This is a genomic window from Isoptericola sp. NPDC058082 (assembly GCF_042885055.1).
GTDB lineage: Bacteria > Actinomycetota > Actinomycetes > Actinomycetales > Cellulomonadaceae > Isoptericola.
In genome coordinates, this window is record NZ_JBHVSQ010000011.1 from 1 (window position 1) to 57117 (window position 57117).

At 75.4% G+C, this 57117-nt stretch carries 50 protein-coding genes (1 of these 50 only partly in view); 31 read left to right on the top strand and 19 right to left on the bottom strand.

Annotated features, from left to right (window positions below):
• The 3 genes from ACFVS0_RS14960 to ACFVS0_RS14970 form a co-directional block, all read left to right on the top strand.
• Positions 1–386, top strand: a 386-nt coding sequence (locus ACFVS0_RS14960; RefSeq protein ID WP_430588392.1) for a hypothetical protein, incomplete at its 5' end; no start/stop codon positions are given.
• Between the two features lie 153 nt (positions 387–539).
• Entirely contained in the window at positions 540–752 is a 213-nt protein-coding gene (locus ACFVS0_RS14965) for a hypothetical protein (protein ID WP_430549110.1), read from the top strand.
• 90 nt (positions 753–842) lie between these two features.
• Entirely contained in the window at positions 843–2606 is a 1764-nt protein-coding gene (locus ACFVS0_RS14970; protein ID WP_430588393.1) for a PQQ-binding-like beta-propeller repeat protein, read from the top strand.
• Here the strand turns inward: ACFVS0_RS14970 and ACFVS0_RS14975 are convergent.
• On the bottom strand, positions 2577–3290 hold the full coding sequence (locus ACFVS0_RS14975) for a PadR family transcriptional regulator (RefSeq protein ID WP_430549108.1): 714 nt from the start codon (positions 3288–3290) through the stop codon (positions 2577–2579). The two genes, ACFVS0_RS14970 and ACFVS0_RS14975, sit on opposite strands and share 30 nt — an antisense overlap.
• A 205-nt stretch (positions 3291–3495) precedes the next feature.
• Between ACFVS0_RS14975 and ACFVS0_RS14980 the strand changes: the two genes are divergently transcribed.
• Positions 3496–5409 (top strand): cation:proton antiporter, encoded by a 1914-nt coding sequence (locus ACFVS0_RS14980; protein WP_430588394.1) that lies wholly within the window; start codon positions 3496–3498, stop codon positions 5407–5409.
• Positions 5410–5453: 44 nt separating this feature from the next.
• Here the strand turns inward: ACFVS0_RS14980 and ACFVS0_RS14985 are convergent, their stop codons facing one another.
• Entirely contained in the window at positions 5454–6263 is an 810-nt protein-coding gene (locus ACFVS0_RS14985; protein ID WP_430588395.1) for an ABC transporter permease, read from the bottom strand.
• Entirely contained in the window at positions 6260–7171 is a 912-nt protein-coding gene (locus tag ACFVS0_RS14990; RefSeq protein WP_430549105.1) for an ABC transporter ATP-binding protein, read from the bottom strand. The genes ACFVS0_RS14985 and ACFVS0_RS14990 overlap by 4 nt, the downstream gene beginning before the upstream one ends.
• A 130-nt stretch (positions 7172–7301) precedes the next feature.
• Here ACFVS0_RS14990 and ACFVS0_RS14995 point away from each other — a divergent pair, with 130 nt between their 5' ends.
• Together ACFVS0_RS14995 and ACFVS0_RS15000 are read left to right on the top strand one after the other, a co-directional pair.
• Positions 7302–8537, top strand: coding sequence for a sensor histidine kinase (locus ACFVS0_RS14995; protein ID WP_430563502.1), 1236 nt, complete (start codon positions 7302–7304; stop codon positions 8535–8537).
• Between the two features lie 24 nt (positions 8538–8561).
• Positions 8562–9224 (top strand): response regulator, encoded by a 663-nt coding sequence (locus ACFVS0_RS15000; protein WP_430563503.1) that lies wholly within the window; start codon positions 8562–8564, stop codon positions 9222–9224.
• A 149-nt stretch (positions 9225–9373) separates the two neighbouring features.
• Here ACFVS0_RS15000 and ACFVS0_RS15005 read toward each other — a convergent pair whose 3' ends face one another.
• Positions 9374–9646: a helix-turn-helix domain-containing protein gene (locus ACFVS0_RS15005; RefSeq protein ID WP_430588396.1), complete on the bottom strand. Its 273-nt coding sequence runs from the start codon at positions 9644–9646 to the stop codon at positions 9374–9376.
• Between the two features lie 53 nt (positions 9647–9699).
• Complete coding sequence (locus tag ACFVS0_RS15010) at positions 9700–10491, bottom strand: deoxyribonuclease IV (RefSeq protein ID WP_430588397.1); 792 nt, start codon at positions 10489–10491, stop codon at positions 9700–9702.
• Positions 10492–10567: 76 nt separating this feature from the next.
• On the opposite strand from ACFVS0_RS15010, the gene ACFVS0_RS15015 reads away from it, so the two are divergent.
• Together ACFVS0_RS15015 and ACFVS0_RS15020 are read left to right on the top strand one after the other, a co-directional pair.
• Complete coding sequence (locus ACFVS0_RS15015) at positions 10568–11392, top strand: hydroxymethylpyrimidine/phosphomethylpyrimidine kinase (protein WP_429763109.1); 825 nt, start codon at positions 10568–10570, stop codon at positions 11390–11392.
• Positions 11393–11413: 21 nt separating this feature from the next.
• Positions 11414–13096 carry an acyl-CoA dehydrogenase family protein gene (locus ACFVS0_RS15020; RefSeq protein WP_430588398.1) on the top strand — a complete coding sequence of 561 codons (1683 nt, stop codon included), beginning with the start codon at positions 11414–11416 and terminating at the stop codon, positions 13094–13096.
• A 19-nt stretch (positions 13097–13115) separates the two neighbouring features.
• Here the strand turns inward: ACFVS0_RS15020 and ACFVS0_RS15025 are convergent, their stop codons facing one another.
• A complete protein-coding gene (locus tag ACFVS0_RS15025; RefSeq protein ID WP_430588399.1) occupies positions 13116–13682 on the bottom strand; it encodes a hypothetical protein in 567 nt (188 codons plus the stop codon).
• Positions 13683–13853: 171 nt separating this feature from the next.
• On the opposite strand from ACFVS0_RS15025, the gene ACFVS0_RS15030 reads away from it, so the two are divergent.
• Genes ACFVS0_RS15030 through ACFVS0_RS15040 form a run of 3 tightly spaced genes read left to right on the top strand, consistent with a single transcriptional unit; the run spans position 13854 to position 15786 of the window.
• On the top strand, positions 13854–14525 hold the full coding sequence (locus ACFVS0_RS15030) for a YceI family protein (RefSeq protein ID WP_430588400.1): 672 nt from the start codon (positions 13854–13856) through the stop codon (positions 14523–14525).
• On the top strand, positions 14522–15037 hold the full coding sequence (locus ACFVS0_RS15035) for a sigma-70 family RNA polymerase sigma factor (RefSeq protein WP_430549097.1): 516 nt from the start codon (positions 14522–14524) through the stop codon (positions 15035–15037). The genes ACFVS0_RS15030 and ACFVS0_RS15035 overlap by 4 nt, the downstream gene beginning before the upstream one ends.
• Positions 15034–15786: an anti-sigma factor family protein gene (locus ACFVS0_RS15040; protein WP_430588401.1), complete on the top strand. Its 753-nt coding sequence runs from the start codon at positions 15034–15036 to the stop codon at positions 15784–15786. Before ACFVS0_RS15035 ends, ACFVS0_RS15040 begins: the two co-directional genes overlap by 4 nt.
• A 12-nt stretch (positions 15787–15798) precedes the next feature.
• Here the strand turns inward: ACFVS0_RS15040 and ACFVS0_RS15045 are convergent, their stop codons facing one another.
• Positions 15799–16851, bottom strand: a complete 1053-nt coding sequence (locus ACFVS0_RS15045) for a LacI family DNA-binding transcriptional regulator (protein WP_430549095.1) — start codon at positions 16849–16851, stop codon at positions 15799–15801.
• 201 nt (positions 16852–17052) lie between these two features.
• Between ACFVS0_RS15045 and ACFVS0_RS15050 the strand changes: the two genes are divergently transcribed.
• The 12 genes from ACFVS0_RS15050 (at position 17053) to ACFVS0_RS15105 (ending at position 33415) form a co-directional block, all read left to right on the top strand.
• The gene (locus ACFVS0_RS15050; protein ID WP_430584257.1) at positions 17053–18336 is read left to right on the top strand and encodes an ABC transporter substrate-binding protein; all 1284 of its coding nucleotides are present in this window, start codon (positions 17053–17055) and stop codon (positions 18334–18336) included.
• Positions 18337–18396: 60 nt separating this feature from the next.
• The gene (locus ACFVS0_RS15055; protein ID WP_430549093.1) at positions 18397–19347 is read left to right on the top strand and encodes a carbohydrate ABC transporter permease; all 951 of its coding nucleotides are present in this window, start codon (positions 18397–18399) and stop codon (positions 19345–19347) included.
• A complete protein-coding gene (locus ACFVS0_RS15060; protein ID WP_430549092.1) occupies positions 19334–20263 on the top strand; it encodes a carbohydrate ABC transporter permease in 930 nt (309 codons plus the stop codon). The genes ACFVS0_RS15055 and ACFVS0_RS15060 overlap by 14 nt, the downstream gene beginning before the upstream one ends.
• Positions 20264–20316: 53 nt before the next feature.
• The gene (locus ACFVS0_RS15065) at positions 20317–21069 is read left to right on the top strand and encodes an SDR family NAD(P)-dependent oxidoreductase (protein WP_430549091.1); all 753 of its coding nucleotides are present in this window, start codon (positions 20317–20319) and stop codon (positions 21067–21069) included.
• Positions 21066–23015, top strand: a complete 1950-nt coding sequence (locus ACFVS0_RS15070) for a heparinase II/III family protein (protein WP_430588402.1) — start codon at positions 21066–21068, stop codon at positions 23013–23015. The genes ACFVS0_RS15065 and ACFVS0_RS15070 overlap by 4 nt, the downstream gene beginning before the upstream one ends.
• A complete protein-coding gene (locus tag ACFVS0_RS15075) occupies positions 23008–25149 on the top strand; it encodes a DUF4962 domain-containing protein (protein WP_430588403.1) in 2142 nt (713 codons plus the stop codon). Before ACFVS0_RS15070 ends, ACFVS0_RS15075 begins: the two co-directional genes overlap by 8 nt.
• Complete coding sequence (locus ACFVS0_RS15080; RefSeq protein ID WP_430588404.1) at positions 25146–25772, top strand: DUF624 domain-containing protein; 627 nt, start codon at positions 25146–25148, stop codon at positions 25770–25772. The genes ACFVS0_RS15075 and ACFVS0_RS15080 overlap by 4 nt, the downstream gene beginning before the upstream one ends.
• On the top strand, positions 25769–27100 hold the full coding sequence (locus ACFVS0_RS15085; protein WP_430588405.1) for a GDSL-type esterase/lipase family protein: 1332 nt from the start codon (positions 25769–25771) through the stop codon (positions 27098–27100). The genes ACFVS0_RS15080 and ACFVS0_RS15085 overlap by 4 nt, the downstream gene beginning before the upstream one ends.
• Positions 27101–27189: 89 nt before the next feature.
• Positions 27190–29652 carry a polysaccharide lyase 8 family protein gene (locus ACFVS0_RS15090; RefSeq protein ID WP_430588406.1) on the top strand — a complete coding sequence of 821 codons (2463 nt, stop codon included), beginning with the start codon at positions 27190–27192 and terminating at the stop codon, positions 29650–29652.
• A gap of 25 nt (positions 29653–29677) precedes the next feature.
• Positions 29678–31180 (top strand): polysaccharide lyase 6 family protein, encoded by a 1503-nt coding sequence (locus tag ACFVS0_RS15095; RefSeq protein WP_430588407.1) that lies wholly within the window; start codon positions 29678–29680, stop codon positions 31178–31180.
• Between the two features lie 67 nt (positions 31181–31247).
• Positions 31248–32228: an acetylxylan esterase gene (locus ACFVS0_RS15100; protein ID WP_430588408.1), complete on the top strand. Its 981-nt coding sequence runs from the start codon at positions 31248–31250 to the stop codon at positions 32226–32228.
• Entirely contained in the window at positions 32225–33415 is a 1191-nt protein-coding gene (locus tag ACFVS0_RS15105) for an MFS transporter (protein WP_430588409.1), read from the top strand. The genes ACFVS0_RS15100 and ACFVS0_RS15105 overlap by 4 nt, the downstream gene beginning before the upstream one ends.
• A gap of 33 nt (positions 33416–33448) precedes the next feature.
• Here ACFVS0_RS15105 and ACFVS0_RS15110 read toward each other — a convergent pair whose 3' ends face one another.
• Positions 33449–34390: a DUF1254 domain-containing protein gene (locus ACFVS0_RS15110; protein WP_430588410.1), complete on the bottom strand. Its 942-nt coding sequence runs from the start codon at positions 34388–34390 to the stop codon at positions 33449–33451.
• Between the two features lie 215 nt (positions 34391–34605).
• Here ACFVS0_RS15110 and ACFVS0_RS15115 point away from each other — a divergent pair, with 215 nt between their 5' ends.
• The 5 genes from ACFVS0_RS15115 to ACFVS0_RS15135 all read left to right on the top strand — a co-directional run bounded on the left by ACFVS0_RS15115 (position 34606) and on the right by ACFVS0_RS15135 (position 41051).
• Positions 34606–35595, top strand: a complete 990-nt coding sequence (locus ACFVS0_RS15115; protein WP_430588411.1) for an NADP-dependent oxidoreductase — start codon at positions 34606–34608, stop codon at positions 35593–35595.
• 58 nt (positions 35596–35653) lie between these two features.
• Positions 35654–36304 carry a type A chloramphenicol O-acetyltransferase gene (catA, locus tag ACFVS0_RS15120; RefSeq protein WP_430588412.1) on the top strand — a complete coding sequence of 217 codons (651 nt, stop codon included), beginning with the start codon at positions 35654–35656 and terminating at the stop codon, positions 36302–36304.
• Between the two features lie 128 nt (positions 36305–36432).
• Positions 36433–39105, top strand: coding sequence for a phosphoenolpyruvate carboxylase (locus tag ACFVS0_RS15125; RefSeq protein ID WP_430584536.1), 2673 nt, complete (start codon positions 36433–36435; stop codon positions 39103–39105).
• A 55-nt stretch (positions 39106–39160) separates the two neighbouring features.
• Entirely contained in the window at positions 39161–39856 is a 696-nt protein-coding gene (locus ACFVS0_RS15130; RefSeq protein WP_430588413.1) for a VOC family protein, read from the top strand.
• A complete protein-coding gene (locus tag ACFVS0_RS15135) occupies positions 39846–41051 on the top strand; it encodes an acetyl-CoA carboxylase biotin carboxylase subunit family protein (RefSeq protein WP_430588414.1) in 1206 nt (401 codons plus the stop codon). Before ACFVS0_RS15130 ends, ACFVS0_RS15135 begins: the two co-directional genes overlap by 11 nt.
• Positions 41052–41066: 15 nt before the next feature.
• Here the strand turns inward: ACFVS0_RS15135 and ACFVS0_RS15140 are convergent, their stop codons facing one another.
• The 10 genes from ACFVS0_RS15140 to ACFVS0_RS15185 all read right to left on the bottom strand — a co-directional run bounded on the left by ACFVS0_RS15140 (position 41067) and on the right by ACFVS0_RS15185 (position 52963).
• The gene (locus tag ACFVS0_RS15140; RefSeq protein WP_430588455.1) at positions 41067–42041 is read right to left on the bottom strand and encodes a 5'-3' exonuclease H3TH domain-containing protein; all 975 of its coding nucleotides are present in this window, start codon (positions 42039–42041) and stop codon (positions 41067–41069) included.
• A gap of 45 nt (positions 42042–42086) precedes the next feature.
• Positions 42087–42479: a fluoride efflux transporter FluC gene (locus tag ACFVS0_RS15145; protein ID WP_430549061.1), complete on the bottom strand. Its 393-nt coding sequence runs from the start codon at positions 42477–42479 to the stop codon at positions 42087–42089.
• On the bottom strand, positions 42476–42922 hold the full coding sequence (locus ACFVS0_RS15150; RefSeq protein ID WP_430563520.1) for a fluoride efflux transporter FluC: 447 nt from the start codon (positions 42920–42922) through the stop codon (positions 42476–42478). The genes ACFVS0_RS15145 and ACFVS0_RS15150 overlap by 4 nt, the downstream gene beginning before the upstream one ends.
• Positions 42919–43371, bottom strand: a complete 453-nt coding sequence (locus ACFVS0_RS15155) for a universal stress protein (RefSeq protein WP_430549059.1) — start codon at positions 43369–43371, stop codon at positions 42919–42921. The genes ACFVS0_RS15150 and ACFVS0_RS15155 overlap by 4 nt, the downstream gene beginning before the upstream one ends.
• A 28-nt stretch (positions 43372–43399) precedes the next feature.
• A complete protein-coding gene (locus ACFVS0_RS15160) occupies positions 43400–44614 on the bottom strand; it encodes a cation:proton antiporter (protein WP_430563521.1) in 1215 nt (404 codons plus the stop codon).
• A 2-nt stretch (positions 44615–44616) separates the two neighbouring features.
• Positions 44617–45915: an AI-2E family transporter gene (locus ACFVS0_RS15165; RefSeq protein ID WP_430588415.1), complete on the bottom strand. Its 1299-nt coding sequence runs from the start codon at positions 45913–45915 to the stop codon at positions 44617–44619.
• 48 nt (positions 45916–45963) lie between these two features.
• Positions 45964–47046, bottom strand: a complete 1083-nt coding sequence (locus ACFVS0_RS15170) for a sigma-70 family RNA polymerase sigma factor (RefSeq protein ID WP_430563523.1) — start codon at positions 47044–47046, stop codon at positions 45964–45966.
• Positions 47047–47135: 89 nt separating this feature from the next.
• A complete protein-coding gene (locus ACFVS0_RS15175; RefSeq protein WP_430549055.1) occupies positions 47136–49535 on the bottom strand; it encodes a SpoIIE family protein phosphatase in 2400 nt (799 codons plus the stop codon).
• 24 nt (positions 49536–49559) lie between these two features.
• Positions 49560–52514, bottom strand: coding sequence for an AAA family ATPase (locus ACFVS0_RS15180; protein ID WP_430588416.1), 2955 nt, complete (start codon positions 52512–52514; stop codon positions 49560–49562).
• 107 nt (positions 52515–52621) lie between these two features.
• On the bottom strand, positions 52622–52963 hold the full coding sequence (locus tag ACFVS0_RS15185) for a hypothetical protein (protein ID WP_430563525.1): 342 nt from the start codon (positions 52961–52963) through the stop codon (positions 52622–52624).
• Between the two features lie 308 nt (positions 52964–53271).
• Here ACFVS0_RS15185 and ACFVS0_RS15190 point away from each other — a divergent pair, with 308 nt between their 5' ends.
• The gene (locus ACFVS0_RS15190; RefSeq protein ID WP_430563526.1) at positions 53272–53976 is read left to right on the top strand and encodes a hypothetical protein; all 705 of its coding nucleotides are present in this window, start codon (positions 53272–53274) and stop codon (positions 53974–53976) included.
• A gap of 104 nt (positions 53977–54080) precedes the next feature.
• On the top strand, positions 54081–55292 hold the full coding sequence (locus ACFVS0_RS15195; protein ID WP_430588417.1) for a MalY/PatB family protein: 1212 nt from the start codon (positions 54081–54083) through the stop codon (positions 55290–55292).
• Between the two features lie 49 nt (positions 55293–55341).
• Here ACFVS0_RS15195 and ACFVS0_RS15200 read toward each other — a convergent pair whose 3' ends face one another.
• Complete coding sequence (locus ACFVS0_RS15200; protein ID WP_430588418.1) at positions 55342–56109, bottom strand: M15 family metallopeptidase; 768 nt, start codon at positions 56107–56109, stop codon at positions 55342–55344.
• Positions 56110–56147: 38 nt separating this feature from the next.
• Here ACFVS0_RS15200 and ACFVS0_RS15205 point away from each other — a divergent pair, with 38 nt between their 5' ends.
• On the top strand, positions 56148–57117 hold the 5' portion of the coding sequence (locus ACFVS0_RS15205; protein WP_430588419.1) for a penicillin-binding transpeptidase domain-containing protein. The gene runs 1067 nt beyond the window's last position; the window shows 970 of its 2037 coding nt (coding positions 1–970); the start codon lies at positions 56148–56150; its stop codon lies beyond the right edge, outside the window.

Below are 57117 nucleotides of genomic sequence, written 5' to 3' on the forward strand. Positions count from 1 at the left end.
CCCTCGTGCCGGCGGCCGCGCTCGCCACGCTGGCGGCGCTCGGCGCGCTCGCGGTCGCCGCCCTCGGGACGGCGTCGGCCCTGGTGGCGGCCGTGCTGCTCGTCGCGGTGGCAGGCGTGGCGCTCGCGGCCCGGTTCGACCTGGACCGCGGCGTGCACCGGACCGGCGTCGTGCGCGCCTCCGGCCCGCTGCTCGCCGTCGCGCCGGTCGCGGCGACGGCAGCCGTCGTCGGGCCCGCGGCGCTCGCGCTCGCCGCGCCCGCGGCGGTGCTGCACGGGCTGACGTGGCCCGTCCTCGGGGCGTTCGCCGCCGTCCTCGCGGCGCAGGCCGTGAGCTGGCGCGTTCTGGTGCGCCCGCTCGGGCCGCGCACCGCGGTCTTCCTCTGAGCGTCGCCGCCGAGCACTTCCTCCGAGCACTTCCTCCGAGCGCTTCCTCCGAGCGCAGTCCTGACGCGGTCGTGACGCCGGGGCAACACCGCGGAAACGGGCGGCGCGCAGCATGAGAGGAGCGGCCGCCCGGGCCGCGCGAAGGAGGCCCCCATGGCTGTCACGATGCCCGTCCCCACGCCCGTCCCGGCCCCGTCGCGGGCGGTCCTGCCCTCGCCGCACTCCGCGACCGCCCCCGGAGCGGGCCGTCGCGCCAACCCCGGCGACCGCCTCACGGTCGACCCCGACGACCGCCGTCGGCGCGCCCGCACCGCGCTGCTGGAGCTGGCCGTCGCACGCTCCGTCGAACGCCGCCGGACGGTCTGAACGGTGGTCCGGGCGGGGGCCTGAGCAGGGCCTGCGCAGCGGGGTCGCGCACGGGTCGCCGGGCGCGGGGGCCAGGCTTAGGTTCGAGAGGTGGCCCGACGACGCGGCGCCCGCCCGGACGCCTACACGTTCGACCTCGACGTGGACGGCGTGGCGCCGGACGACGCCGAGGACGGCGCAGCCGCGCCGGTCGTCCGAGCCACCCGGAGCGCCGGGCCCAGGAGCCCGCTCCTCATCGACCTCGACCCCGACGACGTCGACGACGGTCTCGACGAGCCCCCACCGCCGTCCGGCGCCGGCGCGGAGCCGCTCACGTGGCGCCGTGCGCTGGGCCGCGCGCGCGACGCCCTGCGTGGCCGCCGGCTGGTGGTCGCGGTGGTGGTGGTCGCGGCGGTGCTCGCGGTGATGGTCGTCGACACGGTGGGCGACCGGGGCCGTCTCGCCGCGCTGCGCGCCGCGCCCGGCGGCGTGCTGGACCTGAGCGCCGAGCCGCGCGAGGTGTGGCGGGTCGAGGCGGAGGGCAGCGTGCCGGGCGGGCTCATGGCGGTGGCCGGCGGGCTGGTGGTGGCGCAGCACCGGGACGCGCTCTTCGGCCTGGACGTCGAGACGGGCGAGCGGCGCTGGCGGGTGGGGCTCCCGCCCGGCGCGAGCTCGTGCGGGCCGGGGATGCAGGTGTGGTCGGGCGGCGCCGAGACGGACACCGCGGACCGGATCGTGTGCGTGACGGCGACGCTCTCCGACGGCGGTGCCTCGGAGGGCGACATGGTGCGGCGCAGCACGGTGACCGTGATCGCCGCCGACGGCACCGTGGAGGGCACGCGGGAGGTGGAGGGGTCCCCGGCCGAGCTGTACCCGGGCGGCGACGGCTCGCTGGTCTCCGTCGAGTGGGTGGGCGACGCGTCGCCCGTGGACCCGCGGGTCGCCGACGACGTCGTGGCCGGCACCGCCGACGCGGGGGACATCGCGGACGGCTACGACCTGCGGGTCCGGGTCGAGGACGCGGTCACGGGGGAGCGGCGCTGGCAGCAGACGGTCCCGTTCGACGGGACGGTGGACCCGTCGCTGTGCGTGCGGTGGTCGGACGACGGCACGACGTCCGGGGTGGACCTGCGCGGCGGCGTCCAGACGGTGGTCACCGACCGCCTGCTGTGGCTCGGCGGGTGCGGCATCGACGCGTGGTTCACTCCCGACGGCGCCCGCCTGGACCGGTCCGCGGACCCCGGGACGTTCGAGGGGTTCTCCGTGGAGTCGCTGACCGGCGGCGGCTACGTGGTGCGGACGGACGCCGACGCCCTGCGCGCCGACAGCCCCACCGCGACCGACCGCATCCTGCGCGACGACGGCAGCGAGGTGCGCGAGGTGCGCGGGCGGTACCTCGTGCCGCTGAGCACGGACGGCGGCGGCGACGGCGTGCACCTCGCGCGGCGCGGCGAGGCGACCGTGGCGACCTCCGACGACGGGACGGAGCTCTGGCGGACCGACGTCCGCAGCACCACCGTGCTGGTGCGGACCGCGCAGGTGGCGGTGGTGGTCGACGAAGGCCGGCGCGTGTACGGCGTGGACCTCGGCACGGGGGACGTGCTGTGGGTGCGGCCCGACCTCGTGGACGGGCTCGACGCGATGGGGGCGTACGGGCCGCGGTTCGTCGACGCGGCGTTCACCGACGGACGGCTGGCCGCGTTCGTGGTGCCGGACTACGCCCGAGGCGACGTCGTGCACTGGGTAGCGCTCGACGCCACCTCGGGTCGTCAGCTGTGGCAGGTCGAGCTCGGCGGCGACGGCTGGGGGGTCCAGCTCGCGGTCGCCGGCCGGCTCGTCCGCTGGTCACCGACCGAGATCGTCGGCCTCGGCTGACGGGTCGTCGTCGGCGTCGACGTCGGGGGCGGTGTCGTCCGCGAGCACGAGGTAGACCTCGCGCCGCGCCTTGTCGAGCACCGCGGCCGCGGCCTCGGCCTGCGCCCGGGTGCCCGCGCGGGCGACCTGCTCGACGGCGCCGCCCAGGGCGCGCATCGCGTGGTGCAGCTCGTGGCCCTGGCGTCGCGGGTCCTCCGCGACCTTCTGCCACGGGGTGCCGAGCTCCTCGCGGTGCTCCTCGACGTAGGCGCGGCCGGTGTCGGTGAGCGACGCGAGACGGCGCCCGCCGTCGTCCGCCACCGCGACGAGGCCCTCGTCCTGGAGCTGGGAGATGGCCGGGTAGACGGCGCCCGGGCTGGGGCGCCAGCGGCCGTCGGTGCGCTCGGCGAGCTCGGTGATCACCTGGTAGCCGTGCATGGGCTGCTCGGCGAGCAGCAGCAGCAGGGCGGCGCGGATCTCACCGCGTCCGGCCCGGCGGCCGCCGCCCCGGTGGCCGCGCGGGCCGAAGCCGGGGCCGAAGCCCGGGCCGGGAGGGAACCCGGGGCCGAAGCCCCCGGGGCCGGGGAAGTCGCCCCGCCGGCGGCGGTCGCCGCGCGGGCCGGGCTGACGGTCGAAGGGGTGCCGGTCGAAGGACCGGGGGTCGTAGGTGCGGGGGTCGAAAGAGCTGTCTCGGGGGGTACGCATGAGCGGTGTCCTCACTGGTTCGGGATTCTGAGGTGGGTGTCGGCCGGGGAGCGCCTGCGGCGTCTCTACCTCAACTGGCGACGTATCTAAGATAGGACGCGATATATCGTTACGCAAGACCGGAAGAGTGTGACCTGGGTCACTCTGATTCCGGTTCGGTGACGGCCGCGGGAGAACGTTCGGGCGGGCGCTTACGTTGTTCGGCATGGACGTCCTCCTCTTCGGCGTGCTCGCGGCGGTCGTCGTCATCGCCGTCACCGCGCTGGCACCCCGGGCCGGGGTCGCCGCACCGCTGGTCCTGGTGCTGATCGGCGTCGCCGTGAGCTTCCTGCCCGTCGTGCCGGCCATCCCGATCAACCCCGAGGTGATCCTGGTCGGGGTGCTGCCCGCGCTGCTCTACGCCTCGGCGGCGTCGTTCCCGTCCATGGACTTCCGGCGCGACTTCACGGCGATCGGCGGGATGGCCGTGCTGCTCGTGGTCATCTCCGCGGTGCTGCTCGGGTTCGTCTTCTCGTGGGTGATCCCCGGGATCGACCTCGCCGCCGGCATCGCGCTCGGCGCCATCGTCAGCCCCACGGACGCCGTCGCGACGTCGATCATCAAGAAGCTCGGGGCACCGCAGCGCGTCGTCGTCATGCTCGAGGGCGAGGGGCTGCTCAACGACGCCACGTCGCTGGTGCTGCTGCGCTCCGCCATCGCCGCGACGGCGGCCAGCGTCAGCCTCTGGGGCGTGGTCGGCAGCTTCCTCAAGGCCGTGCTGCTCGCCGTGCTCATCGGCGTGATCGTCGGCCGCCTGGGCCTGTGGGTGCGCGAGCGACTGGGGAACGCGGCGCTCGCCACGGCGGTGTCGTTCGTGGTGCCGTTCGCGGCCTACCTGCCCGCGGAGGAGCTGGACGCGTCGGGCATCGTGGCGGCCGTGGCGGCCGGCCTCGTCACCAGCACGCTCTCCGCGCGCCACCTCAGTCCCCAGGACCGGGTGGCGGAACGCATGAACTGGCGGACGATCGAGACCCTGCTCGAGGGCGGCCTGTTCCTCGCCATGGGGCTTGAGGTGTTCGGGCTGGTCCAGGACGTGCGGGAGGCGCACGGGTCGCTCTGGACGGCGGTCGGCGTCGCTGCCCTCGCCGCCGTGGGCGTCATCGCGCTGCGGGCGCTGTTCGTGCTCCCGCTGCTGCGCTACCTCGCCGCGCGGCGCCGCCGGGCCGAGCAGGTCCGCGAGACGCTCGACCGGATGGAGCGGAAGGTCTCCGCGAGGCTCGACGAGTTCACCGACCCGAACGGGATCATCACGCCCGACGCCGCGAAGGCGCTGTCGGCCGTGTGGACGCAGGGCGACCAGCGCGTGTGGGAGGCCGGCAACCCGCGCCGCCAGGTCCGGCGGGTGCAGCGGCGGGTGCAGCTCGAGGCCGAGAAGCGGCGGGCCGCGGCCGCGGGCGGGCTGTCCGACGACCAGAAGGAGCGGATCCGGCAGCGCCGGTCGGACCGGATCGCGGAGTTCCGCCGCCGGTTCACGCGCCGCATCGCCGACGTCGACTACCTGCTCGCCGCGCCCCTCGGGCCCAAGGAGGGCGTGGTCATCGTGTGGGCGGGGATGCGCGGCGTCGTCACGCTGGCGGCCGCGCAGACGCTCCCGTCGGACTTCCCGCAGCGGTCCCTGCTGATCCTCATCGCGTTCGGCGTCGCCGCGGGCACCCTGCTGGTGCAGGGCGGCACGCTGCCCTGGGTGGTGCGCCGGCTGGGGCTGTCGGGCGTCACGTCGTCGCGGTTCGACGAGGGCACGCAGGGGCTGCGCGAGATCGTCGACGGCACCGCCCGCGACATGCTCGACGACCCCGAGCTGCGCCGCAAGGACGGGACCCCGTACGCGCCGTACGTCGTGGAGCGCGTGCGGACCGTCGTCGTGCGCGAGCAGGCCGACCAGGACGAGGAGGAGGCGACGCCCGAGGAGCTGTCCACCCAGTTCTTCGAGCTGCGCCTCGCGACCATCGCCGCGCAGCGCAAGGCCCTGCTCGAGGCCCGAGCCCTGGGCACGTTCGACTCGGACCTGCTGAGCAGGGCCCTGGACCAGCTCGACGCCGACCAGATCGCCGTCGAGATGCGCGGGCATCTCGACGGCTGACCCGGCCGGCTGACCCGGCCGGCTGATCCGGCCGGCTGATCTGGTCAGGACGACGAGATCTCGCTGCGCGCCGTCCGCCACAGGCCGCCGGCCAGGGGCGCGACCACCCAGAGGAGCGTCGCGGTGGCGAGGTGCGCCCACCCCGCGCCGTCCGGCCACACGGTGCTGGTCAGCGGCATCGCCGCGGTGGTCAGGTCGATCCACGGCAGCACGTCCGCCATCCCGGGGACCAGACCGCCGAGGAGGTTGAAGAGGGTGGGCGCGAGGAACAGGGTCACGATCGCGCCCGGGGTGCTGCGCAGCACCAGGCCGAAGCCGACGCCCTGCGCCATGTAGAGCACCGTCGTGATCGCCAGGCCGCCGACGAGTGCTCCGGTGGCGTCCCAGGCGGGCGTGGCGTCGCGGAACGCGACCACCAGGACGTGGGCGAGCGCGGCGAGCCCGACGGCGAGGACGAGGAGCGCGACGCCGGAACCGATCGCGCCGACCACCTTGGCCAGCCCGACGCGCGTGCGGCGGGGTTCGAGCGTGAACGTCACCAGGGCGGTCCGCTGGGACCACTCCGACGTCGCGGCGAGCACGCCGACGATGGGCAGGAGCATCGCCATCGGCGTGGTCGTGCCGACGACGAAGGCGGCGAACGAGTGGTTGCCGCCGTTCACGGCCATCATCACGGCGAGCACGCCGGCGGTGACGATCGCGATGACGGCGAGCATCCAGCGGCCCGCGCGGGTGTCGAGCTGCTTGCGCCACTCGACGAGCGTGAGGGTCGCGAAGGACACGGGGCGGAGGTCGGCGCCCGGACGGTTCGTGCGGCTCGCGCGGGTGGCGCGGGTCGGGGTCGCGGTGGTCATGCCGACACCTCCATACGGGTCTGCTCGCGGGCGTCGTCGGCGGTCAGCTCGAGGAAGAGGTCCTCGAGGCCGCGGGAGTCGGCGGCGCGCAGCTCGGCGAGCACGACGCCCGCGGCGGCGGCCGCGCGGCCGACGTCGATGGGCTCGGCCTCGACAGACAGCCCGCCGGTGGCGAGCTCCTCGACACCCGCACCGCCCTGGCGCAGGGCGAGGGCGAGCGCGCCGTCGTCGGTGGAGCGGACGAACGTGCCCGCCTGGCGCAGCAGGTCGTCCTTGTGGCCCTCGGCGACCACGCGGCCGCGGCCGATGACGACGATCCGGTCGGCGACCGCCTCCATCTCGCGCAGCAGGTGCGACGAGAGCAGCACGGTGCCGCCCCGGGAGGCGAAGTCGTCCAGCAGGTCGCGCATCCAGCGGATGCCGGCGGGGTCGAGCCCGTTGGCCGGCTCGTCGAGGATCAGCACCTCGGGGTCGCCGAGCAGCGCGGACGCGAGCCCGAGCCGCTGCCGCATGCCGAGGGAGTACTGGCCCACGCGGCGGGCGGCCTCCCGCCCGGTGAGGCCCACCAGGTCGAGCGTGGTGTCAATGCGGCGGCGGTCGACGCCGGTCATGAGCGCGGCGAGGGTGAGGACCTCGCGCCCGGTGCGGCCGGAGTGCTGGGCGGCGGCGTCGAGCAGCACGCCCACGCGCCGGCCGGGGTTGGCGAGCGCCGTGAACGGCTTGCCGAGCACGCGGGCGGAGCCCGACGTGGCGGGCGTGAGGCCGCAGATCATGCGCATCGTCGTGGACTTTCCGGCGCCGTTGGGGCCGAGGAAGCCCGTCACGTGACCGGGCTCGACGGTGAACGACACGTCGTCCACGGCCACGGCCGGCCCATATCTCTTGGTCAGGTGCTCCACGGTGATCATGGCTCCACCCTGCCCGGGCGCGGGCGGGCGCCGCGTCCGGCGAGGGGATGGTTCGTGTCCTCCTTCCGGAGGATGCGGCGGCGACCACCGGCGGATGCCCGCGGCCCCGCGGCTGCCTAGGCTCGACGTCGTGCCGACCGCCCCTGCCCGTCCGTCCCGAGCCCGCCGCGTCTGGGGCGAGACGTGGCGCGTGCTGGTGGCCCTCCTGGCCGGCCTGACGGTGATGGTCCTCGTCGCGTGGGAGGTGGACACCGGGCAGCGGGAGATGACCGACGGGCAGTGGGCGCTGGACTTCGTCGTCGGCCTGGTGGGTCTGGCGCTGCTGCCCCTGCGCCGCAGGGCACCCCTGACGATCGCCCTGGTGCTGAGCGCCGCCGCGACGGTCTCGTCCCTGGTGGTCGGCGCCGAGACCATCGCGGTGATCTCCCTGGCCACGACCCGGCGCTGGTGGAAGGTCGCCGTGGTCGGCGTGGTGTTCGTGGCCGCGGGTCGCGTGCACAGCTCGCTGCACCCCTACGTCACGCCGGAGTCGTACGACCGGTGGATCGAGATCGTCGGCGGCGCGGTCATGTACGCCCTGTTCGTCTGGATCGGCGCGTACATCGGCCTGCGCCGGGAGCACCTCGCGTCGTTGCAGGAGCGGGCCGAGACGGCCGAGCGGGAGCAGGTGAGCCGGGTGGCGCAGGCGAGGACGGCGGAGCGGACCCGCATCGCGCGGGAGATGCACGACGTGCTGGCCCACCGCATCTCGCTCGTCGCGATGCACGCGGGCGCCCTGGCCTACCGCACCGACCTGCCGCCGGAGAAGGTCGCGGAGACCGCGGGCGTGGTCCGGGACAACGCGCACGCCGCCCTGGCCGAGCTGCGGGAGGTGCTGGGCGTGCTGCGCGACCCGCTCGCCGGGGACGCGCCGCCGGAGCCGCCGCAGCCGTCGCTGGCCGACCTCGCCGACCTCTTCGCCGAGGCCCGCGCGAACGGGGCCGACGTCCGGGTCGACGGGCCGGTCGACGACCTGGCGGAGCGCACGGGCGGGCTCGGGGAGGCGGTCAGCCGGCACGCGTACCGGATCGTGCAGGAGGGGCTGACGAACGCGCGCAAGCACGCCCCCTGGGCGCCGGTGTCCGTGTCGGTGGCGGGCGCGCCGGGCGAGGGGCTGGCGATCGTCGTGCGCAACCCGGTGCGCAGCGTCGGGCCGATGCCCGAGGCGCCCGCGCCGCCGCCGTCGGGCCTCGGCCTGGTGGGGCTCACGGAACGGGTGGAGCTCGTCGGCGGTCGCCTGACGTACGGCACGACGGCGGACCCGGCGTCGCGCGACGGGCGCGCCGCGGCGTTCGTGCTGGAGGCCTGGCTACCGTGGGCGGCATGAGGTGGACGGCATGAGGTGGACGGCATGAGCGAGAAGACGCGCGTGGTGCTGGTCGACGACGACGCGCTGGTGCGCTCCGGGCTCACGCTCATCCTGGGCGGCGACGCGGACCTGGAGGTCGTCGCGACGGCGTCGGACGGGCTCGAGGCGCTGGACGTCGTGGCGCGCGAGCGGCCCGACGTCGTCCTCATGGACATCCGCATGCCGCGCCTGGACGGCATCGAGGCGACGCGCCGGCTCCGGTCGGTCCCCGACGCCCGGGTCATCGTGCTCACCACGTTCGACGCGGACGACATGATCGTCGAGGCCCTGCGCGCGGGCGCGGCAGGGTTCCTGCTCAAGGACACCCCTCCCGATCGCCTGGTCGCCGCCGTCCGGGCGGCCGCGGCGGGGGAACCGACGCTCTCGCCGCGCGTCGCGGAGCAGCTCATCGCCCAGGTCACCGACCGCTCCGCCCCCGACGGTCGCCGGGCCGCCGCCGCGCGGCTGGAGACGCTGACCGGCCGCGAGCGCGACGTCGCCCTCGCCGTCGCGCGCGGGCTGTCCAACGCCGAGGTCGCCGCCGAGCTCTACATGAGCGTCCCGACCGTGAAGACGCACGTGTCGCGCATCCTCACCAAGCTGGACGCCGCCAACCGCGTGCAGGCCGCGATCGTCGTGCACGACGCCGGGCTCGCCGCCGGCTGAGCGGCTCCCGCCCGACCTGCGTCAGCGTGTCGCACGTCGGCGCGTCGTCACGCCGTGACCCTGGCGTGGCGTGGTCGAGGTCGAGGTCGAGGTCGAGGTCGAGGTCGAGGCCGGGGGCCGGTGAGGTGGGAGGTGGCGTGGTGGTGCTGTCACCAGGGCGAGCGGGACAGAGGAGCCTCCGTGAGCAGGTCGGAGACCCGGCACCCGTAGAGGACGGCGATCCGCCCGATCTCGTCGAGCGACCACGGCACCTGACCCGTGTACCGGGCGGAGTTCGCCGAGCGTGAGTGCCCGAGCGCCATCGCGAGATCCTGCTGCAGCATCCCTCGCCGCGCGGTCTCGTACCGGACCGCCCCGGCCGCGACGGCGGCGATGTCGGGGTCGACGTCCGGGTCCGTGGGCGGGCTCCCGTAGGTGCTCACGTCACCGATGCTGGCGGACCCCGGCGTCCGTGATCGCCCGTCGTGCACAGGCCTCAGGCGGCCAGGCGCTCCCGCAGCCACGCGATGTCGGGGCCCATGTCGCCGTGCGTCTCGCACACCACGGGCGCGCCGGCCGCGGCGACCACGCCGACGAGCAGCTCGGGCGGGATGTTCCCGTCACCGAAGTGCGCGTGGCGGTCGGCGCCGGAGCCCGCCGTGTCGCGGGAGTCGTTGGCGTGCACCAGGTCGATGCGGCCGGTGATCGCGCGGATGTCGTCGACCGCCGTGGCGAGGTCGATGCCGCCCGCCCACGCGTGGCAGGTGTCGAGGGTGAAGCCGACGTTCTCGGCGCCGTTCGCCCGCATCACCGCGGCCCAGAGCATCTCCAGCCGGTCGAGGCGGCGGGCCATGGAGAAGTCGCCGCCGGCGGTGTTCTCGATGAGCACGGGCACGTCGGTCTCGAGCGCGTCGATCGCCTTGCGCCAGTTGTCGAAGCCGACGTCCGGGTCGTCCTTCGCGGTGACGTGCCCGCCGTGCACGACGACGCCCTTCGCCCCGATCTCGCCGGCACCGGTCATGATCTGCTGGAGCAGCTTGCGGCTGGGGATGCGGATGCGGTTGTTGGTGGACGCCACGTTGATCACGTAGGGCGCGTGCACGAAGACGTCGATCCCCGCGGCCGCCGTCTCCTCGCGGAAGGCCTCGGCGCCGCCGGGATGGTCGAGCGGCGGCACCTTCCACGCCTGCGGGTCGGAGAGGAACGCCTGCGCCACCTCGGCCCCGATCTCCTTCGCCTGCGCGACGGCGTCGGACAGGTCGACGTGGGCCCCGATCTTCACGCTCATGCGCCCACCCTACGGATCGCGCCCGACAACGCCCGCTCGACAACGCCCGTCCGCCGCCGTCGTAGGCTGGCCCACCATGAGCACCACGCCGCCGCTCGCGTACGTCATCGCCGGGTCCGAGGCCACGGGAGGGGCCGGGATCCAGGCCGACCTCAAGACCTTCCAGCAGCTCGGCACCTACGGGGTGGGCACGCTGACCTGCATCGTCTCGTTCGACCCGAAGCACGACTGGGGCCACCGGTTCGTGCCCGTGGAGCCGCAGGTCATCGCGGACCAGTTCGAGGCCGCGACGTCCACCCACGCGCTGGACGTCGTGAAGATCGGGATGCTCGGCACGCCCGCGACCATCGACGTCGTGGCCCGCTCGCTGGAGACGCAGCCGTGGCGGCACGTCGTCCTCGACCCGGTGCTGATCTGCAAGGGGCAGGAGCCCGGCGCCGCGCTCGACACCGACACGGCGCTGCGCGAGCGCGTGCTGCCGCTGGCCACGGTCGTGACGCCCAACCTGTTCGAGGCCAAGACGCTCGCCGGCATGGACGACATCACGTCCGTCGAGGAGCTGACCGAGGCCGCGCGCCGCATCCACGCCCGCCTGGGCGACGGCCACGGCCGCCGGTACGTGGTCGCGAAGGGCGGCGTCGAGCTGGCCGGCCCGGACGCCGTCGACGTCCTGTTCGACGGCGACGAGGTCACCGTCTTCGCCACCCCCAAGGTGGGCGAGGAGCGCGTCTCCGGCGCCGGCTGCACGTTCGCCGCCGCCATCACCGCGGAGCTGGCCAAGGGCGCCGACGTGCCCGAGGCGGTCCGCGTCGCGAAGGACATGGTGACGCAGGGCATCGAGGCGCGGGTCGAGGCCCGCACGCCGTTCGACACCGTGTGGCAGGGCGCTTACGCCTCCTGAGGGCCTGAGGAAGGAGCCGCCGTGACCGTCGACGAGGACGTGCACGCGGGCGGGCACCGCACGCACGAGGTCACGAACCAGCCGCCGGAACGGGCGGACGTCAACGAGTACCTCGACTTCCCGGTGCTGCGCGACGCCGTGCACGCCTTCGGCGGCGGCTGGGGCGAGGAGCGGCTCGTCGAGGCGGGCGCGCACGTCGGGAGCGCGACCTTCCAGCGGTCCGCGGAGCTCGCGAACACCCACGAGCCGGTGCTGCGCACCCACGACCGCCGCGGGCGCCGGATCGACGAGGTCGAGTACCACCCCGCGTACCACGAGGTGATCGCCGCGGCCGTGGCGCGCGGAGCCCACACGAGCGCGTGGGCCGACCCCCGGCCGGGGGCGAACGTCGTCCGCGGCGCCCTGTTCTCCCTGTTCGGGCAGGTGGAGCCCGGGCACGCGTGCCCGGTGTCGATGACGCACGCGGCCGTGGCCAGCCTGCGGCACGCCCCCGACCTGGCGGCCCTGTGGGAGCCGCGGCTGCTCGCCACCGGGTACGACGGCGCGCTCGCCGCGCCCGGCACCAAGCCCGGCGCGCTCGTGGGCATGGCGATGACGGAGAAGCAGGGCGGCAGCGACGTGCGGGCGAACACGACCCGCGCGACGCCGGCCGGTGACGGCACGCACGTGCTCACCGGTCACAAGTGGTTCTGCTCGGCGCCGATGTCGGACGCGTTCCTCGTGCTCGCGCAGGCGCCGGACGGCCAGTCCTGCTTCCTCGTGCCGCGCGTGCTCGAGGACGGCACCCGCAACGTGCTCCGCCTCCAGCGGCTCAAGGACAAGCTCGGCAACCGGTCCAACGCGTCGGCGGAGATCGAGCTGGACGGCACCGTCGGCCACCTGGTGGGGGAGCCCGGCCGCGGCGTGCGCACCATCATCGAGATGGTGCAGCGCACCCGCCTCGACTGCGTGCACGGCAGCGCGGCCGGGATGCGCCAGGGCGTCGCGGAGGCGCTGTGGCAGGCGCGGCACCGGACGGCGTTCGGCGCTCGCCTCGTCGACCAGCCGGCGATGACGGCGGTACTCGCCGACCTCGCGCTCGAGTCCGAGGCCGCGACGCTCACCTCGATGCGGCTCGCGGCCGCGTACGACGCCGGGGCGGGGGACGAGGGCGACGACGGCGAGCGTGCGTTCCGCCGCCTGGCCACCGCCGTCGCGAAGTACTGGGTGTGCAAGCGCGGCCCGCAGCACGCCTACGAGGCGATGGAGTGCCTCGGCGGCAACGGCTACACCGAGGCGTTCCCGCTGGCCCGGCGCTATCGCGAGCAGCCGGTCATGGCGATCTGGGAGGGCTCGGGCAACGTCGTCGCGCTCGACGTGCTGCGCGCCATGACCCGCGAGCCCGGGTCGCTGGCCGCCGTCGACGCCGAGCTCGCGCTCGCGGCCGGCGCCCACCGGGACCTCGACGCCCACCTCACCGCGACCCGCGACCTGCTCGCCCGGCTCGCCGGCGCGGACCCCGCCGAGCAGCAGGCCTCCGCGCGCCGCGTCGTCGAGGCCCTCGCCGTCGGGCTGCAGGCGTCGCTCATGGTGCGGTACGCGCCGAGCACGGCGGCCGACGCGTTCGTCGCGGCCCGGCTCGGCGACGGCCGCGGCCACGGGTACGGCGTCCTGCCGCGCGGCACCGACGCCGCCGCGATCCTCCGGCGGCACGCCGCCCCGTGACGCGCGTCGCGGCGGCGGGTCAGTAGCCCCCGCCGTCCGAGCCGGCCATCGTGGTGATCTCGGAGCCGTCCGGCGCCACCACCCACCAGATGTCCTGCAGGCCCTGGCCGTCGACGTCGCCCGGCGCCGCGTCTCCCGCGTAGAGGTAGACGGGGCGGCCGTCGAGGGTCACCTGGGGCTCGCCGTCGTTGCCGGGGATCGTGCCGACCTCGGCCGTCACGCCCTGCACCTGCGGGGTGCCCTTGCCGGCGTGCACCGGCGGCCACGCGGCCAGGCACTCGCCCGTGCACGCGCTCTCGCCCGAGCCGGCCTTGTCCGGGGTGTAGTAGTAGACGGTCATGCCCTGGCCGTCGACGACGACCGTGCCCAGGCTGGTCTCGGCCGTGCTCAGCGCGGCGGTGCCCGCCGACCCGCCGTCGGACGACGAGCTCGGCGAGCTGCCCGCCGTGGCGCCCGTCGAGGTGTCGGTGGGGGTGCTCGCCCCGCCGCCGTAGCTGCCGCCCCCGCCGCCGCCGCACGCGGCCAGGGTGGTGGCGAGCGCCGCCGCCGCGGCGAGGGCGGCCAGTCGTGACCTCGTGGTGCGCATGATGACTCCTTCGGCTCGGACGCTCCGCTCTGGTGCTGCTGTGAGGGACGACGAGATCGCGGCGCCGCGGGTTCATCGGGGCGGCACGGGACGTGAACCTCGCGGGGGCCTGCCTCGTCGTGCGGGGTGGAGCCGCGCGGGCGGGCGCGGCCCGGGGCGGAGGGAGCGGTCGTGCGCCGACGGACGAAGGTGCTGATGGGGGCGGGAGCCGGGCTGGTCCTGCTCGGCGGCGCCGCCGTGCTCGTCGGGCCCGGTCTGTACGCCGACCACGCCAACCGCGCCGCGGCGGAGCCCCCGACGCTCTCCACGTCGGGGGCTCCGCTCGCCGACCCGGCCGGCCTCGACGGCACCTGGGTCGTGGCGTCCGGCTCGGAGGCCGGCTACCGGGTGCACGAGGTGCTGCGGGGCGAGGACGTGACCGTCACCGGACGGACGGAACAGGTGAGCGGCAGCGTGACGGTGGAGGGCGGGGAGCTGACGTCGGGCGACGTGACGGTCGACGTCGCGAGCATCCACACCGACGAGCCGCCGCGGGACGCGTACTTCCGTGGCAGCGTGATGGAGGTGGGGACGTTCCCGACCGCGGGCTTCACGGTCACCGAGCCGGTGCCGCTGGCCGCCGGCGCCACCGAGGTGGAGCTGCCGGGCGAGCTGACGGTGCACGGGGTGACGCGCGACGTCGTGGCCACGGCCCAGGTCGCGGCCGTCGGCGACGGCGTGCAGGTCGCAGCCAGCGTGCCGGTGACGTTCGCCGACTTCGACGTCGCGGCGCCGTCCCTCGGCTTCGTCCGCGTGGACCACGAGGGCGCCGTCGAGATCTCGCTGGTGCTGGAGCGGTCGTGAGGCCGCGCTCCCGCGCCGAGGAGGAGCTCCTCGAGGCCATCCACGCCGCGCACGCCCCGGACCTGCAGCGCTTCGTCGCGCGGCTGGTGCCCGACGGCGCCGACGCGCAGGACGTCGTGCAGGAGTCGCTGCTGCGCCTGTGGCGGCACCCGGAGGTGCTGGAGCGGCCGGAGGAGTCCGTGCGCGCCTGGCTGTTCACCGTGGCGCGCCACCTCGTGGTCGACCAGCTCCGCAGCGCGCGGCACGCCCGCGAGCGCGCCACCGGGCACCTGCCCGAGCAGCCCGAGCCCGACCGCACGCAGGCCGTCCTGGACGCCTGGCTCGTCGCGGACGCGCTCGCGGACCTGTCGGCCGAGCACCGCGCCGTCGTCGTGGGCGCCTACTACCGCGGGCGGTCGGTCGCCGAGCTGGCCGACGAGCTCGACGTCCCGCCCGGGACCGTGAAGTCCCGCATGCACTACGCCCTGCGCGCCCTGCGGCTCGCCCTGCAGGAGAAGGGAGTGACGCCATGACCGCGCCGACCGACCCGTACCGCGAGTGGGACGCCGCGTACGTGCTGGGCGCGCTGAGCCCGGCCGACCGGCGCGCCTACGAGGAGCACCTGGCCGGCTGCGACGCGTGCCGGGCGGCGGTCGCGGAGCTGGCCGGCGTGCCCGGGCTGCTCGCGTCCGTGCCCGCGGAGCACGCGCTCGCGACGGACCCGCGGGACACGGTCGCGGGCGGGGACGTGGGCGGGGACGGGAGCCACGGCGACCGGGCGGACGTCGTGCCCCTCGCGGCCCTGGCCGACGCGGCCCGGCGCTCGCGTCGGCGCCGGCGGTCGCTGGTCGCGGTCGCCGCGTCGGCGCTGCTGGTGGGCGGGGTCGGCGCCGGGCTGGCCCTCGGCGGCCCGGGGGAGGCCCCCGGCCCCGGCCCGGCCCCGTCGTCGCCCGTCGCGCAGTCCACGGCGGTGGAGCTCGAGCCGGTCGGCGCGGTCGACGTGCGGGCGTCGCTCAGCGCGACGGCCCGGCCGTGGGGCACGAGCCTGGAGTGGAGCTGCACCTACCCGCCGCGCCCGGGCGGCTACGACCCGGCGGGCGCGCCGACCTACGAGCTCGTCCTCGTGGACGACGACGGCGGCCGCACCGTCGCCGCGACCTGGACCGGGTCGGGGACGTCCTCCGCCGGCCTCGGCGCGGCGTCGTCCGTGCCGCTGGACCGCATCGCCCGCGTCGAGATCGCGCACGCGGGCGGCGAGACGCTGGCCGCCGCCGTGCTCTGACGGGCGCCGGCGTCAGGCGACGGGCGCGGCCGTCGAGTCGCGCACCACGAGCTCCGGCCGGAACAGCAGCGAGGAGCCCTGCGACGCCGCCCCCTCGTCGGAGCCGTGCAGGGCCCGGAACGCGGCGGCCGCCATCTCCTTCATCGGCTGGCGCACCGTGGTGAGGCGCGGGGAGTAGAGCTCCGCGAGCACGATGTCGTCGAACCCGGCCACGGACACCTCCCGCCCCACCTCCATGCCGGCGTCGCGCACGGCCCGGCAGACGCCGATGGCGGTCATGTCGTTGACGGCGAAGATCGCGGTGGGCGGGTTCGGCCCGGCGAGCAGCTCGGTGGCGGCGACGCGGCCGAGCTCGGCGGCCTCGACGTCGCCGAACGTGCCGTCGGCGGCGATGCTTCCCGGCCAGGTGACGACGTCGGGCCGCGCGATGCCGGCCCGCTCGAGCGCGCGCAGGAAGCCCTCGAACCGCTCGGTGCGGTTGACGGAACGGATCGCGCCGGAGACGAACGCGATCCGCCGGTGGCCGAGGGACACCAGGTGCTCGCCCATCAGCTCCGCGCCGATGGTGTTGTCGACGCTGACGTTCACGAGGCCGACCGGGTCGTCGGCCTGCGCGGTGCGGTCGAACGCGACGAGCCGCAGGCCGTCGTCGAGCAGGCTCGAGACGTGCTCCAGCGAGGGGAGCGAGGAGCAGAGCACGATGCCGCGGATGCCGTCGGAGACCAGCTCGTCGACGTACTGGCGCTCGCGGGCGGGGTCGCGCTCGGAGTTGCACAGCAGCACGTGGTAGCCCTCGGTGAGGGCTGCGGCCTCGAGGTACCGGGCGAGCGCGCCCCAGTACGGGTTGCCCACGGACGGCACGACGAGGCCGATCACCTGCGGCTTGCCCGTGCGCAGCTGGCGCGCGGCGCGGTTGGGGCGGTAGCCGAGCTCCTTGATGGTGCTCTCCACGCGCTCGCGGGTCTCGGGCAGCATGCGGCCGGTGCGCCCGTTGAGCAGGTTCGAGACGGTGCTCGTGGACACGCCTGCCGCACGCGCGACGTCCAGGATCGTGATGCCAGCCATGTGCTCGTGCGGCCTCCTCGGTTCCGGGCTCTGCCCACCTCGCCAGTGCATCGATGGACTGTCTGGCGCCGATCATAGGGCATCAAAGGACCGCTTGACGGAGGTGAAGTCCCACTCTATGGTCAGTGCATCGTTACACCGGGAGCCGCCGTCGGCTCCTCCTCGCCTTCGTGAGATCAACGCCGATCGAAAGGGCTTGTCATGGAATTCAGCCGTCGCAGCTTCCTCACGGCCATGGGCCTCGGGACCGCGGCCGCCGTGGCGGGCTGCGCCACGACGAGCCCCAGCGGCTCGTCCGCCGCCGACCCCACCGGCCCGGTGGAGGGCGACATCACCTTCCTGTGCGCGCTCTTCGAGGGCGCCACGGGCAAGGAGACGCTCGAGGGCAAGCTGATCAAGCAGTTCAACGAGAAGTACCCGGACGTCAACGTCACCGTCGACTACACCGACTACGGCTCGCTGAACGAGAAGATCACCACGGGCCTGGCGAGCGGCCTGATGCCCGACGTCGTCACGCTCGGCGTCGGCTGGATCCCGCCGTTCGCCTTCAAGAACGCGATCGCGCCGCTGCCCGAGTCGCTCGCCACGCGCTACACGTACGAGGAGCGGGTGCTGGAGCCGTCGCGGTTCGACGGCAAGCTCTACGCCCTCCCGATGGTGCTCGACACGCGCATCGTGGCGTACCGCAAGGACTTCTTCGAGGAGGCCGGCCTCACGGGCACCCCGAAGAACTGGGACGAGCTGCGCGACTACGCGAAGCAGCTCACCGTCAAGGACGGCACCAAGGTCACGCGCGTCGGCTTCGACCCGTTCTCCATCGACCTGCGCCAGTGCTGGGAGACGTTCCTGTTCGGCAACTCGGGCGAGCTCTTCTCCCCGGACGGCCGCGAGGTGCTCTTCGACAGCCCCGAGGGCGTCGCGTCGCTGCAGCTCTTCCTCGACATGATGGCGGACGGCTCGGCCGACTTCGCCCTCACCACCGAGGCGGGCCAGCCGACCACCCTCCAGCAGGGCACCTCGGCGATCATGATGACGAACAACTCGCTGTACGTGCAGCTCCAGCAGCAGTCGCCCGAGCTGGTCGACAAGATCGGCACGTTCGTGCTGGGCAACACGAACCCCGCGATGCTGCAGGGCGGCACGATGGTGTCGCAGTCGGCCACCTCGAAGTATCCCGCTGCCGCGCGCGCCTTCGTCGAGTACATGGGCTCGCCCGACGCCGTCCTGGTCGCGAGCGAGCAGCGCGGCTCGGTCCCCGCGATCTCGGACCTCAAGGACAGCGACTACGTCAAGGGCAACCCGATGGTCGAGTTCGCCATCAACAACCTCGACAAGGCGCGGTCCGAGGGCGGCACCCCGGCCTGGATGGAGATCCGGGAGAAGATCAAGCCCACCCTCGAGACGGCGATCGTCGGGCAGCAGTCCGCCCAGGCGGCCATCGACCAGCTCACCGGCATCGCGAACGACGCGATCGCCCGGCTGTGACCCGGCCCTTCCCATGACCTGGCATGACCCGACACACCGATCGATGAAGAGGGGGTCGTCGTGGCCGTCGTCTCCGCGCCGCGCGACGTGAGCGCACCACCCGTCGTCCCGCCCCGCTCGCCCGCGCCCCGGCGCCGGCGGGCGGGGGCGGCCCGCCGCCGCGCCGGCATGCTCATGGTCGCGCCGGCGTTCCTGCACGCGCTGGTCTGGATCGGCATCCCGGTGATCGCGGCGTTCGTGCTGTCGTTCACCAACTACGACGTGCTCACGCAGCCGCGCTTCAACGGGATCCAGAACTACGTGGACGCGCTGACCGACCCGGTGTTCCGCCGGGGCATGGTCAACACGCTGGTCTACGCGTTCTTCACCGTCCCGGTGGCGATGGGCATCGCGCTGCTCATCGCGCTGATGCTCGACACGCAGCTGCGCGCCCGGGCGCTGTTCCGCACCGCGGTGTTCATCCCGCAGGTGACGGCGACCATCGCCGTCGCGCTGGTGTGGCTGTGGATCTACGACCCGCGCAACGGGCTGCTCAACGCCGTGCTCGGCTTCTTCGGGATCCCGGCGCAGAACTGGCTGTCGTCGACCACGTGGGCGATGCCGTCCGTGATCGTCGTCGGCATCTGGCAGGGCATCGGCCTGAAGATGCTCATCTACCTGGCGGCGCTGCAGTCCCTGCCGAAGGACGTCTACGAGGCGGCGTCGGTGGACGGGGCGTCGAAGACCCGGCAGTTCTTCAGCATCACGCTGCCGCTGCTCAAGCCCGCCACGTTCTTCGTCTTCGTCACCTCGGTCATCTCCGCCTTCCAGGCGTTCGACCTCATCTACATCCTCACGGACGGCGGGCCGGCGAACACGACCACGATGATGACGTACGAGATCTACAAGTCGGCGTTCCGGGAGTTCCGCGTCGGCTACGCGTGCGCCCAGTCGATCATCCTGTTCGTCTTCCTGCTGCTCCTGACCCTCGCGAACCGACGGCTCAACGGAGGCGACAGTGGCCGGCATTGATCTCGCGGCGACCTCGCCGCGCACGACGCTCGACGTCGTCGGGCGATCCCCGGCGTCGCGCCGCCGGCTCTCGCGGGCCGCCCTCTACGTGGCGCTGGGCGTCATCGCCGTCGTCATGGTGGTGCCGTTCGTGTGGATGGTGCTGACGTCCCTCAAGACGCCGGCGGACATCGCGGCGAGCCCGCCCACGTTCCTGCCCACCGAGTGGGCGTGGGGCAACTACGCGGACGCGCTGGCCGCGGCGCCGTTCCTCACCTACGCGCGCAACAGCCTGATCATCGCCGTGAGCCACACGACCATCAACCTGCTGGTCGCGTCGATGGCGGGCTACGCGCTGGCCCGGCTGCGCTTCCGCGGCTCGGAGCTGGTGTTCCTCGGGTTCGTCGCGGCGCTGATGATCCCCACCTACACGAAGATCATCCCCGAGTTCCTCATCGTGCGGTTCATGCCGCTGTTCGGGGGCAACGACATCCTCGGGCAGGGCGGCACCGGCTGGCTCGACACCTGGTGGGCGCTCATCGTCCCGGGCGCCGTGACGCCGTTCGCCGTCTTCCTGTTCCGGCAGTTCTACCTGGACCTGCCGGTGGAGCTGGAGGAGGCCGCCCGCCTCGACGGCGTGAGCGAGCTCGGCATCTGGGCGCGGATCATGACGCCGCTGGTCAAGCCGGCGTTCATCACCGTGGCGCTGCTGACGTTCGAGAGCTCCTGGAACAACTTCCTGTGGCCGCTGCTCGTGACGCGCACCGACTCGATGCGCGTGATCCAGGTGGGCCTGTCGGTGTTCCGCACCGAGAACGACACCCAGTGGGCGTTCCTCATGGCCGGCACCACGCTGGCCACGCTGCCGATGGTGGCGCTCTTCCTGCTGGGGCAGAAGTACTTCGTCCGCGGCTTCGCGAACGCGGGCATCAAGTGACGGGCGGCGAGCGGTCGCCCGTGGGACAGAGAGGCAAGCGAATGGCGATGGACATGACGGACGCGAAGGTGCTCGTCACGGGCGCGGGGCACGGGATCGGGCGCGGGGTCGCGCTCGGGCTGGCCGCCGCGGGGGCGGACGTCGTGGTGCACTACGGCAGCTCGGCCGACGCGGCCGCGCGGACCGTGGCGGACATCGAGGCGCTGGGACGCAAGGCGGTCGCCCTGCAGGCCGACGTCACCTCGACGCAGGACGTGGACCGGCTCGTCGCCGACGCCGTCGCCTTCCTCGGCGGGCTCGACGTCGTGGTCTGCAACGCGGGGCACCTCGTGGGCCGCGTGCCCGTGGCCGAGATGAGCGACGACCACTACGAGTCCGTGGTCGACGTCAACCTCGGCGCGACCTTCCGCACGACGCGGGCCGCGATCCCGCACCTGCTGGAGTCGGACCGTCCGCGCATCGTGGCGATGTCGTCGCTCGCCGCGCACAACGGCGGCGGGCCGGGGTCGGTCGTCTACGCGGCGGCGAAGGCCGCCGTGCGCGGCTTCGTCAAGGGCCTCGCCAAGGAGCTCGGGCCGCAGGGCGTCACCGTCAACGCCGTGGCCCCGGGGTACATCGCCGACACGGCGTTCCACGGCACGTTCAGCACCGACGAGGCGCAGCAGAAGATGGTCGCGGGCACGCCGGTCGGGCGCGCCGGCACCGTGGAGGACGTCGCGGCGGCGGTGCAGTACCTGGCCTCGCGCGAGGCGTCGTACATCACGGGCACCACCCTCGACATCGACGGGGGGACCTGGCCGCGATGACCTCCCTCGCCCCCGTCACCTCGGACCCCGCCTCGGACGACGTCGACGTCGCGGCCGGCCTCCCGCGCGAGCGCGGCGGCTGGTGGCACGACCTCGTCTGCCCGGCGCACGGCACGGAGCTCTCCCACGCGGGGATCCCCGGGCCGGTGCCGCCCGCGGGCGGCGTGCGCTGCCCGCACGGCTGCGTCGTCGACACGGAGCTGGTGCGCGGCGCCTGGCTGGTGCTCAGCCACCAGGCGTGGGCACGGCGGGCCCGGGTGCTCGCGCACCGGGCGGCCCGCACGGGGGACGAGGGGACGCGGGCGCAGGCGGTGGCGCTGCTCGTGGCCTACGCCGACGTCTACGCCGAGGTGGCGGGCGGGGGCGAGCACGAGCGCGCGCAGGACTGGATGCTGCGGGGGCGGCTGTTCCACCAGGCGCTCACCGACGCCATCTGGGCCGTGTCGGTCGGGCACGCGGTGTGGTCGCTCGCGGAGGCGGACCCGGACCGGGCGGGCGACCTGGCCCCCGTGCAGGGGATGCTCGACGCGACGGCCGAGGCCGCCCGCGCGGCGCGCGGCCGGCTGGTGGCCGACGGGAGATTCACCTCCAACTACACGGCCTGGCTCAACGCCGCCGGCCGGGTGTGCAGCCGGGCCGCCGCGCTGGTGCGCGGGGACCGGGAGGCGCCCGCCGTCGCCGACGACGAGTGGCTCGCCGGGGAGCACGGGCAGCTCGCCCACGCGCTCGCGGCCAGCACCCGCGGCGGCTGGGAGTGGGAGGCCAGCACGTACTACCACGGCTTCGTGGTGCGGGCCTACCTGCTGTCCCTGCGCGGCACCGACCCGGCGGCTCTGCCCGCCGAGGCCCGCGACCGGCTGGTCGCGATGGTCGACGTGCTCGCCGGCCTCGCGACCGACGGCGGCGTGCTGCCGTCCGTGCACGACGGCCCGTACTCCCGCCCCGCCCTCGCCCTGGAGTGGACGGAGCTGGCCGCGCTGGCGGACGGGTTCGTCGCCGACGCCGGGCTGGCCGCCGTCGCCGCGCACGCCCGCACGGAGGCCGCGGAGGGGGACGGCGACGACGAGCCCACGGACGGCCTCGAGGATGAGCTGCGCCGGACGACGTGGTTCGCCGGGCCGCCGCTGGCCGTGGCGCGCGCGCCGCGCCCGGCCGTGACCGTGGACGAGGAGGTGGGGATCGCCGTCCTGCGCGGGGCGGGGATCCACGCCGTGCTCGACCACGGCCCGCACGGCGCGGGGCACGGCCACCACGACAAGCTCGCGCTCGCCCTGTTCGGGCGCACCGCGCCGTGGCAGCCCGACCCGGGCCAGGTGCCGTACGGGCACCCGGCCTGGCGGGCGCACTACGCGTCGGCGGCCGCGCACCCGGTGGTCCGGGTCGACGACGCCGACCCCGCGGAGGCGACCGGCCGCCTGCTGGCCCGCACCGAGCGGTCGCTGACCGTGGAGGTCCGCGGCGACGCCACGGCCTGGTACGACGGCGCCCGCGCCGTGCGGCACGTCGTCCTCGGCGACGGCTACCTGCTCGACGTCGCGCACGCCCGCGCCGACCGCCCCCGGCGGCTCACGCTCGGGCTGCGGCCGGACGTGCCGCTCGGCGTGCGCGTCGACGGCGACGTGGTGCGCACCGCCTGGCGCGGCGCCGAGGCGCTCGACGGCGTGCACGTCTCCCGCGCGGGCGGACAGGGCGGGACGGTGCCCGTGCGCGCCGTCGTCGCCCCCGGCCCCGGCCCGGCGGACGACCCGCAGCGCGAGCGGTCGCACGTCGACTGGGCCGCCGAGGCCGCGACGTCGGCGACGTGGGTCTCGGTGTACCAGGCGGAGGACGACGCTCGGGGCGCCGAGGTGACGGACGTCGAGCTCGACGCGACCGAGGTGCGCGTGCACCGCGCCGACGGCGCCGTCGACGTCCACCCGCTGCCGACGGAGACGACGGATGACTGAGACGATCGCCCCCGCCCGGATGCTGCTGCTCGACGAGGCCCGGCTGGCCGACCTGCGGTCCCGGCTGGACGGCGACCTCGCGCCGCAGTGGCGCCGGCTGGCGGAGCAGTGCGACCTGTACCGCCGCACGGCGCCCCCGACGGAGCACCCGCTGGCGAGCATCACGTACCTGGGGCCGGCGGCCGCGAACCTCGCGCTCGCGTACCGGCTCACGGGCCAGCGGCACTACCTCGAGGAGGCATGGCGCTGGATCTCGGCGGCCGTGTCCTTCGACCACTGGGGCCGCGCGCACCTGCCCGACCACGACCTCGACGCGGGGTGGATCCTGCACGGGCTGTCGCTGGCCTACTCCTGGCTGGGCGACGACCTCGAGCCGCTGCGGCGCGAGGCGCTGCGCGCCAAGCTCGAGCTCCAGGGGCAGCGGCTGTTCGACTTCGCAGTCGCGAGCGAGGGCGGCTGGTGGTCCAGCTCGTTCTGGCAGAACCACCACTGGATCTGCCACACCGGGCTCGCGACCGTCGGCTACGCGCTCGGCGTCCGGGCCTGGACGGAGCGCGCCAAGGCGGCGATGTCGACCGTCGTCGACGTGCTGCCGGCGGACGGCTCCGACATGGAGGGCGTCGTCTACTGGCGCTACGGCGTGCCGTGGCTCGCGACCTACCTCGACCTGCTCCAGGACGCCGAGGGCGTGGACTGGTGGGACCGGTGCCGGTTCCTGGCGCGCACCTTCTTCTACCGGCTGCACCAGGCCGCGCCCGGCTACGAGGAGATCGTCGACCACGGCGACTGCCACGACCGGCGCAGCGGGCACAGCGTGGCCCTGTACCGGATCCTGGCCGCGCGGTACGGGATCGGCGAGGCGCAGTGGCTGGCCGACACGGTGGCGGACCGGTTCTTCTGGCGCGAGGCGTACGAGAGCGGCGTGAGGCCCGGCGTGCTGCCCGAGGCCTGGGCCGAGCTGCTCTGGTACGACGCGTCCGTGGCGCCCGTCGACCCGGCCACGTCCGTCCCCGCGCAGGCGGCGTTCGAGGACCTGGGCCTGCTGGTGCACCGCACGTCGTGGGACGACGACGCCACGCTCGTGTCGTTCAAGTCGTCGCCCGGCGGCGGGCACACCGCCTGGGACACGTCGCGCCGGATCGACGCCGAGCGCGGCTGGGACACCCTCAGCGCCGGGCACCACCACCCCGACGCCGGGTCGTTCGTGCTCGCGTCGCGCGGCGCGTGGCTGCTGGTCGACGAGGGCTACTCCAACCAGAAGCGCGCCGGGCACCACAACCTCGTGCTCGTCGACGGGCACGGCTTCGCGGGCGAGGGGCGGTACCACGTCTACGCCGACGCCCCGCCGGACCGCACCGCCGACATGGTGGACGTGCTCGCCGAGGGCGGGTTCCTGCACGGCCGCGCCCGCACCGGGCGGATGTACCCGGCCGAGCTGGGCGTCGAGTCGCTGGAGCGCACGCTCGTCGTCATGCCGTCCGGCCGCACCGTCGTCGTCGACCGCGGGCGGGCCGCCGAGCCGCGCGAGTGGACCGTGCTGCTGCACGCCGACCACCCGAGCGAGCCCGTCGACCTCGGCGTGCCGCACGACGGCATCGGCGACGGGAAGGCCGGTGGCCTCGCTCGTGAGGGGGCCGTGCGGCGGGTGCTGCGGAACGGCCGCGCCGGCGCGTGGCTCACCACCCACGCCGCGGGCGGCGCGCACGCCGAGCAGGTCGTCACCGACGTGGCGGCCAACCCGACGTCGAGCACACCGTCGCTGGTCGTGACGCGGCGGCTGCACACGCTGCGCGTCACGCCGCCCGCGTCGCGCGACCTGCTCGCCGTCACGACGATCGAGCCGTTCGACGCCTTCCGCCCGACGCCGTCCACCGCCCGCCTCCTCCCCCCGCTCGCCGCGGAGGTCGGGGTGGAGCTGGGCGGGGGCGAGCGGGTGCACCTCGCCGGGCCGGACTGCGCGATCGAGGCCGACGGCGTGACGGCGCTGGCGCGCGCGGTGCTGGTCGCGGGCGACCGGGTCGCCGTGGTCGGGGCACGGCGCGTCGAGCTCGACGGCCGGGTGCTCCTCGACCGCACCGGGCTCGACGGCGACGCCGAGGTCACCGCCGTCCTCCCGCTCGCGGGGCGGCGATGACGGCCGCTCCGGCGCCCGCGCGGCAGGACCGCTCGCGCCGGTGGTCGCAGACGTTCCTGGGCTGGTTGGAGTGGCTGGCGCACCCGGTGGCGGCAGGCGCGGCGTTCGCGATCCTCTGCCTCGGGGTCGTCACGTGGCTCCCGGCGCTCGCCGCCGTCGGACACACCCTCCGCGCCTGGCGCACCGAGGGCGACGGCCGGTCGTTCACGGGCGTCTTCCGGGCGTTCGGCGTCTACTGGCGGCCGCTGCTCGGGCACGCGGTGGCGTCGACGGCGGCGCTCGCGCTGCTGGTGGTCGACGTCGTGTTCCTCGTCGGCCGCTCCGGCCCGGCCGCCGTCGTCCTCGTGATGCTGGCGCTCGGCCTGCTCGTGGCGTCCGTGCCGTACCACCTGGCGCTCGCGGTGGTCGCGGCGGCCCGCCCGGAGGGCAGCGTCCGCACCTGGGCGCCCGGCGCGCTGTGGTTCGCGTTCGCCTCGGTGCCGCGCGGCACCGCCCTGCTGGGCGCCGCCGTCGCGACGCCCGTGTTCTCGCTCGTGGTCCCCGCGGGCCCCCTGCTGCTGTGCGCGAGCGTCCCCGTCCTGGTGGGGCTCGTGATCCTCGACCAGACGGAGGACGACGCATGACCGGCACCACCGCCCAGGCCGTTCCTCGCCCCGGCGCCGTCGCCCGGCGCTCGCTGCTCGCCGGCGCGCTCGCCACCACCGGCGCGCTGCTCCTCGCGCCGCGCGCCACGGCGCTCGACGGCGTCGCCGCGCTCGCGGACACCGCCGTGGCCCGGTCGCGCACGACGACGTGGGTGCCGTCGTGGACCACCGCGCACACCCGCCCCACGGCGACCGACCCGCTCGTGCTGGGCGGCGTCACCGACCGCACCGTGCGGCACGTGCTGCGGCTCAGCGCCGGCACCCGCCGGACGGGTGCGCTGCGCGTACGCCTCGCCGGCACCTTCTCCACGGCGCCGGTGCGGGTGGGGGCGGTGACCGTCGCGCGTCGTGCGGCGGGCCTCACGGGCCCGGGCGCCGCCGTCGACCCGGTCACCGTCACCACGCTCACCTTCGGCGGAGAGGCCGGCGCGCTGCTCGCCGCGGGCGCGACGCTCGTCAGCGACCCGGTGCGGATCGCCGTCCCGGACGGCGGCGACCTGGTCGTCAGCGTGCACCTGCCCGGCCCCACCGGCCCGCTCAGCTTCCACCGCAACACGCACGCGACGGGGTACGTCGGCCCGGGCGACCTCACCGGCGACCCGGGCCCGGGCTACGACGGCGCGGAGACGACGCGGTCGGCCGTGCTGCTGGTCGGCGTGGACGTCGAGCGGCCCGGCGTGCCCGGCGTCGCCGTGCTGGGCGACTCGATCACCGAGGGCGTGGGCACGCCCGACGACGCCGACGAGCGGTTCACCGACCACCTCGCCCGGCGTCTCGCGGAGCGCGGCGGCCCGGTGGGCGTCGCGAACCTCGGCATCAGCGGCAACCGCGTGCTGCTCGACGACGAGCGGTTCGGCCCGAGCGGGCAGGCCCGCCTGGACCGCGACGCCCTGGCCCTGCCCGGGGTCGACACGCTGCTCGTGGTGCTCGGCGTCAACGACCTGCAGCAGCCGCCCAGCCAGACCGACCCCGCGGTGCTGCTCGCCGGGTACCGCCAGCTCGTGCTGCGCGCCCGCGACCGGGGGCTGCGCGTGGTCGGCACGACCATCACGCCGTTCGGCGGCTGGCAGCGCTGGACCCCGGCGCTCGAGGACGAGCGCCGGGTCGTCAACGCGACCCTCCTCGCCGAGGCGGGTCGCGGCGCGGGCGCCTTCGACGCCGTCGCCGACCTGGCCTCCGTGCTCGCCGACCCGGCCGACGCGGCGCGCCTCGCGCCCGCCTTCGACAGCGGCGACGGGCTGCACCCCACCTCCGCGGGTGCCGCGGCGATGGCCGCCGCCGTCACCCGCCGCGCCCTCCTGGGCTGACGCCCGACCCTCCCCGCACACCACCTACCCGCACCGCCGTTCCACCCACCTGCTCGACGACGAGAGGGACCGTGATGGAGAACGACACCGTGACCACGCCTGCCCACCGGGCGCCCGCACCCAGCCGCCGGTCGGTGCTGCGCGGCTTCGGCGCCCTCGCCGGGGCCGCCGCGCTGGCCCCCGCGCTGCCCCTGCCCGCCCGCGCCGTGCCCGCCTCGACCGCCACGGAGCTCGTCGAGCGCTGGGCGGCGCTGCAGACCGGCGGCCCGGGCCTCGACCTGGCGGACGCGCACGTCAGGGCCGCCGTACGCCGCGTCGACCGGGCGGCCACGACCGTCCTCGCGACGCTCGACCGCTCCGCCGGCCGCGCGTCCCTGTGGCCCGACCTGGCGGACTGGACGAGGTCCAACACCGTCACCACGACGTTCAAGCGGCTGCGATCGATCGCGGTCGCGTGGGCGACGCCGGGGACGTCGGTCGCGGGCGACGCCGCCGTGGCGGACGCCGTCGCCGACGGCATCTCCTGGATGCACGACCACGTCTACGGGCCCGGCATCCCGCGCTTCGACAACGACTGGGACTGGGAGATCGGCTCGGCGTCGGCGCTCGCCGACGCGCTCGTCGTGCTGCGCGGCCGCCTGGGCGACGCGCTGGCCCGCAGCACCGCCGCCATCGACCACTACACGCCCGACCCGAACCTGTGGCGCGCGGACCGGCAGATCGCCACGGGCGCCAACCGGGTGTGGATCGCGACCGTCGTCGCCGTCCGGGCGAGCCTCGACGGCGACGAGACGGCCCTCGGGCGCGTGCGCGACGCGCTCAGCGACGTCGAGGGCGGCGGCGCCAACAGCGTGCTGGCGTTCGTCGACGGCGGCACCGCCGAGGGCGAGGGCACGGGGGAGGGCTTCTTCCGCGACGGCTCGTTCCTCCAGCACTGGAAGCATCCGTACAACGGCGGCTACGGCAAGGAGCTGCTGGGCACGCTGTCGTCGCTGCTGCACCTGCTGGGTGACTCGCCCTGGCAGGTCACCGACCCGGCGCTGGACAACGTCTACGCGTGGGTCACCGACGCCTTCGACCCGCTGATGGTGCGCGGCGACATGGTCGCGTCGGTCTGCGGGCGCGAGATCGCGCGGCCCAGCAAGCAGGGGCACGCGGCCACGCAGACCGTCGTCGAGGGCACGCTGCGGCTCATCCCCTCCGCGCCCCCGGCGCAGGCCGCGACCCTCACGTCGCTGGTGGCGCAGTGGATCGCCGAGGACACCTACCGCGACTTCCTCGCCGCCACGACGCCCGCGTCCGTCGTCGCCGCGAACGCGCTGCTCGCGGCGTCGCCGACGCCGCGCGGCGCGCTGGTGGCGCACCGGCAGTACCCCGCGATGGACAAGGCGGTGCACCACCGGCCGGGCTTCGCGCTGAGCGTCAGCGCGTACTCGGCCCGCGTGTACAACTACGAGTCCATCCAGAACGAGAACCTGCACGGCTGGCACCTGTCCGACGGGATGGTGCTGCTGTACACCGACGACCTCGGCCACTACAGCGAGGACTACTGGCCCACCGTCGACCCGTACCGCCTGCCCGGCACCACCGTCGACACCGCGCGCCTCGCGAACAGCGCGAACTTCCGCGAGACGAACGAGGCCACCTGGGTGGGCGGGGCCGCCGTGCCGGGCGCCACGGTCGGCGCGTACGGGCAGGACCTGCGCGCCCGCGGCTCCGACCTGCGGGCCCTCAAGAGCTGGTTCCTCATCGACGACGTCGTGGTCTGCGTCGGCTCCGGCATCACGGCGCCCGCGGCGGGCGGCGTCGAGACGGTCGTCGAGAACCGCAAGGTCCGCGACGGGGCCGCGCTGGTGATCGACGGCGCGGCCCAGCCGATCGGGAACGGGTGGTCGGTGACGCTCGACGACGTGCGCTGGTGCCACCTGTCCGGCACGGCGGGCTACGTGTTCCCCGGCGGCGCCCGGCTGCACGCCCTGCGCGAGGACCGCACGCACACCTGGCGCGAGATCAACATCAAGTACGGCACGGACACCCCGGTGACCCGCCCGTACGTCACGGCGTGGCTCGACCACGGCGCCGCGCCCGCGGACGCCTCGTACGCCTACGTCATGCTCCCCGCGGCCGACGCCGAGGGCACCCGCGTGTTCGCGGACGCCTGCGGCAACGCGCCGGGGCTGCGGATCCTCGGGCAGGACGACGACGTCCACGCCGTCGCGCTCGGCGGCACCCTCGCCGCCAACTTCTGGGCCGCCGCGTCGGTGCCGGTCGGCGCGGGAGTGCCGGGGGAGGCCGGGTCGCTGCACGCCGACGGCCCCGCCTCCGTCGTCGTGCACGAGACGGGCGGCACCGAGTGGACCCGCCCCACGACCGTCGCGCTGAGCGACCCGACGCAGGCCCGCGACGCCGTCGTCGTCGACCTCAACCGCGACGGGCTGCGGTTCGTGTCCGCCGACCCGGGCGTGACCGTCACCCGGCGCGGCGCGGGATGGCGGATCGCCGCCGCCACCGCCGGCCTGGCCGGCGCCACCGTCACCGCCTCGTTCGTCTGACCGTCCCGAGACTCCTGGAGGAACCATGAAGAAGCACCTCGCGCTGCCTCTCGCCCTCGCGCTCGGGCTCTCCCTCGGCTGCGCGGCGCCCGCGCTCGCCGAGACCCCGGCCCCCGCCGTCGGCGCGGGCTCCCCGCCCGCAGCCGCGGACGACGCCGCCCCCGCGCCGCTGCGCACCGTCCGCGTGGGCACCAGCGCCGAGCTGGCGGCCGCGTTCAAGGCGGCCCTGCCCGGCGACCGCATCGTGCTGGCCGACGGCGAGTACACGATGGTCAAGCTGGCCGACAAGGCGGGCACCGCCGACGCGCCGGTCGTCGTCGAGGCCTCCACCCTCGGCGGCGCGGTCGTCACGGGCGGCCAGCTGGAGGTCGCGCGGTCGAGCCACGTCGTGGTGCGCGGGCTGACCTTCCGGAACGCCACCACGCTGAAGATCACGGCGTCCACCCACGTGCGGTTCACGCGCAACGACGTCGCGCTGACGTTCGAGCCGCCGGCCGACCCGACGTCGTCGCGGCACTGGCTGCAGATCTCGGGGGAGGGCAGCGGCTACCACCGCATCGACCACAACTCCTTCCACGACAAGACGCTGATGGGCAACTACGTCACCGTGTACGGCGGGGCCACGCAGATCTCCCAGCACGACCGCATCGACCACAACTGGTTCGGGGACAGCCCCGCGCAGCCGGTCAACGGCGGCGAGGCGATCCGGCTCGGCGTCTCCGCGCTGTCGGACTCCAGCTCGTTCGCCGTCGTCGAGCACAACCTGTTCGAGAACACCGACTCCGACCCGGAGATCGTCTCGATCAAGAGCGACGACAACACCGTGCGGTTCAACACGGTGCGCCGGTCGGCCGGCGCGTTCGTCGCCCGGCGCGGCGACCGCAACGTCATCCAGGGCAACGTCTTCCTCGGCGAGGGCAAGCCCGGCACCGGCGGTGTGCGGCTGTACGGCGACGACCAGCTCGTGTTCGACAACTACTTCGAGGGCCTCCGCGGGTCCGGGTACACGGCCGCCCTCCAGATCGACGGCGGCGACGTGGACGGCTCCGGCTCGACGTCGGCACACTGGCGGGTGCACCGCGCGACCGTCGTCCACAACACCTTCGTGGACAACGCCGCGACCATCGAGGTCGGCGCGAACTACCTCTACCCGCCGGTCGACTCCCTCGTGGCCGACAACCTCGTCGTCGGCTCGGCCGGCCCGCTCTTCGTGGAGCACAAGCAGCCCGCGGGGATCACGTACTCCGGGAACCTCGCCTTCCCGACCGGCGCCGCGACCATCGGGCTCGACGTCGGGCCGCGCGAGGTCCGCGTCGCCGATCCTCGGCTCGTCCGCGCCGACGGGCTGTGGCGGCTGCGCCCCGGCCCGGCCACGAACGCCGCGGTCGGCTCGTACCCGTTCCTCACCGACGACATGGACGGGCAGCCGCGCGACCGGCGGCCCGACGTCGGCGCCGACGAGGTGTCCGACGCGCCCGTGAGCCGGACGCCCCTCGAGCGGTCCGACGTCGGCCCCGCCGCGCCCTGACGCCGGAACCGCCGCGCCGACCCGCACCAGCCACGACCCGCACCAGCCACGACCCAGGAGCACCCGCATGGCCTTCTTCGACAAGCCCCTCGACGACCTGCGTGCCTACCGCCCGGAGCCCGAGGAGCCCGCGGACTTCGACGCGTTCTGGAAGCAGACGCTCGATACCGCGGCGGCCGCCGCCACCGCGCCGGAGCAGGTGCCGTTCGACGCCGGGCTCGCCACCGTCGAGGTGCGCGACGTGACGTTCTCCGGCTGGGCGGGCCAGCCGGTCAAGGCGTGGCTGCTGCTCCCGCGCGAGCGCTCCGGGCCGCTGCCCGCCGTCGTGCAGTACATCGGGTACAACGGCGGGCGCGGCGTCCCGTGGGAGTGGCTCACGTGGTCCGCGGCCGGGTACGCGCACCTGGTCATGGACAACCGGGGCCAGGGCGGCGGCGGCAAGACGACCGCCGACACCGCGGACGTCGCGCCCGAGGGGCACGGGTCGTCGTCGCCCGGCTTCCTCACCCGCGGCATCGAGGACCCGGCCAAGCACTTCTACCGGCGCCTCATCACCGACGCCGTGCGCGCCGTCGACGCCGTCAAGGCGCTGCCCGAGGTCGACCCCACCCGGGTCGCGGTGCTCGGCGGCAGCCAGGGGGGCGGGCTCGCGCTCGCCGTCGCCGGCCTGCGCGACGACCTCGCCGGGGTGATCGCCGACGTCCCCTTCCTCAGCCACTACCGGCGGGCGTCGCAGATCACCGACGAGGGCCCGTACTCCGAGATCGCCCGCTACCTCAAGGGGCACCGGTTCGAGGTCGAGGACGTGATGCGCACGCTCTCGTACTTCGACGCCACCAACTTCGCCGCGCGCGCCCGCTGCCCCGGCTGGTTCTCCGTCGCGCTCATGGACAAGATCTGCCCGCCGTCCACCGTGTTCGCGGCCTACCACCGGTACGGCGGGCCCGCGCAGATCGAGGTCTTCCCGTACAACGGGCACGAGGGCGGGGCGGCGTACGACATGCCGCGCAAGCTCGCGGCGCTCGCGGGGGTGCTCGGCCCGCGGTGACACCTCCCCGGGGCGCGATGCTCGCCCTGTACGGCAACACGTTCGTCATGGCGACGGGCTTCTACGTGCTCGTGCCGCTGCTCGCCGTGCACCTGGCCGACGGGCTGGGTTTCGGCCTGGCCCTCGTCGGGCTGCTCGCCGGGATCCGCGCCGGTGCGCAGCAGGGGCTCCAGCTCCCGGCCGGGATCCTCGCGGACCGGTGGGGCGTGCGCCGCACCATCGTGGCGGGCGTGCTCGTGCGGGCCGCCGGCTTCGGGGCGCTCGCCCTCGCGACGACGCCGCTCGCGGTGGGCGCCGCGGGGGTCGCCGTCGGCCTCGGGGGCGCGCTGTTCCATCCCGCGTCGTACGCCGCGTACGCGCGGCTCGGCGGCGCCCGGCCCGACGTCTTCGCTCGGCGCGAGGCGTTGAGCAACGCCGGGTTCGTCGTCGGGCCGCTGCTCGGCGGGCTGCTCGTGGCCACCGGGTTCGACGTCGTGTGCTGGGTCGCGGCGGGCCTGTTCCTCGCCGCCGCGCCGCTCACCTGGTTCGGGCTCGGGCGGGCCGCCGAGCCCGACGCCGCCCCTGCCGGTACCGGCGAGCCCGGGGTGCCCGCCGACGCCGCCCCCGCGCCGGCCACCGGCGGGATGCGCCGCGAGGCGCGGCGCGCGCTCGTCGCGCTGTGCCTGCTCAACGCCGCCGCGTGGGCGGTCTTCACGCAGCTCCAGCTCGTCGTGCCGCTGCGGCTGGACGCCGTGCTCGGCAGCAGCGTCGGGGTCGGCGCGGTCTACGCGGCGGCGGCCGTCCTCGTCCTGGTCCTCACCGTGCCCGTCACGCGATGGCTGCAGGCGCAGCTGCGGCTGCCCCTGGTGCTCGCGCTCGGGGTCGCGACGATGGGGACGGGCATCGCCGTGCTCGGCGGCGGCCCGGGCGTCGCGTCGCTCGTCGCGGGGATGGTCGTGTTCACGCTCGGGCAGATGGTGTTCCAGCCCGCGATGAGCGCGGTCGTCGCCGCGGGCGCGCCCGCCGCGTCCGTCGCCACCCGGTTCGGCGTCAACGGCCTGGCGCTCGCCGTGGGCGGCGTCGTCGGGCCGTCCGTCGTGGGCGCGCTGCTCGCCGGGCCGCTCTCCCACGGCGGCTGGGCGTGGGCGGGCTTCGCGCTCGCCGGCGCCGCCGTCGCCGTCGGCTACGGCCGGGTCCGGGTCGGCTGAGCGGCCGACCCGGACCGCGGGCCTCGGCGGGAGTCAGGCGGGCACGACGGGCGGGACCGTCCAGGTGGCGAGCTCGTCGAGCCGAGGCCGGTACAGGCGGACGGTGAAGTTCCACCCCTCGGGCAGCGGGATGCGGTGGGGCGTGTCGTCGGGCCAGTCGCCGAGGTGGATCGTGACGCGGCCGTCCGGGTCCGGCGTCGCGAAGACGGAGTTCACGTTCGTCAGGCCGCTCGGGCCGGGCTCGAAGTAGCCGTCGGCGTTGTAGACGCTGAGGGACCAGAACGCGTCGGCGGGGATGCCGTCGAACGTGATCGTGTACCGGCCCACCGGGAGCCGCGGCTCGACGTTCAGGTACGACGCCTCGGCGTCGGGCAGGCCGCCCCACCCGAGCGCCGTGCCGACGAGGTGCCGCACCGGGTCGACGTCCTCCGCCCGGCCGAAGCAGTGCTCGAGGCCGCCCATCGTGCGGCCGAGGGTGAGCAGGGCCCCGCGCACCTCCTGGTGGCTGGCCGGGTCGTACTCGGGGCGCACGAACTCGCGCTGCTCGGCGGTGGCGAGGGCGAGCCCGTCCTGGAGGCGGTGCACCTCCTCGACGTCGGCGGGGCTCGTCGGGTCGAAGAGCGTCCGCGCCGCCACGACCACGTAGTCCGTGCCGAACTCGTCACGGGAGAGGACGGACGAGCCGGCCTCGCGGACGACCCGGTTGATGTAGTGGTCCTGGTTGATCACCATCACCGACAGGTACCGGTCGCCGACCTCGGGCACCGTCAGCGTCGCGTCTCCCGCGCCCAGGTCGACGACCGCCACCGAGTACAGCGTGTCCCGGTTCTGCCGGATCACCGGCTGCTCGTCGAGCGGAGCGAGGGCGCGGTCGTGGTGGAAGATGCCGAGGCCGCCCACCATCGGCAGCATCCTCGCGATCATCGTGTCCGTCTCCGCGCGGGCGAAGTTGTCGATGCTGACCTGGACGGCCATGGCCGTACCTCCTCGGGGGTGCGGGCGACGTCCCGCGGGGAGCTGCGGGACGTGGGGTGCGTCACGACGGCCGGGGCCCCGCCGCAGGTGGCGCTGCCCGGTCGCGGTGTCACGCTATGGGGGCGCGGCCCGCGGCGCGCGCCGGACGCCGGGGGCGGTCGCCCGGTGGCGAGGGCCGGGCCACCGACGGAGGGGGACGAAGGATGCAGGGGTACGTGCTGAGGCGCTACGGCCACCCGGGCGTGATGGAGCTGCGCGAGGTGCCGCGCCCGGTCGCAGGGCCCGGCGAGGTGCTGGTCCGGGTGCGCGCCGCGGGCCTGAACCCGATCGACTTCAAGACGCGCGACGGCGGCCTGCGGGTCATCACCCGGCTCCGCCTGCCCCTGGTGGCGGGCAGCGAGCTGGCCGGTGAGGTGGCGGCCGTGGGCGCCGGGGTCACCCGGTTCGCGGTGGGGGACCGGGTGCACGCCCGGGTCGACAAGCGGCGCCTCGGTGCCTTCGCCCCGTACGCCGCCGTGCACGAGAGCCTGGTGGCGGCGATGCCCGCGTCGATCGGGTTCGTCGAGGCCGCGTCGCTGCCCCTCGCGGGGCTGACCGCGTTGCAGGCCCTGCGGGACGAGCTGAAGGTGGCGCCCGGCGACCGGGTGCTCGTCACCGGCGGGGCGGGCGGCGTCGGCACCCTCGCGATCCAGCTCGCGGTATGGCTCGGCGCCGAGGTGACGACGACGGCGTCCGCCCGCGGCGCGGCCCTCGTGCGCTCGCTCGGCGCCGCACGGGTGGTGGACTACCGCGCCGAGCGGTTCGCCGACGTCCTGCACGACTACGACGGCGTGCTCGACCTCACCGGCGGGCAGGACCTCACCGACGCCTTCACCATCCTGCGGCCGGGCCGCACGGTCGTCTCGGTCGCCGGCCTCCCGGACGCGACGACGGCGCGCGTCGACCTGGACGCCGGACCCCTCAAGGCGGCCCTCCTGTGGGCGGCCAGCACCGCGATCCGCCGCCGGGCCCGGCACGCGGGCGTGCGCTACCGCTATCTCTTCATGCACCCGAGCGGTGCGGACCTCGCCACCCTGGCCGACCTGGTCGACGGCGGCCACGTGCGCCCCGTCGTCGACCGGACGTTCCCGTTCGCCGACATCGCCCGTGCGTTCGCCTACCTGGAGCGCGGGCGCGCCAAGGGCAAGGTCGTCGTCGAGCTGTAGGCCGGGCGCCCGCGAAAAGACCTGCGCCGCAGGGCGGCCCCGCTGAGACGCTGGGCGCATGGAGACCCCCGCGCCGATCGACCTGGACACCTGGCCGCGCCGACAGCACTTCGAGCACTACCGGGCGTCGCCGTGCACGTACGCGATGACGGTGGAGCTGGACGTGACGGCGTTCGCGGCGGCGCTGCGCGCGTCGTCGCGCCGGACGTACCTCGCTCAGGTGTGGGCGCTGGCGACGGTCGTGAACCGGCACGACGAGTTCCGCCTGGCCCTCACGGACGACGGCGCGCCCGCGGTCTGGCCGACGGTGCACCCGGCGTTCACGGTGTTCCACGTGGAACGGGAGACGTTCTCGTGCGTCTGGGCGCCCTACGACGCCGACTTCGGCGCGTTCCACGACGCGGCGGCTGCGGTGCTGGCCGAGCACGGGGACTCGACGGAGCTCTTCCCGCAGGGCGCCCCGCCGCCGAACGCGTTCGACGTGTCCAGCCTGCCGTGGGCGTCGTTCACCGGCTTCACCCTGAACATCCGGGACGCCTGGAACCACCTGGCGCCGATCGTCACCCTGGGCCGGTACGTCGAGCGGGACGGCCGGCTGCTGCTGCCCGTCGCGGTGCAGGTCCACCATGCGGCCGCCGACGGCTTCCACACGGCGCGCCTGGTGAACGAGCTGCAGGACCTCCTCGGCGACCCGTCGTGGGTGGGCTGAGCCACACTCCAGGGGGTCACCTGCCGGACGGCCGGGCGCCCGGTCGGCGAGACGGCTTACCCTCTAGTCCCGTGAGCGAGAACCTGGGATCCACCGGCTCGATCGAACGCGTGGTGGCACGCCACGAGATGCCCGACCCGCTGCGGGACGACATCCGCCTCCTGGGCGGGCTGCTCGGTTCCGTGCTGAAGGAGGCGGGCGGGCAGAGCCTGCTCGACGACGTCGAGCGTCTCCGCGGCCTGACCATCCGCGCCTACGGGGCGGACGACGGCGGCGCGACGCTGGCGGAGGCGGCCGAGGTCGTGGCCGGCTTCACGCCGGAGCGGGCCGAGCAGGTGGCGCGTGCCTTCACCTGCTACTTCCACCTGGCGAACCTCGCGGAGGAGTACCACCGGGTCCGCGTGCTGCGGGCGCGGGAGTCGGACGCCGCGTCGGGCGTCGTCATCGAGGACTCCCTGCCGCAGGCGTTCACCCAGCTCGCGGAGGAGGTCGGCCGCGACGAGGCGCTGCGGCGCCTGGGCGAGATCGAGTTCCGCCCCGTGCTGACCGCGCACCCCACCGAGGCCCGCCGCCGCGCCGTCTCGGGCGCCGTCCGCCGGATCTCCGCGCTGGTCGCGGACCGCGACACGATGCGCCCCGGCGGCACCACGCTCGCCGAGAACGAGCGCCGCCTGCTCGCCGAGATCGACACCATGTGGCGCACGTCGCCGATCCGCGCCCACAAGCCGTCCGTGCTGGACGAGGTGAAGACCGCGATGGGCGTCTTCGACGCCACGATGTTCTCCACCTTCCCCGAGGTGTACCGCCGCCTCGACGACTGGCTGCTCGACGGCGAGGCCGGCAGCGTCCCGCCCGTCGCCCGCCCGTTCGTCCACCTCGGTTCCTGGATCGGCGGCGACCGCGACGGCAACCCGAACGTCACCGCCGAGGTCACCCGCCAGGCCGCGACCCTCGCCGCCGAGCACGCGCTCGGCGCGCTCGAGAAGGCGGCGGTCGAGACGGGGCGCAAGCTCACGCTCGACGAGGAGGGCACGCCGGCGTCGGCCGAGCTCAGGTCGCTGTGGCAGCGGATGCGGCAGCTCTCCGACGAGCTCGTCACCCGCGCGGCCGCCGACTCGCCCAACGAGCCGCACCGGGCCGCCGTCCTCGCGATCGCCGGTCGGGTCGCCGCGACCCGCCGCCGCGACGCCGACCTCGGGTACCGGGAGCCGGAGGAGCTCGTCGCCGACCTGGAGGTCGTGCAGCGCTCGCTCGTCGAGGCCGGCGCCCCGCGCGCCGCGTACGGCGACCTGCAGAAGCTCGTGTGGCAGGTGCAGACCTTCGGGTTCCACCTCGCCGAGCTGGAGGTGCGCCAGCACTCGCAGGTGCACGCCGCCGCCCTCGCCGAGATCGACGAGAAGGGCATCCACGGCGACCTCTCCGAGCGCACGGTCGAGGTGCTCGACACCTACCGCGCCCTCGGCGCCGTGCAGAAGCGGTTCGGCATCCGCGCCGCGCGCCGCTACATCGTGTCCTTCACCCAGGCGCCCGAGCACCTGGCCGCCGTCTACCGGCTCGCCGCGCTCGCGTTCGAGGGCTCCGACGACGCCCCCGTCGTCGACGCCGTCCCGCTGTTCGAGACCTTCGACGACCTGGAGAACTCGGTCGACATCCTCGAGGCGATGCTGGAGTTCCCCGAGGTGCAGCGTCGCCTCGCGGAGAACGGCCGCCGCGTCGAGGTCATGCTCGGCTACTCCGACTCGTCGAAGGACGTCGGCCCGGTCGCCGCGACCCTCGCCCTGCACAAGGCGCAGTCGCGGATCGCCGAGTGGGCCCAGCGCCACGACATCACGCTCACCCAGTTCCACGGCCGCGGCGGCTCGCTCGGCCGCGGCGGCGGCCCCGCCAACCGCGCGGTGCTCGCGCAGCCGCCGCACTCGGTGGACGGCCGGTTCAAGCTCACGGAGCAGGGCGAGGTCATCCTCGCCCGCTACGGCGACCCGACCATCGCCGCGCGCCACATCGAGCAGGTCGCCGCGGCGACGCTGCTCGCCTCGGCGCCGACGGTGGAGAAGCGCAACGCCGACGCACGGGAGCGGTTCGCGCCCCTGGCGGCCACCCTCGACGAGACGTCGCGCGCCGCGTTCCACGGCCTCGTGAAGTCCGAGGGCTTCCCGCAGTGGTTCTCGCAGGTCACGCCGCTCGAGGAGGTCGGCCTGCTGCCGATCGGCTCCCGTCCCGCCAAGCGCGGCCTGTCGGTCAACTCGCTCGACGACCTGCGCGCCATCCCGTGGGTGTTCTCCTGGTCGCAGGCGCGCATCAACCTCGCGGGCTGGTTCGGCCTCGGCACCGCGCTGCGCTCGGCCGGCGAACAGCCGGGCGGGCTGGAGGAGCTCCAGGCCGCGTACCGCGAGTGGCCCCTGTTCACCACGCTGCTCGACACCGTGGAGATGGGCCTCGCCAAGACGCAGGAGGACATCGCCGCGCAGTACCTGGGCCTCGGCGACCGCGACGACCTCGCGGAGCTCGTGCTCGGCGAGCTGCGGCTCACCCGCGAGTGGGTGCTGCGCGTCACCGGCAACGAGTGGCCGCTCGCCAACCGCCGCGTCCTGGGCCGCGCGGTGCAGCTGCGCTCGCCGTACGTCGACGCGCTGTCGCTGCTCCAGGTCCGCGCCCTGCGCGCGCTGCGCAGCCAGGGCGTCAGCGAGGGCCTCACGGTGGACGACGGCGAGTGGGTGGACGGCGGCCACAAGGACCGCTGGCAGCACCTGCTGCTGCTCACCGTGAACGGCGTCTCCGCCGGCCTGCAGAACACCGGCTGATCTCGGCGACCGATCGGCGACACGAGGCTCATGGCCCCGGGCTACGCTCCCGGCCATGAGCCTCGTGACGTTCAAGGACCTGTGCGTCGACGCCGTCGACGCGGCCGCGCTGGGAGAGTTCTGGGCCCGCACGCTGGGCCTGCGGGTGGAGCCGCTGGACGTCGGTGACGTCGTGCTGCGCGACCCGGGCGCCGAGCCGGTGGCGGAGCGGACGATCTGGGTGAACACCGTGCCGGAGGCGCAGACGGTGAAGCACCGCGTGCACCCCGACGTGCGCGCCCTGTCGCTCGACGAGTTCCCCGACCGGCCCCGCCTGACCGAGCCCGGTCAGTACCACTACACGACGCTGGCCGACCCCGAGGGCGGCGAGTTCTGCGTCTTCACGGCCGACGAGGTGCCGGGCTACCGGCTCAAGGACGTCGTCGTCGACTGCGCGGACTACCGGAGGGTCGCGGCGTTCTGGCACGAGCTGCTGGGCGGCACGCTCACGCAGGACGACGACATGGACTACGCCTACCTCGACGAGGGCGCCGCCGTCCCGTTCGAGTCGTTCGACTTCGTCCCCGTGCCCGAGCCCAAGACGGTCAAGAACCGCTGGCACTGGGACGTCACGCTGGACGACGGGGTCACCCTCGACGACCTCGTCGCCCGCGGCGCGCGCGTGCTGCGCGCGCAGGACGACGAGATCGGCTGGACGGTGGTGGCCGACCCCGAGGGCAACGAGTTCTGCGTGTTCGACCGTGCCCGCTGACGGCGTGCCGGTGCGGCCGCTGGCCGTCGTCCTCCACTCGCGCCAGCCGCTGACGACGGACCCCGCGGACACGTTCGACCCGGCGGCCTGGGACGTCGTCGTCCTCACCGACGCCGAGGCCGGCGACGTGCTGCGCGAGGACGTCGACGCGGAGACGCCGCAGGTGCTCCGGGCCTCGCGGGAGGCCTGGGCCGGCACGATCCGGGGCCTGGCGGCGGGTCGGCCGGTCCAGATCGTCGCCAACGACGAGTACTGCGTCGCGGCGTGCGCCCGGCTGCGTGAGCAGTTCGGGCTGCCGCAGCGGCACCCCTCCCGGCCGGAGCACTACCTCGACAAGGTCGTGACAAAGGAGCGCCTCGCCGCGGCGGGGGTGCGCGTGCCGCGGTTCGAGGCGCTGCGCGACGGCGTGCCGGGACCGGAGCACGGCGTCCCGTGGATCGTCGGACGCGTGGGTCTCCCGGTCGTGGCCAAGCCACGGACGGAGGCCAACTCCCGCGGCGTGCGCGTCCTGCGCGAGGAGGCCGACCTGCGGGCCTGGCTCGCCGACCACGAGGGAGACCACGGCTGGCAGGTCGAGGAGTACCTGGACGGCACGTTCCACCACGTCAACGCCCTCGTCCGGGACGGCGAGGTCACCCCGGTGCAGGCCGGCACCTACCTTGGTCCGCTGCTCGACCTGCCGTCGGGACGCCGCCTCGGGGGCTGGACCGTCCCGCACGACGACGAGCTCGCGCGGCGGGCCCATGCGCGCGACGCCGCCGTGGTCGCCGCCCTCGGGGGCGAGGGCGCGTTCGTCGTCCACACGGAGTTCGCCCGCACCACCGACGACGAGCTGGTCGTCATCGAGGTCGCCGCCAGGGCACCGGGTGCCCTGGTCTCCGAGCTGGCCCGCCTGCACGCGGCCGTGCACCTGGAACGGGCCAACCTGGCGTTGCAGGCCGGGCTCCCCGTCCCGGAGGCGGGCCCGACGGGCACGCAGGCCGCCTGGGTATGGATCCCCGTGATGCCCGGCGAACGGTACCGCCGCACGCCGGCGACGACGAGCGGGCGGCTCGTGCACGTGCGTCGTGCGGCGACCAGGACCCACGAGGGAGCGTCGGGGTCGCTCGGGGTGTCCGTGCTGCTGTGGCACGCCGACCCGTCGACCCTCGCCGCCGACGTGCGGACCGCCGCGACCGCCGCCTGGTGCTCGTGAGGTCCGGGACGGGCGTCAGGGGCGCGCGGCGAGCGCGGTGAGCACGCGGTCCACGCTGGACCGGATGCCCCAGCGCTCGGCGAGCGCGTCGAGCGCCTCGGGGTCCTTCGGCGCCCGCGGCAGGGTGTCGTCGACCTCGCCGACGGGGGCGTCGTGCGCGACCTGCACCACCGTGGGGGCGACGTCGAGGTAGGCCGCGGCGTCGAGCAGCTTCTGCCGCTGTGTGGGCGTGATCCCCTTCGCGCCGTGCTCGGCGGCCGCGCGGAGGCTGGCCAGGTCGCCGAACGCGGCGAGCAGCTTGGCGGCCGTCTTCTCCCCGATGCCGGGCACGCCGGGTAGGCCGTCGGACGGGTCGCCGCGCAGCGTCGCCATGTCGGCGTACGCCTGCCCGCTCGGCACGCCGTACTTCTCGGCGAGCCTCGCCTGGTCGACGACGTCGGGGTCGCGCACGCCCCGCGCTGGGTACAGCACGCGCACGCCGGCCGCGTCGTCGACGAGCTGGAACAGGTCGCGGTCGCCGGTGACGATGTCGACGCTGGCGGGCATCACCATCCCGACGGCGCCCGCCACGGGAAGCGCGGTCGCGGCGCTGCGGGCCACCTCGCGGGTGACCAGGGTGCCGATGACGTCGTCGGCCTCGAAGCCCGGCGCGCCCACGCGGGCGATGCCGAGCGCGGCCAGCACGTCGACGATCACGGGGACCTGCGGGGTGAGCGCGTCGGGCACCTCCTCGACGTCCGGCTCGCCGGCGGGCGTGACCGCGGCGACCCGGTGCTCCTTGTAGGACCCGATCGCGTCGACGCGGAACGCCGGCCGCCAGTCCTCGTCCCAGCACGCCACGAGCCGGTCCGGCCCGTGCTCCGTGACGAGGAACGCGATCATGTCGAGCAGGCCGCGCACCGCGTTGACGGGCTTGCCGTCGGGGGAGCGCAGCGAGTCGGGCAGGCCGTAGAAGGCACGGAAGTACAGGCTCGCGGAGTCCAGCAGCATGAGGCTCACCGGGTCAGCGTGCCACAGGCCCCCGACCGCGACGCCTCAGAGCAGGAGGCCGAGGCCGATGCCGACGACGACGGCGGCGAGCGTGAGCGCCATGGTGCCGAGCGCGTTGGCCACGGCCAGCCGACGCCGGCCGGAGCGGGCGAGGCGGACGGTCTCGACCATCGCCGTCGAGAAGGTGGTGTAGCCGCCGCAGAACCCGGTCGCGACGCCGAGGCGCCAGGGTTCGAGGTGCTCCGGGTCGCCGGCGCCGAGCAGCACGCCGGTGACCAGTCCGATGAGCAGCGAGCCGGACACGTTCACCACCACCGTGGCCCACGGGAACGCGGCACCGGGGGTCCGGGCTCGCACCGCGCCGTCGACGACGAACCGGGCGGCGGCGCCCAGCCCGCCCGCCACGGCGACGAGCAGCAGGGTCACGGCGGCGCTCATCGCGAGCTCCGACCCGAGCGCCGGCCCGAGCCGAGCAGCACGCCGCCGAGGCAGGCGAGGTACCCGAGCACGAGCGTGCCGCCCGCGTACGCGAACCCCTGGGCGACGTCGCCGGCGGCGAGCAGCCGCTCCGTCTCGAGCGCGAGCGACGAGAACGTCGTGAACCCGCCCAGCACGCCGGTGCCCACGGCCAGGCGGACCCGCTGCACGCCGGGCGTCTCCGGCCCGCGGGCGGCGAGGGACTCCAGCAGCCAGCCCAGCACGAAGGCGCCGAGCACGTTGGCGGCGAAGGTCGCGACCGGCCACCCGTCGACGGCGGGCCACGCCTGCGACAGACCGAACCGGGCCGCGGTGCCGACGGCGCCTCCGGCCGCGACCAGCGCGACCAGCCCGGGCCGCCGGTGCGCGGGCCTGGTGCGGGCGGGCGGGCTGCCCGCCGTCACGACGCGTCGCCCGCGTGCTGGTCGGGCAGCACGACCACCGGCCGCGGCTGGTCGTGGACGAGGTGCCCCGCGACGGTGCCGCCGACCAGGTGCGTGGCCCAGCCGCGCACGCCGGGCCGCCGGGCGCCCACGACGATCAGGACGGCGTCGTGGGCGGCCGCGAGCCGGGCCAGCTCGGCAGCGGGGTCGCCGGCGGTGCGCTCGAGCCGCCAGCGCACGGGGCTGTCGGCCAGCGCGGCGGCGACGGCGGCGCTCAGCTCGCCGTCGTCGGCGGGGGAGCCGGCGTCGGGGTCCACCGGCACGACGGCGCCGGACGGCTGGCGCACCGACGCCTCGTCCACGGCCACGCACACCAGCTCCGTGCCGAGCGCGGCCGCCAGGTCGGCGGCGCGCCGGGGCACGCTCGGATGGTGGTCGTGGGGCACCCCCACCAGCACCGGACCGGTCATGCCGCCATCGTAGGCAGCGTGCGGGCGGTCAGCCCGACCGGTCCAGGACCGGCAGCCCGTCGTCGTCCAGCCGCTCCAGGTCGTCGGAGCGCACGCCGAGGAGCTTCGCCACGGGCGTGCCGGTGAACCCGTAGACGATCGCGGTGAGCAGCACGACGCCGAAGATCACGGGCACGAGCTGGGGGAACGGCTCGCCGGCGTCCTCGAACCGCAGCGCGAACACGGAGGCGGTGGACGCGGCGACGATGCCGCGCGGCGCCATCCAGCCGATCATCGCGCGCTGCGACCAGGGGAGGCTGGTGCCCAGCGTGGACACCGACGCCACGAGCGGTCGCAGCACCAGCACCAGCAGCGCGACGATCCCGATGGTTGGCAGCGCGTACCGGGCCAGGGCGTCCAGGTCGATCCGTGCCGACAGCACCACGAACAACGAGCCGATGAGCAGCAGCCCGACGTGGGTGCCGAACTCGTGCAGCGGCTCGGTGCGCGCCACCCGCTGGTTCGCCAGGGCGGCGCCGAGGGCGGTGGTGGCGAACAGCCCCGCCTCGTCCTGCCCGGCCTCGGCGAGCGCGTAGGCCCCGAGCGCGAACGCGACCGCGAGCACCACCTCGGTCTCCTTCGGGACCCTGCCGAAGCGGATGAGCAGCACGAGCAGCGCTGCCGCGACGCCGCCGACGACGAGCCCCCACGCGGACGTCAGCAGCAGGCTGGTGGTCTCGGCGTGCAGGACGACGTTCGCCACGGCGAGCGCGACGGTCGCCCCGATGGGGTCGATGAAGATGCCCTCGAACGCGAGCACCGACTCCGCGGGCTGCTTGGGGCGGATGATCGCGAGCAGCGGCCCGACGACGGTGGGCCCGGAGACGATGAGGATGGCGCCGATCACCGCGGACCGTCCCCACGACAGGTCGAGGAACAGGTGGGCGATCACCGTCGCGCCCAGGCCGGTGAGCAGCGCGCCGGTGGTGACGAGCCCGAGGACGGGGCGGCGCGCGCCGCCCCGCAGACGGGCGAAGTCGAGCTTGAGCGACTCCTCGAAGAGCAGCAGGCCCACGGCCATCGAGACCAGGGGGAAGAGGGAGTCGCCGAAGACCTCGTCCGGGTCGAGCCACCCGAGCACGGGTCCCACGAGGAGGCCCAGCACGAGCAGCAGCAGGATGGACGGCACCCGCAGGCGCTTGGCCGCGACCTGGCCGGCCACGCCCACGGCGACGACCAGCGCGATCCCTCCGACGAGGTCCATGCTCACTCCTCCGCGCCGTCGCGCCGGCGGGCCTCGGCCTCGCGGGCGGCGCGCTCGCCGGCCTCGAGGTTGCGTCGACGCCGCGACGACCACACGCCCTCGCCGCGGCCGGACGGTTCGTCAGGGTCGTGCAGCAGCGTCGAGTCCACGAGCTCGTGCCGCTGCAGGTAGGTGTTCCCGAGGGCCTGCACGGTCGCGAGGATCGGCAGGGCGAGGAAGGCGCCGAGGGCGCCGAAGACGGCGCCGAACCCGAGGACGCCGACGAACGACACGGCCGGGTTCATCTCCAGCGCCCGGGCGCTGACCTTCGGGGAGAAGATGAGGTTCTCCACCTGCTGGTACGCGACGATGAAGACCAGCACGGCGATCGCCTGCGGCAGCCCCTGCGCGGCGAGCGCGACCGCCACGGGCAGCGCGCCGCCGATGTACGTGCCGATGGTGGGCACGAACTGCGACACGACGCCCGTGAAGACGGCCAGCGGCAGCGCGTACGGCGTCTGCACGATCAGCAGGAAGACGAACGTGAAGACGCTCGACAGGGCGGCGAGCACGACGCGGGAGCTGATGAAGTCGGAGACCTTCACCTGCGTGATCTCCCACAGGGTCAGCACCTCCTGCTGCCGGTCGGGCCGCAGCCACGCGCAGATCGCGGCGCGGAACTTGGGGCCCGCCGCCATGACGTAGTACGTGATCAGCAGGATCGTGGTGATCGCGAACAGGACCCCCACGATCGACGCCCCGATGCTGAGGGCACCCGTGGCGACGTCCTGCCCCCACTGGTCGAGAGCCTGCGCGACGAGGTCGTCCGAGTCGGGGACCGTGACGTCCCAGCGCGCCTCGATGCCCTGCTGGATGCTCGTGTAGAGGTCGGGCAGCGACGCGACGAGCTGGATCAGCTGCTGCACGAACAGGTTGCCGAACAGCGCGAACACCCCGAGCACGACGACGATCGCCCCGCCCAGCGACACGCCCGCGGCCGCGCCGCGGCGCCACCCGTGCCGCACCAGCCACACGACGATCGGCTCGAGCGCGAGCGCGACGAAGAAGGAGATGAGCACGTTGACGGCCAGCCCGCCGAGCTGACCGAACGCGTACGAGAGGAAGGTGGCGACGAACACGGCCACCACGACCATCGCCAGCGCCCGCGGCAGCCACCGCGGCGGGTTCTTGCTGTCGTGCTGGACGGGACGGACGGAGTCGTCGACCTCGTCGTCGACCTCGCGGTCGACGCGATCGTCCGGCGGGGGCGCGGGCGTCCCGGTGGGGGGCACGCCCTCGGGGTGCGGGGCGTCCGTGGTCATGCGGGCAACGTAGCCCAGCGCGGCCTGCAGGGCGCGCTGGGCCGCAGGTCAGAGGGCGGGCAGCCGGTCGGGCAGGCCGAACCGGGGGAACCAGGTGGCGGTGTCGAGGAACGTCGTGATGCCGGTGATGCGGCCGCTGCCGTCGTCCTCCAGCACGGCGAGCCCCCACGGCGACCAGCCGCCGGTCGGGTCGCGCCGGTACTGGCCGTACGCCATCGAGCCGTTCGCCTGCACGGGCACGCAGCGGGACCCCCGGCAGCCGGCGCCGGGGCCCGTCATCCAGCGGATCACCTCGGAGCGCCCGTGCACCCACATCGTGTACGGCGGCATGTTGAGGACGGCGTCCTCGTGCAGCAGCGCCACCAGGGCGTCCATGTCGTAGCGCTCGAACGCGTCCAGGTACCGCTCGAGCAGCTGCTGGTCGATCTCGGCCCACTGCGGCTCCGGGAGGTCCGCACCCTCGCCGTGGCCGCCCGCCCGGCGCAGGCCCTTGCTGCCGAGGGTGGCACGGGCCCGCTGCAGGGCGCTGTTCACGGACGCGACCGTGGTGTCGAGGAGCGCGGCGACCTCCGCCGCCGACCAGCGCAGCACCTCGCGCAGCACCAGGACGGCGCGCTGCCTGGCCGGCAGGTGCTGGAGCGCGGCCACGAACGCCAGGCGGATCGACTCGCGGCCCACCGCGACGTCGGCCGGGTCGCCCTCGCGCGGCAGGACGGCGTCGTCCGGCACGGGCTCGAGCCACCGGTCCTCGGCGAGCACGTCGCCGAAGTACTGCTCCTCCGCGGGCTGCGGCCCGCCCAGCCCCATCGGGCGCTCCCGCCGCTTGGACGACCCGAGGTGGTCGAAGCACACGTTGGTCGCGATGCGGTACAGCCACGACCGCAGCGACGACCGGCCCTCGAACCGGTCGTACGAGCGCCAGGCGCGCAGCAGCGTCTCCTGCACCGCGTCGTCGGCCTCGAACGCGCCGCCGAGCATGCGGTAGCAGTAGCCGGTGAGCTCGCGCCGGTACGGCTCGAGCAGGGCGCCGACGTCCTCGCCCTCGCCGCCGGACGTGGACGGGGTGGGGGCACCGGTCGCCGTCGCCCGGGGTCGGGGCGGCGCGTCGGGGCGCTGGGCGGTGTGTGTCACGTCTCACACCGTACGACGGACCGCCGACACCCGGGAGGGGTGTCGCCCGGGGCGACCGAGCCGCCCAGGGACGGCGGGCGGGGGCTCGCTCAGCGCCGGTCGTCGCGCAGCACGCGCTCGACCAGGGGGACGGCGCCGGTGGCGGGTGTCGGCGGACGCACGCGCGACACCGTGCCGGTGAGCGGCCGGGCCTCGCGGTCGATCTCGAACCACACCGTCTTGCCCTCGACGACGCCCGAGTGCCGCCCCACGGCGTCGGAGCCGTCGTGCAGCTGCACGCCCCACCGGGACGCGAGGCGGTCCAGGAAGAGCACGCCGCGGCCCGACAGGTCCTGCGGCCGGGGGGACTGCAGCTCCGGCTCGGCGATGCTGCCGTCGCGGACGCCCACGCGCAGGCGGCGGCCGTCCACCTCGACCGTCGCCGTGATCGGTCCGTCACCGTGCTCCAGCGCGTTGGTCAGCACCTCGCTGGTCAGGAGCATCGCGGTCCGCCGCTGCTCGTCCGACACGTCGCACGACTCGAGCACGTCGTCCACCCACCGGCGCGCCGGGCCGAGGTCGCTGAGGTCGTCGTCGGCGACGCGCCGCTCCGCCTTCGCGGGCCCGGCCGACGACGGCGGCCCGGACGGGGCGGGGACGCGCACGCGCAGGGCCAGCACCGCGACGTCGTCGCGCTGCGCGTCGCCCACGAGGCCGCGCACCAGAGCACGGGGGACGGCGGACGTCGCCTCGCCGTGCGCGGAGCGCAGCACCGTCTCCAGGTCGGACAGCCGCTCGTCGCTCGGGACGCCGCGGCGCTCCACCAGCCCGTCCGTGTAGAGCACGAGGGTGTCGCCCGGCAGGAGGCGGGAGGTGCGGTCCACGCGGGGCGTCGTGGGCACCACGCCCAGCAGCAGGTCGGGGGTCTCGGACAGGCGCTCGACCCGGCCGTCGCGGCGCAGCACCATCGGCGGCGGGTGCCCCGCCACCGACCACGTGAGCGTGTAGGCGCGCTCGGGCCGCTCGGCCGGCGGGGAACCCTCGAGGGCCTCCTTCGGGCACGGCGCCGGGTCGCGGTCCAGGCGCGCGACGACGGCGGTCGCCATCGCCCGCGGGCCGAGCCGCGCGTTCGCCTTGTCGAGGCGGGTCAGCAGCCCGGCCGGCGACTCGTCGTGGCTCCACGCGAGCGCCCGCAGCATGGAGCGCAGCTGGCCCATCTGGGCGGCGGCGTGCACGTCGTGGCCCGCGACGTCGCCGATCATGACGATCGCGGTGCCGTCGTCGCGCACCACCGCGTCGTACCAGTCGCCGCCCACCTGGTCGGTGCGCGCGGCGGGGGAGTAGGTGGTCGCGATGTCGAGGTGCGCCACCGTGGGCGGCGCGGTGAGCATCGACTCCTGCAGCGTGGTCGCGACCCGCCGCCGCGCCTCCAGCAGCGCCACCCGCTCCAGCGCGAGCGCCACGTACCGGCTGATCGTCGACTCGAGGGCCGCCGTCTCGGCGTCGTGCTCGCGGGCCTGGTCCCACACGCAGGCGATGACGCCCACGACCATGCCGTTCGACATCACGGGCAGGAACGACCGCGCGCCCTCCGACACGGAGCCCACGGGACCCATCTCGGGGTACGTCGCGACCATCTCCGCGTGGTCGCGGAACCGCAGGGCGGCGCGGCTGCGCACGACGTGCGTGTCGGGCCGGGGCGCGTCGAGACGCGTGCTGCGCAGGGCCGGCTCGCCGGGATGGTGGTGCCCCACGGTGAAGAACGACAGGTGCCGCCGGTCGGCGTCGACCAGCGCCAGCGACACCCAGCGGGCGCCCGTGCCGGTGCCGATGACGTGCGCGATGGCGTCCTCGACCTCGTCCAGAGTCGTGACGCGCGCGAACCGCTCCGACAGCCCGAGCAGGAACCGCGACCGGCGGTGCGCGCGGAACGCCACCTGCTCGGCCAGCCGTGCGCGCTCCCGCTCCGCGCGCAGCCGCAGCTCGCCCGACGCCGCGGCGGACAGGTCGGCGAGGGTGGCGAGATCCGTCTCGGTCCAGGTCCGCGGCACGGACGACACCGCCCACAGCGCGCCCACCACGTGTCCGCGGGCGTCCTCGATCGGGTAGCCCGCGTACGCGGCGAGCACCAGGTCGCCGATCGTGTGCCGGCCGGCCACGCGCGGGTCGTCGTCGGCGTCGCCCACGACGAGCGGGGTGCGGGTGCGCGCGACGGTCGCCGTCAGGGGCCGGGGGAGCTCGAGTCGGCGGCTGCGCTGCGCGTCCGCGGGGAACCCGACGGCGCCGGGGAGCGTCTTGACGTCGCCGTCGTCGGTGAGCATGACGACGGCGGCCGCGGGCACGCCGAGCTGTCGGTGCACGAGCCGCGCGATGCGGTCGAACACCTCGTCTGCGACGGGCTCACCGTTGGCCGGGCCGGGCGACGGGCCGGGCACGCGGTCGGAGGCGGGACCGGGCACGGGGCCGGGCGACGGGCCGGACAGGGAGCCGACAGCCTGGGCTTCCGGCACGGGCCCAGTATGGACCTCGAACGGTCAGACGCCGATCAGCCCGCGCCGGTGCGCGACCGCGACCGCCTCCGCCCGCCCGGACACGCCCAGCTTCGCGAGCAGGTTCGACACGTGCACGCTGACCGTCTTCGTGGAGATGTACAGCCGTTCTCCGATCTGCCGGTTGCTCAGCCCCTGCGCCACCAGCACCAGCACCTCCTCCTCGCGCTCCGTGAGGACCGAGGACGTGCGGCGGCCGCCGGGCAGCGGCACGCGGGCGCGGCGGCCCCACGCGTGGATCGCGTCGGCGAGGGGTGCGGCGCCCATGTCGACGGCCTCGCCGAGCGCCTCGGCGGCCTCGACTTCGGCCGCCGGCACGTCGCCGGACGCCCGCAGCGCCTGCGCCCAGCGGAACCGGGACCGCGCCACCTCGTAGCGGTACCCGAAGTCGAACTCCTTGACCGTCGCCTCCCACAGCCCGGGGTCGGCGGGGGCGTCGGTGAGCGCGGCCCGCAGCCGGGAGTGCTCCGCCGCCGCGCGGCTCAGCCACGCCCGGCCCTCGGGGCCGAGACGGCCACCGCGGGGGCGCCCGCGCCGGGCGGTCTCCTGCGCGACGGCGAGGAGGGCGTCGCCGCGGTCGAGCAGCTCCTGCGCGGCGTCGGCGGCGTGGGGGCCGCTCTCCGCGTCCTCCGCGAGCGCCGCCAGCGCCAGCGCGGACAGCCAGATGCGGCCGAGGAAGAACTCGGACCAGGTGGCGCCCAGGTGGGTGGCGACCTCCTCGGCCGTCGTGACCGCCTCGTCGTAGCGGCCGGCCCACGTGAGCGCGTCGGCGTGGGTGCCCCCGGCGATGAGGGCGATCTGCCCGTCGTTCCCCCAGTGCACGCGCATGTCCTGCGCCGCGCCGATCGCGTCGCCGCCCTCGCGGGCGACCTGCGCGTACAGCCCGCCCGCGGCGAGGTACGGCACCACGCTCGCGGGGGCGCCCTCGGGCACCGGCCAGCGGGACAGGTCACCCGTGAGGTAGGCGCGGATCTGCGCGAGGTCGACCATCTCCAGGCCGTACGCGCCCCACGTGACGCCGGTCGAGCGGGCGCGCGCCATGCCGGCGTCGAGCACCTGGGCGGACAGGTCGAGGTGGCCCGCGTAGAAGTGGGTGGCGGCCAGGTTGTACCAGCAGCGCATCTCGGTGCGCAGGTCGCCCGCCACGACGGCGCGCTCCCGGGCACGTTCGAGCAGGTCGGCCGCGGTGTCCGGCGTGCCGACCTCCAGCATGGCGAGCGTCGTGAGGGCGTCGGCCTCGGCGTCGGGGGCGTCGGCCCGGCGGGCGACGTCGACCGCCTGCCGGGCGAACGCGCCCGCCTCGTCGTCGCGGTCGTTGTTGAGCAGCACGCGGGAGTGCACGGCGAGCGTCCACGCGAGCTCGGGGGTCGCGACGTCGTCGGGCACCTCGACGTCGAGGGCGGAGGCGGCGTCGGTCGCGCCGGGCAGCAGCACGTCGAGCGCGCGGGTGGACTGGGTCAGGGCGTCGACGAGGTCCTCCATGTCCAGCACGTACCGCACCAGCACGTGCCGCAGGCGGGCCTGCCGCTCGGGGTCGGCGTCGAGCCCCTCGACGGCACGCCGGGCCAGCTGCTCCGCCCGCGTCGCCTGGCCCGCGGAGCTCGCGGCGGCCGCGGTGTCGAGGGCGACGGTGACCCGGTCGGTGCCGAGCAGCTCCGCGGCGTCCGGCACGGACTCCCACAGGGAGAGCACCTGCTCCAGGTGCCGCACCTCCTCCGCCGGGGCGAGCATCGTGGCCGCGCTGCGGGCGGCGTCGCGGGACGCGACGAGCGCGGCGGGCAGGTCGTGGCCCTCCAGGGCGTGGTGGGCGCGCTTCGCCGCCTTCCCGAGGGCGGGGTCGGCCGTCAGGGCGTCGAGGTAGGCGCGGTGCATGGTGGTGCGCTCGCCCGGCAGCAGGTCGAGGACGAGCGCCTCGGCGACGAGGGCGTGCCGGAACGCGACGTGCTGGCCCTCGACGCGCAGCACCTGCTGTGCCACGGCCTCGCGCAGGGCGGCGTCGGTGGCGCCGGGCGCGTCGAGCCCGGGCAGGCGGGGCGCGGTGGCGCGCAGCAGCGCCTCGTCCACCTGCCGCCCGGCGACGGCGGCGAGGCGCACGAGCTGCTGCACGGCCGGGTCGAGGCGCTGCAGGCGGGCGTGCAGCACGTCGGCCAGGGACCACGGCAGGCCGGTCGAGGACTGGCCCGCGTCGAGCAGCTCCTCGGCGAAGAAGGCGTTGCCGTCCGACCGGCTGCGCACGGCGTCGAACTCGGCCTCGCCGAGGGGCTCGCCGCGGGTGGCGGTGGTGAACTCGCGCAGCTCGTCGGGGGTGAAGGGCGACAGCTCGACGTGCGTCACCGGGCGCTGGCGGTACAGCTCCGCGAGGACGGGGCGCAGGGGGTGGCGGCGGTGCAGGTCGTCGCTGCGGTACGTGGCGACGAGCAGCAGGTGCTCGGACCGCAGCCGGGCGACGACGAACCGCAGCACGTCGCGCGTGGACTCGTCCGCCCAGTGCACGTCCTCGACGATCAGCACGAGCGGTGAGCCCGCCCGGCCGGCGGCGGCGAGGCTGCCCGCGACGCCGTCGAGGAGCTGGAGCCGCTCCGCGTGGTCCGCACCGCCGTCGGCACCGCCCGCCGGGTCGAGCAGGCGGGCGAGGGCCGGGCGCTCGGCGACCACCTGGGCCACCGCGGGCACGCCGCGCAGCTCGGTCAGCGCCTCCGTGAACGGCAGGTACGGGATGCCGACGTCACCCAGGTCCACGCAGTGCGCGACGACGACGCGCGCCCCGGCGTCGCGCGCGGCGTCCGCGAGGTGCGTGACCAGGCGCGTCTTGCCCACCCCGGCGTCGCCGCCGAGCAGGAGGACGCCGGGCTCGCCCTCCGCGGCGCGCTCCAGCGCGCCGCGGAAGGCGGTGACCTCCTCCTGGCGGGCGATCAGGGGCACCTCGCTGGAACGTCGCACGAGGTGATCGTCCCACCGGCCGCCCACACCCGCCGCCGGTTTTCCGTGCTCGCGGACCCGCTCCGTCGCCGTGTCTGCCGCCGTGCCCACCGCCGTGCCGCGCACGGTCAGGCGGCCCGGCGTCCGGCGCCGTCCTGGGGACGCAGCGCGTCCAGCCCGTGGGCGATCTGGTCGGCCCGGCGGGTCACCTGGAGGTCCCACGCGCGGGCGTCGGTCCGCGCGGCGACGGCGTCGAGCGTCGAGCCGAGCCGCTGCACGGCCTCGCGGTCCGCGGCCCGGGACCGCGCACGGCGGGCCAGGTCCCGGACCCCGCGACCGGCCGCGCCGGCCGCACGGCCCACCGTGCGCACCCACGCCGGCGTCCCGCGCTGGTAGGTCTCGGCCATCCGCTCGCGCCGGTAGTCCAGCTCGGCCAGGACGGCCAGGTCCCGCGACGTCATCTCGTTCATGTCCTCGTCCCCTCACCGGCCGGGGTCCCCGGCCCTGCGTGCCGGCCACCGCCGGCTCCTCGATCTCGTGGTGACCACGCTCGTCCTGAGGCCCCCGGGCGGGCATCGGGCAACTGCCCCGTCTTCCGGGACGGGGGTACCTCAGACGACGCCGCGACCTGGGCCTCCGCCGGTCTGAGGTACCCCCGCGGCGGGGCTGAGGGGTACCGAGGCCGGGGCTGGACGGGCCTTCGCCCGCGCCAGCCGTTGCGACCTGGGTCACAGCGGTCGCACACTGGGGAAGACCGGACCTATACGGGGGTGGACTCGTGGCTGGATCTGTTGCAGGCGCCTTCGACGCGCTGCCGATGCTCGGGCGTGGCAAGCACCGCAACCCCAAGAAGGGCGCGTGCTTCATGGAGCTGGCGTCGTTCCTGGCCGGTGAACGCTGGAGCGATCATCCGCAGTGCACGCACCCGCTGCTCGCGATGCTGGCCCGTGCCGTGAACGACCTGACCTCCGACGGGAACCGGCCGCAGCTCGCGCCGCTCATCCCCTCGGTCATCGGGCTGACCAGCAGCGACCCGCGGTGGGACGTGCAGATCGCGCTGCGCGCCGCGCAGACGGCGCTGCCCGTCGCGCCCGCCGACCGGCAGCAGACGCTGGCCGTGGCGATCATCGGTGCGGAGCGCATGCTCGACGCCCTGGACGGGCGCCCCGAGGGCACGCTCGACCCGGCCAGCGCCGACGCGCTCGCCGCGTCGCCGAAGACGGCCGAGTGGGCGTACCGGTTCTGCGAGGGCACGCGCGTGCGGCCCAAGCGATTCGTGCGCGACGCCGCGCCGTCCGTCGTGTCCACGGCGGTGCAGGGCATCAGCGAGGCGTTCGTGCCCGACACGGACGCCCGGCTGCGCACCCTGCTCGCCGCCACCATCGAGGATGCCCGGCGCTGGGCCGGCCACACCGACGAGGACCGCCCGGCGCTCGTCGAGGAGCAGTGGGCCCCGGTGGTGAAGACGGTCCCGTCCGCCTGACCCACGCCGAGGTAGCACCCCTCGCGCCGAGGTAGCACCCCTCGCGCCGAGGTAGCACCCCTCGCGCCGAGGTAGCACGCGGGCGCCTCTGGTAGACCGGAGCCGTGACCGACAACCCGCTGGAGCAGCTCACCCTCGACGACCTGCGCCGTCGCACGTCCGTGAAGTGGCGGGCCTACCCGCCGGACGTGCTGCCGCTGTTCGTCGCCGAGATGGACACGCCCGTCGCGCCCGCCGTCGTCGACGCGGTGCAGGGGGCGCTGGCCCTCGGGGACACCGGGTACGACGTCGGTACGGGCTATGCCGAGGCGCTCGCACCGTTCGCGCGGGAGCGCTGGGGGTGGGCGCCGGACGCCGCGTCCAGCCGCACGATGCCGGACGTCATGGTGGCGATCGTCGAGGTGCTGCGCGTGCTCACCGCCCCCGGCGACGCCGTCGTCGTCACGCCGCCCGTGTACCCGCCGTTCTACGGCTTTCCGGGCAACGAGGGGCGACACGTCGTGGAGGCGCCCCTGGGCGCCGACCTGCGGCTCGACCTCGGCGCGCTCGAGGCCGCGTTCGCGCGGGTCACGGGCGCCGCCGCCCACGGCGCCGGGCCCGGCTCCGGCCGGCGCGCCGTCCTGCTGCTGTGCAACCCGCACAACCCCACCGGCACCGTGCACACCCGCGCGGAGCTCGAGGCGGTGCTGACGCTCGCCGACCGGTACGGGGTGCGGGTGGTGGCCGACGAGGTGCACGCCCCGTTCACGTTCGAGCGCGTGGCCGACGGCGCGCCCGCGTTCGTGCCGCTGCTGTCGGTGGCGGGCGCGGAGCGGGCGGTCGTGGTGCAGTCGGCGTCCAAGGCGTTCCACCTCGCGGGGCTGCGTGCCGCGGTCGCGCTCGGCGGGCCGGGCGCGGCCGACGACCTGCGCCGGATCCCCGAGGAGGCGGGCCACGCCGTCAACCACCTCGCGGTGCTGGCGCACGCGGCGGCCTACCGCGACGGCGGTCCGTGGCTGGACGCCCTGCTCGCGGGCGTGCACGCGAACCGAGGGCTGCTCGCGCGCCTGCTGGCGGCGCACGCCCCCGCCGTGCGGCTCCAGCCCGCCGACGCCACCTACCTGGCCTGGCTCGACCTGCGCGGTGCCCTGCCCGGTGGCGTCCCCGCGGCCGACGCCGCCGCGCTCGTGCTGGAGCGCGGCCGCCTCGCCCTCGAGGACGGCGTGCGGTTCGGCGCCGGCGGCGCCGGGTGGCTGCGGCTCAACCTCGCGACGTCCACGGCCGTGCTCACCGAGGCCGCGGAGCGCCTCGGCCGCGCGCTCGCCGTGCCGAGGTAGCACCGGACCGTGCCGAGGTAGCACGGACCGTGCCGAGGTAGTACCCGTGCTACTTCGGCGGGGCGTAGTCCGGCGCCGGGGCGGCGCCGAAGGCCTCCTCCAGGGTGGTGGTGCCGGCGAGGTGCATCGGGACGGTCAGTCCGGTGCCCACGTAGCGCAGGTGCCAGGGCTCGGGCGAGTAGCCCGTGACGGACTGCCGGCCCTCCGGGTACCGCACGACGAACCCGTACCGCCACGCGTGCGCGTCCACCCAGCGCCCGGTCCTGGTGCGCCCGAAGTCGGTGTACGGGGTGCCGGCCTCGGCGACGTCGGCGGCGAGGCCTGTCTGGTGCTCGGAGTACCCCGGGCGGGCGGAGAACGTGTCGGCGGCGCGGCGGCCGTGCGCGTCGACGTACCGGGCGTACAGCCGCCGCTGGTAGTCCGTGGACCGGAAGCCGGAGGCGAGGACGAGCTCGTGGCCGGTGGCGTCCTGGGCGTCGGCGGCGAGGCGCTCCAGGGCCCGCGCCGCCTCGGCCCGCAGCCGGTCGTGCTCGCCGAGGGCGGGCACGTCGGGGCGCGCGAGGTCGTCCGGCGCCCAGCGCTCCGGGGTGACGGGGTGGGCCTTGTTCACCAGCACGGTCAGGTCCGCGGGGTCGTGCCCCGGGGTCCACGTGCGGCCCAGGATCGACGTGCCACCCGGCCGCGGGTCGGGCAGCGCGGCGGTCGCCGCACCCGCCGGCACGACGGCCCCTGCGACGGTCAGGACGCCCGCCAGGGTGCCCGCGACGACGGCGCCACGAAATCTATGCAGGACCGTGACCACGACACGGGGGGACATGCCGACCAGGTTGCCAGGAAGCCGATAATCTCGCCAAGGTGCGCCGACGCTACCGCCTCGCCCTCGCCGTCCTGCTGACCCCGGTCGTCGGGGTGACCCTGGTGGCGTGCACCGGGCCCGACGTGCCGTCCGCCGACCCGGCCGCCGAGGCGCTCGCGGCCGCGCTCCGGGCGGGCGACGTGAGCGACCTGGCGCTACAGGCGCCCGGCTCGGTCGACGTGCAGACGCAGCTCACCGAGGTGCTCGAGCCGCTCGTCGACGCCTCGGGCGAGCGCGAGCGCACGGTGACGGTGGCCTCCGTCGGCAAGCCGGTCACCCAGGACGGCACGACGTCGGCGGTGGCCACGCTGGACTGGTCGTGGCCGGTGGGCCGCGACGTCACGTGGAAGTACAGCACCGACGTCGACCTCGCCTATGCGCCGCCGGAGAGCGGCGACGGCGAGGGCGCCTGGCGCGCCGTGTGGCGGCCGGACGTGCTGGTGCCCGACCTGGAGCCGGGCGAGCGGCTGAAGGTCAGGACCCTCGACGCGGACCGCGGCGACCTGCTGGACGGCGACGGCGAGCCGATGGTGACCGAGCGGGGCGTGTGGCACATCGGGGTGGACAAGACGGCGGTGGAGGGGCTCGGGCAGGAGTCCGCGGCGCGCGACCTCGCGCAGCTCGTGGGCCTCGAGCCGAACGAGTTCTTCGCGCGTGTCGACGCGGCCGGGGAGAAGGCGTTCGTCGAGGCGATCACGATCCGCAAGAAGAACCCGGGCGTGGACTTCACGGTGGACGACGCGCGGGACATCATCGGCGTGCGTGCGGTCGAGGACTCCCTCGAGCTCGGACCGACGAGCACCTTCGCCGCGCCGATCCTGGGCCGGGTCGGGGAGGCGACCAAGGAGGTCGTCGAGGAGTCCGACGGCGCGGTGCAGGCCGGCGACGTGGTGGGGCTGTCGGGGGTGCAGCGCGCCTACGACGACCAGCTCACCGGCTCGCCGGGCGTCCTGGTCAGCGTGGTCCCGG

Bases quoted from the DNA above. Each gene is read 5' to 3' on its own strand.
- ACFVS0_RS14980 (WP_430588394.1), top strand. From the start codon at position 3,496: ATGGACGTCCTCCTCTTCGGCGTGCTCGCGGCGGTCGTCGTCATCGCC.
- ACFVS0_RS15110 (WP_430588410.1), bottom strand. From the start codon at position 34,390: ATGGCCGTCCAGGTCAGCATCGACAACTTCGCCCGCGCGGAGACGGAC.
- ACFVS0_RS15040 (WP_430588401.1), top strand. From the start codon at position 15,034: ATGACCGCGCCGACCGACCCGTACCGCGAGTGGGACGCCGCGTACGTG.
- ACFVS0_RS15070 (WP_430588402.1), top strand. From the start codon at position 21,066: ATGACCTCCCTCGCCCCCGTCACCTCGGACCCCGCCTCGGACGACGTC.
- ACFVS0_RS15025 (WP_430588399.1), bottom strand. From the start codon at position 13,682: ATGCGCACCACGAGGTCACGACTGGCCGCCCTCGCCGCGGCGGCGGCG.
- ACFVS0_RS15010 (WP_430588397.1), bottom strand. From the start codon at position 10,491: ATGAGCGTGAAGATCGGGGCCCACGTCGACCTGTCCGACGCCGTCGCG.
- ACFVS0_RS14985 (WP_430588395.1), bottom strand. From the start codon at position 6,263: ATGACCACCGCGACCCCGACCCGCGCCACCCGCGCGAGCCGCACGAAC.
- ACFVS0_RS15145 (WP_430549061.1), bottom strand. From the start codon at position 42,479: ATGAGCGCCGCCGTGACCCTGCTGCTCGTCGCCGTGGCGGGCGGGCTG.
- ACFVS0_RS15185 (WP_430563525.1), bottom strand. From the start codon at position 52,963: ATGAACGAGATGACGTCGCGGGACCTGGCCGTCCTGGCCGAGCTGGAC.
- ACFVS0_RS14965 (WP_430549110.1), top strand. From the start codon at position 540: ATGGCTGTCACGATGCCCGTCCCCACGCCCGTCCCGGCCCCGTCGCGG.
- ACFVS0_RS15130 (WP_430588413.1), top strand. From the start codon at position 39,161: ATGAGCCTCGTGACGTTCAAGGACCTGTGCGTCGACGCCGTCGACGCG.
- ACFVS0_RS15045 (WP_430549095.1), bottom strand. From the start codon at position 16,851: ATGGCTGGCATCACGATCCTGGACGTCGCGCGTGCGGCAGGCGTGTCC.
- ACFVS0_RS15155 (WP_430549059.1), bottom strand. From the start codon at position 43,371: ATGACCGGTCCGGTGCTGGTGGGGGTGCCCCACGACCACCATCCGAGC.
- ACFVS0_RS14975 (WP_430549108.1), bottom strand. From the start codon at position 3,290: ATGCGTACCCCCCGAGACAGCTCTTTCGACCCCCGCACCTACGACCCC.
- catA (WP_430588412.1), top strand. From the start codon at position 35,654: ATGGAGACCCCCGCGCCGATCGACCTGGACACCTGGCCGCGCCGACAG.
- ACFVS0_RS14990 (WP_430549105.1), bottom strand. From the start codon at position 7,171: ATGATCACCGTGGAGCACCTGACCAAGAGATATGGGCCGGCCGTGGCC.
- ACFVS0_RS15140 (WP_430588455.1), bottom strand. From the start codon at position 42,041: ATGCTGCTGGACTCCGCGAGCCTGTACTTCCGTGCCTTCTACGGCCTG.
- ACFVS0_RS15200 (WP_430588418.1), bottom strand. From the start codon at position 56,109: ATGTCCCCCCGTGTCGTGGTCACGGTCCTGCATAGATTTCGTGGCGCC.
- ACFVS0_RS15165 (WP_430588415.1), bottom strand. From the start codon at position 45,915: ATGACCACGGACGCCCCGCACCCCGAGGGCGTGCCCCCCACCGGGACG.
- ACFVS0_RS15015 (WP_429763109.1), top strand. From the start codon at position 10,568: ATGAGCACCACGCCGCCGCTCGCGTACGTCATCGCCGGGTCCGAGGCC.
- ACFVS0_RS15075 (WP_430588403.1), top strand. From the start codon at position 23,008: ATGACTGAGACGATCGCCCCCGCCCGGATGCTGCTGCTCGACGAGGCC.
- ACFVS0_RS15065 (WP_430549091.1), top strand. From the start codon at position 20,317: ATGACGGACGCGAAGGTGCTCGTCACGGGCGCGGGGCACGGGATCGGG.
- ACFVS0_RS15080 (WP_430588404.1), top strand. From the start codon at position 25,146: ATGACGGCCGCTCCGGCGCCCGCGCGGCAGGACCGCTCGCGCCGGTGG.
- ACFVS0_RS15125 (WP_430584536.1), top strand. From the start codon at position 36,433: ATGCCCGACCCGCTGCGGGACGACATCCGCCTCCTGGGCGGGCTGCTC.
- ACFVS0_RS15000 (WP_430563503.1), top strand. From the start codon at position 8,562: ATGAGCGAGAAGACGCGCGTGGTGCTGGTCGACGACGACGCGCTGGTG.
- ACFVS0_RS15100 (WP_430588408.1), top strand. From the start codon at position 31,248: ATGGCCTTCTTCGACAAGCCCCTCGACGACCTGCGTGCCTACCGCCCG.
- ACFVS0_RS15050 (WP_430584257.1), top strand. From the start codon at position 17,053: ATGGAATTCAGCCGTCGCAGCTTCCTCACGGCCATGGGCCTCGGGACC.
- ACFVS0_RS15160 (WP_430563521.1), bottom strand. From the start codon at position 44,614: ATGGACCTCGTCGGAGGGATCGCGCTGGTCGTCGCCGTGGGCGTGGCC.
- ACFVS0_RS15095 (WP_430588407.1), top strand. From the start codon at position 29,678: ATGAAGAAGCACCTCGCGCTGCCTCTCGCCCTCGCGCTCGGGCTCTCC.
- ACFVS0_RS15085 (WP_430588405.1), top strand. From the start codon at position 25,769: ATGACCGGCACCACCGCCCAGGCCGTTCCTCGCCCCGGCGCCGTCGCC.